At 59.9% G+C, this 56,900-nt stretch carries 51 protein-coding genes (2 of these 51 running past the window's edge); 24 read left to right on the forward strand and 27 right to left on the reverse strand.

The features are described 5' to 3' along the window. Positions 1-1,002, reverse strand: the 5' portion of a protein-coding gene (locus tag BLR16_RS13265) for a CYTH domain-containing protein (RefSeq protein ID WP_161437947.1). Its footprint begins 366 nt before the window's first position; 1,002 of the gene's 1,368 nt are visible here — the first part of the coding sequence; it begins with the start codon at positions 1,000-1,002; the stop codon falls past the left edge of the window. A gap of 163 nt (positions 1,003-1,165) precedes the next feature. On the opposite strand from BLR16_RS13265, the gene argE reads away from it, so the two are divergent. Both argE and argA read left to right on the forward strand, forming a co-directional pair. After that, complete coding sequence (gene argE / locus BLR16_RS13270; RefSeq protein ID WP_003367423.1) at positions 1,166-2,314, forward strand: acetylornithine deacetylase; 1,149 nt, start codon at positions 1,166-1,168, stop codon at positions 2,312-2,314. 140 nt (positions 2,315-2,454) lie between these two features. Further along, a complete protein-coding gene (argA, locus tag BLR16_RS13275) occupies positions 2,455-3,753 on the forward strand; it encodes an amino-acid N-acetyltransferase (protein WP_003367421.1) in 1,299 nt (432 codons plus the stop codon). A gap of 330 nt (positions 3,754-4,083) precedes the next feature. On the opposite strand, the gene gshA is transcribed toward argA, so the two are convergent. The 3 genes from gshA to BLR16_RS13290 form a co-directional block, all read right to left on the reverse strand. Further along, a complete protein-coding gene (gshA, locus tag BLR16_RS13280) occupies positions 4,084-5,676 on the reverse strand; it encodes a glutamate--cysteine ligase (RefSeq protein ID WP_003432210.1) in 1,593 nt (530 codons plus the stop codon). Between the two features lie 242 nt (positions 5,677-5,918). After that, a complete protein-coding gene (locus tag BLR16_RS13285) occupies positions 5,919-6,302 on the reverse strand; it encodes a PaaI family thioesterase (protein WP_003367417.1) in 384 nt (127 codons plus the stop codon). Beyond that, positions 6,302-8,620: a Tex family protein gene (locus BLR16_RS13290; protein ID WP_003367415.1), complete on the reverse strand. Its 2,319-nt coding sequence runs from the start codon at positions 8,618-8,620 to the stop codon at positions 6,302-6,304. The genes BLR16_RS13285 and BLR16_RS13290 overlap by 1 nt, the downstream gene beginning before the upstream one ends. Positions 8,621-8,919: 299 nt before the next feature. Between BLR16_RS13290 and ompR the strand changes: the two genes are divergently transcribed. Both ompR and BLR16_RS13300 read left to right on the forward strand, forming a co-directional pair. Then, positions 8,920-9,660: an osmolarity response regulator transcription factor OmpR gene (gene ompR, locus BLR16_RS13295; RefSeq protein ID WP_003318889.1), complete on the forward strand. Its 741-nt coding sequence runs from the start codon at positions 8,920-8,922 to the stop codon at positions 9,658-9,660. Positions 9,661-9,823: 163 nt separating this feature from the next. Beyond that, positions 9,824-11,134 (forward strand): ATP-binding protein, encoded by a 1,311-nt coding sequence (locus BLR16_RS13300; RefSeq protein ID WP_003432212.1) that lies wholly within the window; start codon positions 9,824-9,826, stop codon positions 11,132-11,134. A gap of 254 nt (positions 11,135-11,388) precedes the next feature. On the opposite strand, the gene BLR16_RS13305 is transcribed toward BLR16_RS13300, so the two are convergent. The 4 genes from BLR16_RS13305 to BLR16_RS13320 form a co-directional block, all read right to left on the reverse strand. Then, on the reverse strand, positions 11,389-11,856 hold the full coding sequence (locus BLR16_RS13305) for an inhibitor of vertebrate lysozyme family protein (protein ID WP_003367410.1): 468 nt from the start codon (positions 11,854-11,856) through the stop codon (positions 11,389-11,391). 2 nt (positions 11,857-11,858) lie between these two features. Next, a complete protein-coding gene (locus BLR16_RS13310; RefSeq protein ID WP_002555679.1) occupies positions 11,859-12,023 on the reverse strand; it encodes a DUF1328 domain-containing protein in 165 nt (54 codons plus the stop codon). A gap of 55 nt (positions 12,024-12,078) precedes the next feature. Then, entirely contained in the window at positions 12,079-12,366 is a 288-nt protein-coding gene (locus BLR16_RS13315) for a hypothetical protein (RefSeq protein ID WP_003432215.1), read from the reverse strand. 229 nt (positions 12,367-12,595) lie between these two features. Continuing rightward, the gene (locus BLR16_RS13320) at positions 12,596-13,435 is read right to left on the reverse strand and encodes a BON domain-containing protein (protein WP_003367404.1); all 840 of its coding nucleotides are present in this window, start codon (positions 13,433-13,435) and stop codon (positions 12,596-12,598) included. A 197-nt stretch (positions 13,436-13,632) separates the two neighbouring features. On the opposite strand from BLR16_RS13320, the gene algB reads away from it, so the two are divergent. Both algB and BLR16_RS13330 read left to right on the forward strand, forming a co-directional pair. Next, entirely contained in the window at positions 13,633-14,979 is a 1,347-nt protein-coding gene (algB, locus tag BLR16_RS13325) for a sigma-54-dependent response regulator transcription factor AlgB (protein ID WP_003367401.1), read from the forward strand. 10 nt (positions 14,980-14,989) lie between these two features. Next, positions 14,990-16,777 (forward strand): KinB sensor domain-containing domain, encoded by a 1,788-nt coding sequence (locus BLR16_RS13330; RefSeq protein ID WP_003367399.1) that lies wholly within the window; start codon positions 14,990-14,992, stop codon positions 16,775-16,777. Between the two features lie 53 nt (positions 16,778-16,830). Here BLR16_RS13330 and BLR16_RS13335 read toward each other — a convergent pair whose 3' ends face one another. From BLR16_RS13335 to BLR16_RS13350, 4 genes are all read right to left on the reverse strand, one after another. After that, a complete protein-coding gene (locus BLR16_RS13335; protein ID WP_003367397.1) occupies positions 16,831-17,610 on the reverse strand; it encodes an N-acetylmuramoyl-L-alanine amidase in 780 nt (259 codons plus the stop codon). A 95-nt stretch (positions 17,611-17,705) separates the two neighbouring features. After that, complete coding sequence (locus tag BLR16_RS13340) at positions 17,706-19,778, reverse strand: GGDEF domain-containing protein (protein ID WP_074806598.1); 2,073 nt, start codon at positions 19,776-19,778, stop codon at positions 17,706-17,708. After that, positions 19,775-20,650 carry an endonuclease/exonuclease/phosphatase family protein gene (locus BLR16_RS13345; RefSeq protein ID WP_003367393.1) on the reverse strand — a complete coding sequence of 292 codons (876 nt, stop codon included), beginning with the start codon at positions 20,648-20,650 and terminating at the stop codon, positions 19,775-19,777. The genes BLR16_RS13340 and BLR16_RS13345 overlap by 4 nt, the downstream gene beginning before the upstream one ends. Positions 20,651-20,659: 9 nt before the next feature. Further along, positions 20,660-21,304 carry a thiol:disulfide interchange protein DsbA/DsbL gene (locus BLR16_RS13350; RefSeq protein ID WP_003432225.1) on the reverse strand — a complete coding sequence of 215 codons (645 nt, stop codon included), beginning with the start codon at positions 21,302-21,304 and terminating at the stop codon, positions 20,660-20,662. 294 nt (positions 21,305-21,598) lie between these two features. On the opposite strand from BLR16_RS13350, the gene yihA reads away from it, so the two are divergent. After that, a complete protein-coding gene (gene yihA / locus BLR16_RS13355) occupies positions 21,599-22,234 on the forward strand; it encodes a ribosome biogenesis GTP-binding protein YihA/YsxC (protein ID WP_003341625.1) in 636 nt (211 codons plus the stop codon). A 241-nt stretch (positions 22,235-22,475) separates the two neighbouring features. On the opposite strand, the gene polA is transcribed toward yihA, so the two are convergent. Continuing rightward, a complete protein-coding gene (polA, locus tag BLR16_RS13360) occupies positions 22,476-25,241 on the reverse strand; it encodes a DNA polymerase I (RefSeq protein WP_092194306.1) in 2,766 nt (921 codons plus the stop codon). Between the two features lie 74 nt (positions 25,242-25,315). Between polA and BLR16_RS13365 the strand changes: the two genes are divergently transcribed. Next, positions 25,316-25,603, forward strand: a complete 288-nt coding sequence (locus tag BLR16_RS13365; protein ID WP_003367388.1) for a DUF2782 domain-containing protein — start codon at positions 25,316-25,318, stop codon at positions 25,601-25,603. 36 nt (positions 25,604-25,639) lie between these two features. Then, positions 25,640-26,590, forward strand: coding sequence for a homoserine kinase (locus BLR16_RS13370; protein ID WP_003367386.1), 951 nt, complete (start codon positions 25,640-25,642; stop codon positions 26,588-26,590). Positions 26,591-26,839: 249 nt separating this feature from the next. Here BLR16_RS13370 and znuA read toward each other — a convergent pair whose 3' ends face one another. Further along, positions 26,840-27,781, reverse strand: a complete 942-nt coding sequence (znuA, locus tag BLR16_RS13375) for a zinc ABC transporter substrate-binding protein ZnuA (protein ID WP_003367385.1) — start codon at positions 27,779-27,781, stop codon at positions 26,840-26,842. A gap of 67 nt (positions 27,782-27,848) precedes the next feature. Between znuA and BLR16_RS13380 the strand changes: the two genes are divergently transcribed. The 4 genes from BLR16_RS13380 to BLR16_RS13395 are packed head-to-tail and all read left to right on the forward strand — an operon-like array spanning position 27,849 to position 30,655. Continuing rightward, the gene (locus BLR16_RS13380) at positions 27,849-28,331 is read left to right on the forward strand and encodes a Fur family transcriptional regulator (protein WP_003425978.1); all 483 of its coding nucleotides are present in this window, start codon (positions 27,849-27,851) and stop codon (positions 28,329-28,331) included. Then, positions 28,331-29,119 carry a zinc ABC transporter ATP-binding protein ZnuC gene (gene znuC / locus BLR16_RS13385; RefSeq protein WP_003367380.1) on the forward strand — a complete coding sequence of 263 codons (789 nt, stop codon included), beginning with the start codon at positions 28,331-28,333 and terminating at the stop codon, positions 29,117-29,119. Before BLR16_RS13380 ends, znuC begins: the two co-directional genes overlap by 1 nt. Beyond that, positions 29,112-29,900, forward strand: coding sequence for a zinc ABC transporter permease subunit ZnuB (gene znuB, locus BLR16_RS13390; RefSeq protein WP_003367378.1), 789 nt, complete (start codon positions 29,112-29,114; stop codon positions 29,898-29,900). The genes znuC and znuB overlap by 8 nt, the downstream gene beginning before the upstream one ends. Positions 29,901-29,938: 38 nt before the next feature. Continuing rightward, on the forward strand, positions 29,939-30,655 hold the full coding sequence (locus tag BLR16_RS13395) for a PA5502 family lipoprotein (protein ID WP_074806603.1): 717 nt from the start codon (positions 29,939-29,941) through the stop codon (positions 30,653-30,655). A gap of 151 nt (positions 30,656-30,806) precedes the next feature. Here BLR16_RS13395 and katE read toward each other — a convergent pair whose 3' ends face one another. Then, positions 30,807-32,957, reverse strand: a complete 2,151-nt coding sequence (gene katE, locus BLR16_RS13400) for a catalase HPII (RefSeq protein ID WP_003367375.1) — start codon at positions 32,955-32,957, stop codon at positions 30,807-30,809. A 307-nt stretch (positions 32,958-33,264) separates the two neighbouring features. On the opposite strand from katE, the gene BLR16_RS13405 reads away from it, so the two are divergent. Genes BLR16_RS13405 through BLR16_RS13415 form a run of 3 tightly spaced genes read left to right on the forward strand, consistent with a single transcriptional unit; the run spans position 33,265 to position 35,770 of the window. After that, positions 33,265-34,272: a methionine ABC transporter ATP-binding protein gene (locus tag BLR16_RS13405; RefSeq protein ID WP_003317372.1), complete on the forward strand. Its 1,008-nt coding sequence runs from the start codon at positions 33,265-33,267 to the stop codon at positions 34,270-34,272. Further along, positions 34,272-34,946: a methionine ABC transporter permease gene (locus tag BLR16_RS13410; protein ID WP_003317371.1), complete on the forward strand. Its 675-nt coding sequence runs from the start codon at positions 34,272-34,274 to the stop codon at positions 34,944-34,946. The genes BLR16_RS13405 and BLR16_RS13410 overlap by 1 nt, the downstream gene beginning before the upstream one ends. Positions 34,947-34,996: 50 nt before the next feature. Then, the gene (locus BLR16_RS13415) at positions 34,997-35,770 is read left to right on the forward strand and encodes a MetQ/NlpA family ABC transporter substrate-binding protein (protein ID WP_003432230.1); all 774 of its coding nucleotides are present in this window, start codon (positions 34,997-34,999) and stop codon (positions 35,768-35,770) included. Positions 35,771-36,004: 234 nt separating this feature from the next. Here BLR16_RS13415 and BLR16_RS13420 read toward each other — a convergent pair whose 3' ends face one another. Both BLR16_RS13420 and BLR16_RS13425 read right to left on the reverse strand, forming a co-directional pair. After that, positions 36,005-36,637, reverse strand: a complete 633-nt coding sequence (locus tag BLR16_RS13420) for an SCO family protein (RefSeq protein WP_092194337.1) — start codon at positions 36,635-36,637, stop codon at positions 36,005-36,007. Positions 36,638-36,706: 69 nt separating this feature from the next. Then, positions 36,707-37,201, reverse strand: coding sequence for a cytochrome c oxidase assembly protein (locus BLR16_RS13425; protein WP_054081229.1), 495 nt, complete (start codon positions 37,199-37,201; stop codon positions 36,707-36,709). Between the two features lie 280 nt (positions 37,202-37,481). On the opposite strand from BLR16_RS13425, the gene BLR16_RS13430 reads away from it, so the two are divergent. Next, a complete protein-coding gene (locus BLR16_RS13430; protein WP_003367366.1) occupies positions 37,482-38,132 on the forward strand; it encodes a hypothetical protein in 651 nt (216 codons plus the stop codon). 119 nt (positions 38,133-38,251) lie between these two features. On the opposite strand, the gene BLR16_RS13435 is transcribed toward BLR16_RS13430, so the two are convergent. The 5 genes from BLR16_RS13435 to BLR16_RS13455 all read right to left on the reverse strand — a co-directional run bounded on the left by BLR16_RS13435 (position 38,252) and on the right by BLR16_RS13455 (position 43,555). Continuing rightward, positions 38,252-39,784, reverse strand: a complete 1,533-nt coding sequence (locus BLR16_RS13435) for a SulP family inorganic anion transporter (protein WP_074806607.1) — start codon at positions 39,782-39,784, stop codon at positions 38,252-38,254. A gap of 104 nt (positions 39,785-39,888) precedes the next feature. Then, positions 39,889-40,629: a carbonic anhydrase gene (locus BLR16_RS13440; RefSeq protein WP_003432243.1), complete on the reverse strand. Its 741-nt coding sequence runs from the start codon at positions 40,627-40,629 to the stop codon at positions 39,889-39,891. A gap of 207 nt (positions 40,630-40,836) precedes the next feature. After that, entirely contained in the window at positions 40,837-41,895 is a 1,059-nt protein-coding gene (locus tag BLR16_RS13445) for a PA0069 family radical SAM protein (protein WP_024663446.1), read from the reverse strand. 120 nt (positions 41,896-42,015) lie between these two features. Then, positions 42,016-42,684, reverse strand: coding sequence for an isoprenoid biosynthesis glyoxalase ElbB (gene elbB, locus BLR16_RS13450; RefSeq protein ID WP_003432245.1), 669 nt, complete (start codon positions 42,682-42,684; stop codon positions 42,016-42,018). 208 nt (positions 42,685-42,892) lie between these two features. Further along, the gene (locus BLR16_RS13455) at positions 42,893-43,555 is read right to left on the reverse strand and encodes a DedA family protein (RefSeq protein ID WP_003367362.1); all 663 of its coding nucleotides are present in this window, start codon (positions 43,553-43,555) and stop codon (positions 42,893-42,895) included. A 231-nt stretch (positions 43,556-43,786) separates the two neighbouring features. Here BLR16_RS13455 and hemB point away from each other — a divergent pair, with 231 nt between their 5' ends. Beyond that, on the forward strand, positions 43,787-44,797 hold the full coding sequence (gene hemB / locus BLR16_RS13460; RefSeq protein ID WP_003432248.1) for a porphobilinogen synthase: 1,011 nt from the start codon (positions 43,787-43,789) through the stop codon (positions 44,795-44,797). A 16-nt stretch (positions 44,798-44,813) separates the two neighbouring features. Beyond that, the gene (gene ppk1, locus BLR16_RS13465; protein ID WP_003432250.1) at positions 44,814-47,024 is read left to right on the forward strand and encodes a polyphosphate kinase 1; all 2,211 of its coding nucleotides are present in this window, start codon (positions 44,814-44,816) and stop codon (positions 47,022-47,024) included. On the opposite strand, the gene ppx is transcribed toward ppk1, so the two are convergent. The 5 genes from ppx to BLR16_RS13490 all read right to left on the reverse strand — a co-directional run bounded on the left by ppx (position 47,011) and on the right by BLR16_RS13490 (position 52,074). Beyond that, a complete protein-coding gene (ppx, locus tag BLR16_RS13470; protein WP_074806866.1) occupies positions 47,011-48,513 on the reverse strand; it encodes an exopolyphosphatase in 1,503 nt (500 codons plus the stop codon). The genes ppk1 and ppx overlap by 14 nt on opposite strands. A 712-nt stretch (positions 48,514-49,225) precedes the next feature. After that, positions 49,226-49,960 (reverse strand): amino acid ABC transporter ATP-binding protein, encoded by a 735-nt coding sequence (locus BLR16_RS13475; protein ID WP_003432251.1) that lies wholly within the window; start codon positions 49,958-49,960, stop codon positions 49,226-49,228. Then, a complete protein-coding gene (locus BLR16_RS13480) occupies positions 49,947-50,597 on the reverse strand; it encodes an amino acid ABC transporter permease (RefSeq protein ID WP_032609283.1) in 651 nt (216 codons plus the stop codon). The genes BLR16_RS13475 and BLR16_RS13480 overlap by 14 nt, the downstream gene beginning before the upstream one ends. Next, positions 50,594-51,259: an amino acid ABC transporter permease gene (locus BLR16_RS13485; RefSeq protein ID WP_003365831.1), complete on the reverse strand. Its 666-nt coding sequence runs from the start codon at positions 51,257-51,259 to the stop codon at positions 50,594-50,596. Before BLR16_RS13485 ends, BLR16_RS13480 begins: the two co-directional genes overlap by 4 nt. Before the next feature lie 29 nt (positions 51,260-51,288). Next, entirely contained in the window at positions 51,289-52,074 is a 786-nt protein-coding gene (locus tag BLR16_RS13490) for a transporter substrate-binding domain-containing protein (RefSeq protein ID WP_003432256.1), read from the reverse strand. Between the two features lie 250 nt (positions 52,075-52,324). Here BLR16_RS13490 and BLR16_RS13495 point away from each other — a divergent pair, with 250 nt between their 5' ends. The 5 genes from BLR16_RS13495 to BLR16_RS13515 all read left to right on the forward strand — a co-directional run. Further along, positions 52,325-53,029, forward strand: a complete 705-nt coding sequence (locus BLR16_RS13495; RefSeq protein ID WP_092194308.1) for a FadR/GntR family transcriptional regulator — start codon at positions 52,325-52,327, stop codon at positions 53,027-53,029. 121 nt (positions 53,030-53,150) lie between these two features. Beyond that, positions 53,151-53,480, forward strand: coding sequence for a thioredoxin TrxA (gene trxA / locus BLR16_RS13500; RefSeq protein WP_003365837.1), 330 nt, complete (start codon positions 53,151-53,153; stop codon positions 53,478-53,480). Positions 53,481-53,711: 231 nt separating this feature from the next. After that, positions 53,712-54,971: a transcription termination factor Rho gene (rho, locus tag BLR16_RS13505; protein WP_002551560.1), complete on the forward strand. Its 1,260-nt coding sequence runs from the start codon at positions 53,712-53,714 to the stop codon at positions 54,969-54,971. Positions 54,972-55,098: 127 nt separating this feature from the next. Continuing rightward, the gene (gene ubiD, locus BLR16_RS13510) at positions 55,099-56,565 is read left to right on the forward strand and encodes a 4-hydroxy-3-polyprenylbenzoate decarboxylase (RefSeq protein WP_003317344.1); all 1,467 of its coding nucleotides are present in this window, start codon (positions 55,099-55,101) and stop codon (positions 56,563-56,565) included. After that, positions 56,565-56,900, forward strand: partial view of a CDP-6-deoxy-delta-3,4-glucoseen reductase gene (locus BLR16_RS13515; protein WP_003432257.1) — the beginning only. The gene runs 633 nt beyond the window's last position; only the first 336 of its 969 coding nucleotides appear in the window; it begins with the start codon at positions 56,565-56,567; its stop codon lies off the right edge, out of view. Before ubiD ends, BLR16_RS13515 begins: the two co-directional genes overlap by 1 nt.

A 56,900-nucleotide genomic window follows, 5' to 3' on the forward strand; every position in this document is an offset into this window, starting at 1 on the left:
GCGTGAGGTATTCAGCGAGAACTCGCCCCAGCGCGTGTCCTGCAATTCTTCCAGGAATTGCTCGTGGGCGGCACCGCGTACATCGGCATCGTCCTGCCCGGCCTGAACCAGCGGTCGCCAGTCTTCCAGCAAGGCGTCCAGCGCAGTACGCAGTTGTGCGGTCGAGGTGCGTGGCGCGGCCTGGCCGAGGCTGCTGGTCAGGGCGCGCAGTTCGGCGAGCATCTCGACCCAGTCCTGCAGCAGACGCCAGTGGCCGTTGAAACGGTATTGCTCGGCCAGACGCTGGCTGCTGCCCAGCAGGTGCCAGGCCAGCGCGGAATAAGCGTCGTCCAGCGGCTTTTCTGCGTGCAGAGCGGGAGCGTGCAGGCTCAGCGAGTAGCTGCTGGCATCGAGCAGACGATAGCCGCGTTCGGCCTTGCTGATATCGCACGGCATCAGCGGCAGCGTTGCAGCCAATTCGGCGGCCAGCTCCAGCAGCGCGGCAGGTTCGCCTTCACGCAGCTCGAGTTCCAGCTCGCAGATTTCTTCCTTCTGCTTACCCGCCACCACCTGGCCCAGGTCCAGTGCGGCTTCGATCACCACTTTGGCCTTGCCACGGCCCCAGGCGATCTCTGCTTTCTCACGCACGAAATCGGTGGTGAACAGCGGTTTGATGGTTTTCTTGTCCAGATCGGCCAGTTGCTCGGGCCAGCAATCGCCTTCGAGCTTCTTCAGGTCCAGCTTGGCCTTGCTCAGGTCCCAGTTATATTCATTGCGCTCGGACAGGCCGGCCACGCTTTGCCCGCGAGTCTTCATGGTCTGGATGATCTGATCGCCGTCGCGGCGGATGCGCAGGGCGACTTTGGCCTGCGCCAGCTCACCTTGCGGGGTATCGAAATACTGGTTCGACAGTTCAAGGCGCTCCCAGCCACTCTTGTTGCGCTTCTTGAGCAACGGGTGTTCACGCAGTGCAGCGAGGGTCTCGCGGCTGACGCGGAGTTTGATTTCTGTTTCTTTTTGCATGGCCGGGGGAATCCAAACGCTGATACGGATAAACGGGAGCGCAGCCCATGATTGAACGGCTGCTGAGGCCGTCAGTGTACAGGACATGGCCCGAAACGGTTTATTCCTGGGTTGCTATGGCCCTATGATGGGCCGTGTTCCGTCCCGATTACAGGAAGCGTCCATGCCGTTGCCGTCCATGAAAGACCAGTTCGCCGCCCTGATCGCCGTACCCTCGGTGAGCTGCACTCAGCCTTCTCTGGACCAGAGCAACCGCCCCGTCATCGATCTGCTGGCCGGATGGCTCGGCGATCTTGGGTTTGCCTGCGACATCCAGCAAGTGTCCCCCGGCAAGTTCAATCTGCTGGCGACCTATGGAACAGGCCCAGGCGGTCTGGTACTGGCGGGGCACAGCGATACCGTGCCGTTCGACGAGGCGCTGTGGAAGACCGACCCCTTGAAGCTGACCGAGGTGGATGGCCGCTGGGTCGGGCTGGGCAGTTGCGACATGAAGGGCTTTTTTGCGCTGGTCATCGAAGCGGTGCGTGGCCTTCTTGACCAGCCGTTCAAGCAGCCGCTGCTGATCCTCGCCACTTGCGACGAGGAAAGCTCGATGGCCGGTGCCCGTGCGCTGGCCGAGGCCGGCCGCCCGCTGGGTCGTGCGGCGGTGATTGGCGAGCCGACCGGGCTCAAGCCGATCCGCCTGCACAAGGGCGTGATGATGGAGCGCATCGATATTCTCGGGCGCAGCGGCCATTCCTCCGATCCGAGCCTTGGGCACAGCGCACTCGAAGCCATGCACGACGCCATCAGCGAACTCAAGGGCCTGCGCACGCAGTGGCAAGCGAAGTACCGCAACCCGCAATTCACGGTGCCGCAGCCGACGCTGAACCTGGGCTGTATTCATGGCGGCGACAACCCGAACCGGATTTGTGGCCAGTGCTCGCTGGAATTCGACCTGCGTCCGCTGCCGGGCATGGACCCGGAAGTGCTGCGCTCGGCCATTCGGCAGAAGCTGCAGCCGCTGGCCGAGCTGCATCAGGTACAGATCGACTATGCGCCATTGTTCCCCGAATGCGCGCCGTTCGAGCAGGTCGCTGACGCTGAACTCGTGCGTGTCGCTGAACGTCTGACCGGTCATACGGCCGCAGCAGTAGCATTCGGCACCGAAGCGCCTTATCTTCAGCGCCTTGGCTGCGAGACACTGGTGCTCGGCCCGGGCGACATCGCCTGTGCGCATCAGCCGGGGGAATACCTCGAAATGTCACGTCTTGACCCTACAGTGCGTCTGTTACGTCAATTGATCGAACATTACTGCCTGACGCCCCAGTGAGTCAGGCATAACCTGTGTTAATGAAAGCATCTTGAGTAAAAGGAGACTGCGCGTGCTGCCAAGCCTGTTCCGACGATAACCACCACACCGTTGTGCGTGCTTCTTTTTTTCGTCCATTTTTTCTACAGGCTCTTGTTGTCATGCCCGAATACGTCAACTGGCTTCGCCACGCGTCTCCGTACATCAATGCTCACCGCGATTGCACCTTCGTCGTCATGCTGCCCGGCGACGGCGTTGCGCACCCCAATTTCGGCAACATCGTCCACGACCTGGTGCTGCTGCACAGCCTGGGCGTGCGCCTGGTGCTGGTTCACGGTTCCCGCCCGCAGATTGAAAGCCGTCTGGCTCAGCGCGGTATCACCCCGCGCTTCCACCGCGACATGCGTATCACCGATACCGAAACGCTGGAGTGCGTGATCGATGCCGTGGGTCAGCTGCGCATTTCGATCGAGGCGCGTCTGTCGATGGACATGGCCGCCTCGCCCATGCAGGGCTCGCGGTTGCGAGTGACCAGCGGCAACGTCGTCACCGCACGGCCTATCGGTGTGCTTGAGGGTGTCGATTATCAGCACACCGGCGAAGTGCGCCGGGTCGACCGCAAGGGCATCAATCGCCTGCTGGACGAGCGTCATATCGTGCTGTTGTCGCCACTGGGTTATTCACCGACCGGCGAGATTTTCAACCTGGCCTGTGAAGACGTCGCCACCCGCGCGGCCATCGATCTGGCCGCCGACAAACTGCTGCTGTTCGGCGCCGAAACCGGCTTGCTGGACGAGCAGGGCCGGTTGGTGCGCGAACTGCGTCCGCAACAGGTGCCCGCGCACCTGCAGCGCCTGGGTGCCAACTATCAGGCGGAACTGCTGGACGCCGCGGCCGAGGCCTGCCGTGGCGGTGTCGCGCGCAGCCATATCGTCAGTTATGCCGAGAACGGCGCGCTGCTCACCGAACTGTTTACCCGCGATGGCGGCGGCACGCTGGTCGCGCAGGAGCAGTTCGAACTGGTGCGCGAAGCGGCCATCGAGGATGTCGGCGGTCTGATGGACCTGATCACGCCGCTGGAAGAGCAGGGCATTCTGGTGCGTCGTTCCCGCGAAGTGCTGGAACGCGAGATTACGCAGTTCAGCGTGGTTGAGCGCGAAGGGCTGATCATCGCCTGTGCTGCGCTGTATCCGATTGCCGATTCGGAGTCGGGCGAGCTGGCGTGTCTGGCGGTCAATCCGGAATACCGGCACGGCGGCCGTGGTGACGAGCTTCTGGAGCGTATTGAAAACCGCGCCCGGGCCCTGGGTATCAAGACCCTGTTCGTCCTCACCACCCGCACCGCACACTGGTTCCGCGAACGCGGTTTCGAACCCAGCAGCGTCGACCGTCTGCCAAGCGCCCGCGCCTCGCTGTACAACTACCAGCGTAATTCGAAGATCTTCGAAAAGGCGATATAAGCCTGGGGGCGGACGCAGAGCACTCTTGGCTATATTTTGTGGGAGTGAGCTTGCTCACGAAGAGGCTGGTACAAGCCGCCGGAAAGGGACGTTTGAACCGTCCCTTTCGTGAGCAGGCTCACCCACGCCCTTCGGGCAGAAGCGCAGAGCATTGGGCACGATAGTTGAGATGATCGTTCCTCACGCTCCAGCGTGGGAATGCAGTTCTCGACGCTCTGCGTCGTCAAGAGGACGCGGAGCGTCCAGAAAGGCATGCGACGCAGAGCGCCGCACGATAGTCGCGCCTGCACCGGCACCTTCGAGAGCAAGCTCCCCACATTAATTGCACGATCAGTTGCTGATCGACAGAATGCTCGCCTGATACGACCCCACGAACGTGTCGAAATCCACCACTTCCTCGGTCGCTTCCAGTTCGGCCTGTTCTTCGATCGAGGTTTTGGCCTGGGCTTCGAAGTCTGCCTGTTCCTGAGCGCTCAGCGGGTGAGTGCGGAAGTATTCTGCATGGACCTGACTCTGGCGCAGGGAGAACGCGGTAAAGCCCTCGTTATGCGCTTCCATGCTGGCCAGCACCTGAGCAGACGGTGTGAGCGCGGTATCGTCGATCTTGGCCTGTTGCACGGCAATCGATTTGAGGTGCTCATCGGTGCCCTGAGCCTGATCGAGCAGGCGGGCAATCGGCGTTATCTTCTCCACCAGCTCGGTTGCCCAGGTCTTGAGATCGACAGGGCGGTTGTCACGCATCAGGCTCAGGCCCGGGCGACGCCCTTCCTTGACCACTGACAGGAAGTTCGAGCTTGCGTTGGAGCATTCGTGGCTGGCCAGTTGCTGGCTTTCCTCGAGAGCGCAATACAGCACGAAGGCATCGATGAAGCGCGACTGCTCCAGGCTGATGCCGGTCGGCAGGAACGGGTTGATGTCCAGGCAGCGTACTTCGACGTACTGCACACCACGGGCCACCAGCGCCTGAATAGGGCGTTCGCCGCTATAAGTCACACGCTTGGGACGAATGTTGGAGTAGTACTCGTTCTCGATCTGCAACACATTGGTATTGAGCTGTACCCACTCGCCGTTCTGGTCATGAGTGCCGACCTCGACGTAAGGCTTGTAAGGCGTGGCCACAGCCTTGCGCAGGCTATCGGTGTAGCTGACCAGATCGTTGTAGCAAGGGGTCAGGTCGGCCTGGGCGTCACTCTGATAACCCAGGTCGCTCATGCGCAGACTGGTGGCGTACGGCAGGTACAGGGTGTCGGCGTCGAAGTGTTGCTCCAGCTGATGCTTGCGGCCGCGCAGGAACCCCGCGTCGAGTGCCGGTGAAGCACCGAACAGGTACATCAACAGCCAGCTGTAGCGGCGGAAGTTACGAATCAGCGCGATGTAGGAATGCGACTGGTAGTCGCGGGCATCGCCGGCAAAGTCTTCGGTCTGCTTGAGCAGCGCCCACGCGTCTTCCGGCAACGAGAAGTTGTAGTGAATGCCGGCAATGCACTGCATGGTCTTGCCGTAACGCAGCGCCAGGCCCTTGCGGTACACGTACTTGAGCTTGCCGATGTTCGACGTGCCGTAATAGGCAATCGGTATGTGCTCTTCGTCCGGCAACGGGCAAGGCATCGACGGACTCCACAGCAGTTCGTTGTCCAGCTTGCTGTAAACGAAGCGATGGATCCGGTCCAGGTTGTCGATGGTCTCGGCCGGGTTCTTCAAGGCTGGCGTGATGAACTCCAGCAGCGATTCGGAATAATCGGTCGTCACCTGACCATTGGTCAGGGCGGCACCCAGAGCTTGCGGGTGGGGCGTCCGGGCCAGTTCTGCCGTTGCGGTAACGCGCAGGCACTCACGCTCGATACCGTGCAGGCACTGCTCCAGCAGAGAGAGGTTGTTACGCTCGCCGAGCAATGCAAGACGACGGTTTAAAAGTTCGCTCAAGGTGTAATCCTTCACGCATCGGTCGCCCCGATATGGGGGTGGACTTGACGGTCTACAAGGGTGAAGAAAGGAACTGGCGTAGTCGCCTGGTGGGTCGGTAGCGCCTGTTCACAATCACTGCTCTTTGTCGTACTACCCAAATGGACTCGGCACCACGCTAATGGTGCCGAAATTAACCCAAATGATGTCGGTACGGCTAGGTTCAGTTCGCAGGGATGCTTTTCATCAGCCCTTGATCAAGTCTAGATCACCGCAAATGTGCCCTGGGCCTTGGCGACGAGCTTGTCGCCCTGAACGACTTCAGCCTCGACCACCAGCGTGCGGCGACCCGCGTGCAGCACCTTGGCGATGCACAGGACTTCGCCCTCGGAGACGCCACGCACGTAGTTGATCTTGCACTCGATGGTCACGCTGCGCTGGTCGAAACCGTGAGCGCTGGAACAGGCCAGGCCCATGGCGATATCGACCAGGCTGAAGATTGCACCGCCGTGCATCACGTTGCCGCGATTGCGCAGGTGCGCCTCCAGCGGCAACGCAACTTCGGCAACGCCCTCGTCCAGACGCCGCAGCTCGCAGCCGAGCATCTTGAAATAGGCGCTGTGGGTCAGATCTTCAGGAATATCCATCAGCGCTTCTTCAGTTGCTTGGCATTGGCGAACAGCGACGCCATCGCATTGTTGGCGGGCGCTGGCGCAGTGGTTTCCTTACGCGGAGCGTTGTTCTGACGAGGCGAAGAACCTGGACGGGCACCGCGTGCGCCATCGATTTTCTCGCCGGGCGTGTCGCTCATGCGCATCGACAGGCCGACGCGTTTGCGCGGGATATCGACTTCCATGACCTTCACTTTCACTACATCACCGGCCTTGACCGCTTCACGCGGGTCCTTGATGAACTTCTCGGACAACGCCGAGATGTGTACCAGACCGTCCTGATGCACGCCGATATCGACGAACGCACCGAAGTTGGTGACGTTGGTGACCACGCCTTCGAGGATCATCCCCAGTTGCAGGTCCTTGAGGTCTTCGACCCCGTCCTGGAACTCGGCAGTCTTGAACTCCGGACGCGGATCACGGCCCGGTTTTTCGAGCTCCTGAAGGATATCGGTCACGGTCGGCAGACCAAAGGTCTCGTCGGTGAATTTCTTCGGGTCCAGGCGCTTGAGAAAGCTGGCGTCGCCGATCAGCGAGCGAATGTCCCGGTCGGTTTCAGCCGCAATGCGCTGCACCAGCGGGTAGGCTTCCGGGTGAACGGCGGAGGCGTCCAGCGGGTTGTCACCGGTCATGACGCGCAGGAAACCGGCGGCCTGTTCAAAGGTTTTTTCGCCCAGGCGGCTGACTTTCTTCAGCGCCGCGCGGGTCTTGAACGCGCCGTTTTCATCACGATGCGCAACGATGTTCTGCGCCAGCGTGGTGTTGAGGCCGGAAATGCGTGCCAGCAGCGCCACGGAGGCCGTGTTCACGTCCACGCCCACGGCGTTCACGCAGTCTTCCACCACCGCATCCAGGCCGCGCGCCAGCTTGAGCTGCGACACGTCGTGCTGGTACTGGCCGACCCCGATGGATTTCGGGTCGATTTTCACCAGTTCGGCGAGCGGGTCCTGCAAGCGACGGGCAATGGACACCGCGCCACGGATCGACACGTCGAGGTCCGGGAATTCCTTGGCGGCCAGTTCCGATGCCGAGTACACCGAAGCGCCTGCTTCGGAGACCATGACCTTGGTCATCTTCAGACCCGGGTATTTTTTGATCAGGTCGGCAGCCAGCTTGTCGGTTTCGCGGCTGGCGGTGCCGTTGCCGATGGCGATCAGGTCGACCGAATGCTTGGCGCACAGTGCGGCCAGTACGGCGATGGTCTGGTCCCACTGGTTTTTCGGTACGTGCGGATAGACGGTGGCGTAGTCGAGCAGTTTGCCGGTGGCGTCGACCACGGCGACCTTGCAGCCGGTGCGCAGACCTGGGTCGAGGCCCAGCGTGGCACGCTGACCGGCCGGCGCGGCCAGCAACAGGTCGTGCAGATTGTGGGCGAACACATTGATCGCTTCGGTTTCCGCGCCGTCACGCAGCTCACCCAGCAGATCGGTTTCAAGGTGGCTGTACAGCTTGACCTTCCAGGTCCAGCGCACCACTTCGGCCAGCCATTTGTCTGCCGGGCGGTTCTGGTTCTGGATGCCGAAGCGCTCACCGATCATCAGCTCGCACGGGTGCATGGCGCCCGGCAATTCTTCACCGACTTTCAGTGCGGAGCTCAAAAAGCCTTCATTGCGACCACGAAAAATCGCCAGCGCACGGTGCGACGGCATGCTTTTGAGCGGTTCGTCGTGTTCGAAGTAGTCGCGGAACTTGGCGCCTTCCTCTTCCTTGCCCGGTACCACGCGTGCGCTGATCACCGCTTCCTGCTTGAGGAAGCTGCGCAGCTTGTCCAGCAGCGAGGCATCCTCGGCAAAGCGCTCCATCAGAATGTACTTGGCGCCTTCCAGCGCGGCCTTTACATCGGCTACGCCTTTTTCCGCGTCGACGAAGCGGGCTGCTTCTGCTTCAGGGGCCAGGCTCGGGTCGTTGAACAGGCCATCGGCCAGTTCGCCCAACCCGGCTTCAAGGGCGATCTGGCCCTTGGTGCGGCGTTTCTGCTTATAAGGCAGGTACAAGTCTTCGAGGCGGGTCTTGGTATCGGCCAGCTTGATGTCGCGCGCCAGCTCCGGGGTCAGCTTGCCTTGCTCTTCGATGCTGGCAAGAATGCTGACGCGCCGTTCGTCCAGTTCACGCAGATAACGCAGGCGCTCTTCCAGATGGCGCAGTTGCGTGTCATCAAGACTGCCGGTCACTTCCTTGCGGTAGCGGGAAATGAAGGGCACAGTCGAGCCTTCATCCAGTAGTGCTACGGCCGCTGCGACCTGTTGTGGGCGTACGCCGAGTTCTTCGGCGATGCGGCTGTTGATGCTGTCCATAAAACCACCTGGAGTTGTGAGCAAAAAACTGGGCTATGTACGAATTGCCTTGCCTGGGTATCGTGCGCCAGCATTTATTTTCAGGGCTGGCGAACCGCCATGAGTCCGGCGTTGCCTGACTTCGAGGGCGGCGCATTATACCCAGCGAAGCCGGATTAGGGGATCGGCCGACAAATGGGGTGTTTTTTCGGCGAAAACGCAGGCACAAGTGTCGCCTCCAGTAAAATCTGCTAACAATGCACAAGGTGCGCATCACCGCAGCTACGCCATAATGCGCCCCGAGATCAGAGGAGCATCCGATGAGCAGCACCGCACAAAATGCCGAAGGCGAAAAAATCCTTATTGTCGATGACGATCCGGGGCTGAGCAGTCTCCTGGAACGTTTTTTCACCAGCAAGGGCTACCGTGCCCGCGCCGTGGCAAATGTGGAACAAATGGACCGACTGCTGGCCCGTGAGGTTTTCAACCTTGTGGTGCTGGACCTGATGCTGCCTGGCGAAGACGGCCTTTCAGCCTGTCGTCGTCTGCGTGCCGCGAACAATCAGGTGCCGATTATCATGCTGACCGCCAAGGGCGATGAGCTGAGCCGCATCAAGGGGCTCGAACTGGGTGCTGACGATTATCTGGCCAAGCCGTTCAACCCGGACGAGCTGATGGCGCGGGTCAAGGCGGTGTTGCGTCGTCAGGCGGCACCGGTGCCCGGCGCCCCTGGCAGCGAAGACGAGTCGGTCAGTTTCGGTGACTACGTGCTGTCTCTGGCAACCCGCGAGCTCAAGCGCGGTGAAGAAGTGCACATGCTCACCACCGGTGAATTCGCGGTACTGAAAGCGCTGGTCATGCACGCTCGCGAGCCGCTGACCCGCGACAAACTGATGAACCTGGCGCGTGGCCGGGAGTGGGATGCGCTGGAGCGATCCATCGACGTACAGATTTCCCGTCTGCGTCGCCTGATCGAGCCTGACCCGTCCAAGCCCCGTTATATCCAGACGGTCTGGGGCGTAGGTTATGTATTCGTTCCGGACGGTGCCGGAAGTCGCTGATAACCCGGTTGTCGGCACAGACATCCGTCATTGCTGCCAGTTACGTCGATAATCTTTCACAAGCTTATCGACGTACTGGTTTTTTGCGTTCGTCCATCGGGTCCGGCCCGCGTTCGGCAAACCTGCGAGCCTCGCTCGCCCTGCAAAGTGTATGGCTGCAGTTATGAAGACTCCGCTCTGGTTCCCGCAAAGCTTTTTCTCCCGCACGCTCTGGCTGGTGCTCATCGTCGTGCTGTTTTCCAAGGCCCTGACGCTGGTTTATCTGCTGATGAACGAAGACGTGCTGGTCGACAGGCAATACAGCCACGGCGTTGCTCTGACACTGCGTGCTTATTGGGCTGCCGGTGAAAGCGACCGCGATGCGATTGCCGAGGCGGCAGGTCTGATTCGGGTGGTGGGCGGTGGCGTGCCGGAAGGTGAGCAGCACTGGCCTTACAGTGAGATCTATCAGCGGCAGATGCAGGCGGAGCTGGGCGCCGACACGGAAGTGCGTCTGCGGGTACACGCGCCACCCGCGCTGTGGGTGCGAGCGCCGAGCCTGGGTGACGGCTGGCTGAAAGTGCCGCTTTATCCGCACCCGTTGCGCGGCCAGAAAATCTGGAACGTGCTGGGCTGGTTCCTGGCCATCGGGTTGCTTTCCACGGCATCAGCCTGGATTTTCGTGCGTCAACTGAGTCAGCCGCTCAAGCGTCTGGTGTTTGCGGCGCGCCAGTTGGGGCAGGGGCGCAGCGTGCGGCTGCCGGTGAGTGACACGCCGAGCGAGATGACCGAAGTCTATCGGGCCTTCAATCAGATGGCCGAAGACGTCGAGCAGGCCGGGCAGGAACGCGAGCTGATGCTGGCCGGGGTTTCCCACGACCTGCGCACACCGCTGACGCGCCTGCGCCTGTCTCTGGAGCTGATGAACGACAATGAGTTCTCCGAAGGCATGGTGCGCGATATCGAGGACATGGACGCCATTCTCGATCAGTTCCTGGCGTTCATCCGCGATGGCCGTGACGAGGAGATCGAAGAGGTCGATCTGGGGCATCTGGTGCGCGATGTGGTTGCACCCTTCAATGACGATGAAGACAGCATCCGTCTGTGTCTGGAGCCTATTCCGCCCTTCCCGCTGCGTCGGGTGTCGATGAAGCGCCTGCTGACCAACCTGATTGGCAATGCCAAGCACCATGCCGGCAACGGTATCGAAGTCGCTGCCTATGTATCCGGTGACCGAAACGCGCCCTACGTAGTGTTGAGTGTGCTGGACAGAGGGGCGGGCATCGATCCGTCCGAACTGGACACCATTTTCAACCCGTTCATTCGCGGTGATCGCGCACGCAGTGGCAAGGGCACCGGCCTCGGCCTGGCCATCGTCAAGCGTATTGCTGCCATGCACGGGGGTAACGTCGAGTTGAGGAATCGTTCGGGAGGTGGTCTTGAAGCACGCGTCAGGTTGCCACTGGGGCTGATGTTGCCGAGGGATGCAATTTAATACGGGATCGAAGCAGGAAGGAAATATAAAGCGCCGTGCAAGGTCACTGGAGGCGTTCGAAAGGTCGACGCATTCTCGTGGACTTGCACGGCGGCTTGCCTGACCCGGCCCTTGGCGGAGGTACTCCCTGTACCCCTAGGTCACGCCGATCCACTTGATCAACGCGTCCCGGCCCCCTGGTCATGCGCGTACCTTCCTCAGGCCGCACAAAGCCGAAAGGTGTCGACTCCTGGAGTCGACACCTTTCTTCTGAATCAATACCAGTTAGGGTCTTTGCGCAGCTCTTCATTCAAGAGCTTTTGCATACCCTCGTCAGGCTTACCCAGATAACGGTAAGTCGCGTGACGTGTTGGCGATTTGTCTGCGGGAAGACCGGCAGGCACTTCAACCAACATAGCGTAAGCATCTTCCTTGTCGAGGCTGAAAGCCACGATCAGGCGCTTGCTTTTGCACGTATCGGCCGTTTCGCAAAGCGGCCCAACCAGATAGTTGTCGCCATCTTCAGTGGCCGCCGTCATCTGCTGCTCGGAAGCACCGGACAGGTTGATCACCCAATCCGGCAAACGCTCTTCCTTCTTGACGACTTTCGCCCAGGTGGTGCGGTACTCGGGGGCGGAGCTCAGAAGCTCATTGACCCGAGACTGTCCATCATTGGCTGCCATGGCCATGACACTGCCACCCATCAACAGGGCGGCGGCCAGTGTGCGAAATGACGTGTGCATTATCAGCCTCGACCGCGACGACCGAAGAAGAACGACACAACGAACATCACCAGGAAGACGACGAACAGGATCTTGGCGATACCAGTAGCCGTGCCCGCGATACCACCGAAGCCCAGTACTGCAGCGACGATAGCGATGATCAGAAACGTGATTGCCCAACTCAACATGGTGATACTCCTTTTTGATGCCGTTTTAATAAGGGGTGCTGCTTTTAAAGTCGGGTCAGAAAACCCATTTTTGCTGTGGAGCGACTTCATCTACAGAAACCAGGCCGTCAACGTTGCGCAGGCTTGAGGACATGTCCTTGACCGCTGGAGCGCTGACGCCGCGATAGGAGATGCTGCTGGTCTGGATGAACTGCTGTTTTGGTTGAGTTGCCTCGTTGGCTTGATTCCAACGCTGGAACTGCTGAATGGCGATCAGAGTGACGAGCAGGGCAAGGAGCAGAAAAAGACCTTGCTGGATGTGCAGGGGAGAGATACGCAATTGTGAAATACGCTGGCTGTTCATCTGCAAACTCCCCTGGCCTGAGTGGGCATTCAATCTGATGGGTCGTTGTGTATCGACCTTTGTTGAATAGGTTATTGCAGACTGCATGCCAGTTTTTTGAGTGGCGTAAAATCCTTTAAAATCAACAGTTTATTAAGTTTGACGAGAGCGTCCTGCCAGCAAGCTGCACGATTACCCCTTTGTAATCGTGCGTTCTGCACGAAGCGTTCGACACTCCGGCCCGGAACTGTCAGCCTGCGCTGCGCGCCATGACCTTCAGTGCGTCGCCGTTGACGCCTTTTACGCCACGAATATTTCGCGCGATTTCCACGGCCAGTTCCTTCTCGGCGAAGTTGGCAACCACGCCATTCAGGCTGACCACACCTGCCTTGGTGTCTACTTTGATATTCAGCCCATCCAGCGTCCGGCTGTAGATCAGGCTCGCCTTGACCTTGCTGGTGATCCAGGCGTCACTCATTTCCTCGGTCGGGGTCAGCGACTGTGGCTGGGTCTTGGCCGCAATCGAGTCGGCCGCGCTGAGGCTGATCAGGTTGTTGACGCTGACCACGCCATCGGTGTTACTCGCCAGGCTGCCCGCCAGTTCCTTCGCTTCAGGGCTTTGCGCGCGGCCCTTGAGGGTGATCACGCCGTCCTTGCTGTCAACATCGATGGTCAGCGCTTCGGTCACGCTGCTCCACAGCAGTTTGGATTTCACCGTCGCGACCAGCGTCGCATCCTCGAAGCGCTGAGCCATGTTGGTCCGTGTGCCGGGCTCGCTGGCAACAGAAGGATCTACCTCCAGCTGGTTGTCGACCTTTTCAATGCCTTTGGTATCCAGCGCGATGCGTTCGGCCAACTCGCGGTCCACTTCGTTTTCAACCTTGCCCTTGAGCGTCGCGGTGCCTTGTTCGACACCCACATCGATCTTGAACGGGCTCAGATGCTTGTTCAGCGCGAAAGCTGTCCAGATCGAACCTTCCTGACGCGCCTCGGCGAGTTGAGTGGGCAGGTCTGGCTGGGCGAGCACCGGGCCGCTGCCCAGCAGCGCAGCGGCGGCCGTGATCAGAGCAATCTTTTTCAGTGAAAACATAGGAGCGTTCCTTTTGCGGTGAGATCTCGTCTCCGAATGGACGGTTTTAACGGCATAAACGCGGATTAATCAGGCTGTTCGCCATTAGCTGATCAGAAAGCTACCATGCATGCCGAAGAATCAATCAGAATTGACCATGCAACTTGCCCGATGATTCCGAGACTAACTGAGACAATTCATTAAGGAGCGTAGGAAAAATGGAAGCAGCCACTGAGAATCAGGGCCGTATTCTGCTTGTGGACGATGAGTCCGCCATCCTCCGCACTTTCCGGTACTGTCTGGAAGACGAAGGCTACAGTGTCGCCACTGCCAACAGCGCAGCCCAGGCCGACACGCTCATGCAGCGTCAAGTATTCGATCTGTGCTTTCTAGATTTGCGTCTGGGCGAAGACAACGGCCTGGACGTGCTGGCGCAGATGCGGATTCAGGCGCCGTGGATGCGTGTGGTGATCGTGACTGCCCATTCGGCGGTGGATACCGCTGTCGATGCCATTCAGGCGGGCGCAGCCGACTACCTGGTCAAGCCGTGCAGTCCTGACCAGTTGCGCCTTGCAACGGCCAAGCAGCTTGAAGTCAGGCAACTGTCTGCCCGTCTCGAAGCACTGGAAGGCGAGGTTCGCAAGCCCAAGGATGGTCTGGATTCCCACAGCCCTTCGATGATGGCGATACTGGAAACGGCCCGTCAGGTTGCCGTGACCGATGCCAACATCCTGATTCTGGGCGAATCGGGTACCGGTAAGGGCGAGCTGGCCAGGGCGATTCATGGCTGGAGCAAGCGGGCCAAGAAGTCCTGCGTCACCATCAACTGCCCGTCGCTGACCGCAGAACTGATGGAAAGCGAACTGTTCGGCCACAGCCGCGGTGCCTTTACCGGTGCCAGCGAAAGCACGCTGGGCCGCGTCAATCAGGCCGATGGCGGCACCCTGTTCCTCGACGAAATCGGTGACTTCCCGCTGACGCTGCAGCCCAAATTGCTGCGCTTCATTCAGGACAAGGAATACGAGCGCGTCGGTGACCCGGTGACCCGCCGTGCCGACGTGCGCATCCTGGCGGCCACCAACCTCAACCTTGAAGACATGGTGCGCAGCGGGCGTTTCCGTGAGGATCTGCTGTACCGCCTGAACGTGATCACCCTGAATCTGCCGGCCCTGCGTGAGCGCAGCGAAGACATTCTGACCCTTGCGGACCGCTTTCTGGCGCGTTTCGTCAAGGAATACGCGCGTCCGGCCCGAGGCTTCAGCGAAGAAGCCCGTGCCGCGCTGCTCAATTACCGCTGGCCAGGCAACATTCGTGAGCTGCGCAACGTGATCGAGCGTGCCAGCATCATCTGTCCACAGGATCGCGTAGAGGTCAGTCATCTAGGCATGGCTGAGCAACCGACCAACAATGCACCACGTGTGGGCGCGGCCTTGAGTCTGGACGAGCTTGAAAAGGCACACATCGGGGCCGTACTGGCAACCAGTGAAACCCTTGATCAGGCCGCCAAGACGCTGGGTATCGATGCTTCGACGCTTTACCGCAAACGAAAACAGTACAACCTATGAAATACCTCAAATGAAGCTGGCCATGAAGTTGCGCACTCGCCTCTTCCTGAGTATCTCGGCGCTTATCACGGTCGCGTTGCTCGGGCTGCTGCTGGGGCTCGTCAGTGTCATGCAGATGGCCCGTACTCAGGAATCACTGATTCAGCATAACTTCGCCATCCTCGATCTGGGTTTGAAGTTGCGCCAGAACATGGGTGATCAACTGGCGTTGATGACCGGTGCCAATCGCAATGAGGCTGAGCTGGACAGAATCCAGCAGCAGTTCGAAGAACTGCTGGAGGAAGGGTCGGCGCAGGACACCCAGCAAAATGTGCGTAACGGTTTTGAGAAGACCCGGGGCGATTATCAGCGATTCATTGCCACCTGGAAGCAATATGGCGATGATCCGCGAGGCATGCGGGGCAACCCGCAACTGAGCGAGAGTTTCGACGCTCTGCGCAACGGTCTGCTGAGTGTGCATCGCAAGGCACTGGAGAACATCAGCACCGCCGAGATCAATTCCAGGGACCGTGCATTGTGGATCGCCGGCTTGTTGGGGCTGGTCGGGCTGGCGGTGCTGTGCATCGGCTTTGTGACCGCGCACGGCATCGCCCGCCGTTTCGGTGCACCGATCGAGGCGCTGGCCAAGGCTGCCGATCGCATTGGGGAAGGTGATTACGAGGTCACGCTGCCCATTTCCTCGGCCGCAGAAATGAACCTGCTGACCCGGCGCTTCGGCATCATGGCCGAAGCCCTGCGTCAGCATCAGGCGACCAACGTCGATGAGCTTCTGGCGGGCCAGCAGCGCCTGCAAGCGGTCCTCGACAGTATCGACGACGGCCTGTTGATGATCGATCGCCAGGGGCACCTGGAGCACCTGAACCCTGTTGCGCAGCGCCAGCTCGGATGGGACGAGAGTCGCCTTGGGCAAAGTCTCGGCGAGGCATTGAGCCGTCCAGAACTGGATGAGCAACTGCATCTGGTGCTGCGGGGCGGAACGCTGGAGCGCGCGCCGGAAGATCTGGCCATCGAAATCGACGGCGAGTCTCGATTGCTGACCTACAGCATGACACCGGTCAGTCACACCAAGGGCCACATCCTGGGTGCTGTGATGGTGCTGCACGACGTGACCGAACAGCGTGCTTTCGAGCGGGTACGCAGCGAGTTCGTCCTGCGCGCCTCGCATGAGTTGCGCACGCCGGTCACGGGTATGCACATGGCGTTCGGCCTTCTTCAGGAGCGTCTGCATTTCGCTCCCGAGTCCCGTGAGGCCGATCTGCTCAATACAGTCACCGAAGAGATGCAGCGCCTCATGCAGCTCATCAACGACCTGCTGAATTTCTCGCGTTACCAGAACGGTCTGCAGAAGCTGAAACTTGCACCTTGTTCCGTGGAGACCTTGCTGCAGGAAGCCAAGGCGCGCTTCGAGGATCAGGCCCAGGAGCAGGATATTGTGCTGATGCTGGATATGCAGGAGCCCATGCCGCGTCTGCATGCCGATCAGTCCCAACTGGAGCGGGTGCTGGATAATCTGCTGGACAATGCATTGCGTCACACGCCGCCGAACGGCCTGATCCGCCTGCAGGCCAGGCGTCACGGCGAGCGGGCGATCATCAGTGTCGAGGACAACGGTGAAGGCATTGCCTACGGACAGCAGGGGCGGATCTTCGAACCCTTCGTCCAGGTGGGTCGCAAGAAAGGCGGCGCCGGGCTCGGGCTGGCGCTGTGCAAGGAGATCGTCCAACTGCACGGCGGACGAATGGGCGTGTACTCAAGGCCAGGGCAGGGCACGCAGTTCTATATGGCTTTACCGCTCTGAGGGCTTGATCGCCAGGCCCTCATCGGCTGACTGAGCGCCAGCCCCCATGCGCTTCAATTCGAGTGATTGAGCACCTGCAGGATGGCCGCGCTCTGTGCGTCGGGCTCGCCGTCGAAGCGTGCCGGGCGATAGTGCATCTGAAACGCGGCCAGTACCTGGCGCGTAGCGACGTCCAGCTCACCGGTTTGCGGAGTGCTGTAGCCCAGGCGTGCCAATTGCTGCTGGAACCAGGTGATGCTCGGCAGGTTGGCTGCCAGCAATGCCTGACGCTGGGCAACCTGGCGTTCGTCCGGCCAGTTCCCCAGACCTTCGGCAGCGAGGCGTTTCCACGGGAACAACGGCCCCGGGTCCTGCTTGCGCAACGGGGCGATGTCGCTGTGACCGATGATGTGTTTGGGGTCGATTTTGTTACGTTTGACGATGTCCTTGAGCAGGACAATGATCGACTGGGTCTGCGCTTCGGTGTACGGATACCACAGGCGACCTGTCGGCGTTTCCTTGAAGCCCGGGTTGACGATCTCGATGCCGATCGAACTGGAGTTGAGCCAGGTGCGGCCTTCCCACTCGCTTTCGCCGGCATGCCAGGCACGTGCGTTTTCATCGACCAGCTTGTAGATGGTGGCCTTGCTGTCGTCACCGATCAGGTAGTGGGCGCTGACCTCGCCATGGGTCAGTAATTGCAGCGAGCGTTCCAGCGACGCCGAGGTGTAGTGCATCACCACATACTGGGCACGGCCATCGAAATTTACCGAGGGGTGGCTGGTGTCCAGCCTGGGGCCGCTGGCGCAGGCAGTGAGGATGAGCATGATAAAGGCGGAGAAATACAGCTTCATGAGGTCGGCAGCGTCGGCAGGAAATGAAACATCATAACAAAATGTGTACAAATAGCATGGGCCGCCGGCTATTTGTTCAGGTCAAAATGTTTCAGTCAGCCTTGTTCGATGCGGTTCCGGCCGTTCTCCTTGGCCTTGTAAAGCGCCTGGTCGGCACGTTTGATGGCGGTGTCGCTCCGTTCTCCGGGGCGAAAAGCCGTCAGGCCAATGGACACGGTGATGGTGACTCGCTCACCCTTGAAGTGGAACGGGCATGACTCTACGGCGGCGCGCAGTTCGTCGAGCAGCGTCAGCCCCGTGGCAGGAGGTGTTGCAGGCAGCAGCATGACAAATTCTTCGCCGCCAAAGCGTGCGAGGAAGTCGTTGGCGCGCAGGCGTTTGCTGAACACATTGGCGACAATCTTCAATACCTTGTCGCCAGCCAGATGCCCGTAACCATCGTTGATGCGTTTGAAATGGTCCAGGTCCAGAATGCAGACCAACAGACTGTTTTTTTCTTCCTGCCACCGGGCCATCTCTTGTTCGAGGCGCTCGCCCCAGGCTGCTCGATTGGGCAGTCCGGTGAGCGGGTCGATCAGGGCCTTTTGACGCTGTTCTTCCAGGTGAGTCCTGAAGCCCAGGGCTTCCTGTTCCATACTCGCGACGCGGGCTGCCAGACCTTGCAGTCGCGAGGCCACTTCGCGCTCGCGTGCATCGCGCTTGAGCTGGTAGTGATCCATGGTGCCGAGCAGGGCTTCAAGCCGATTGTCGAGCACCCGCTTGAGGCTGGGCAGATCGGAGGCGTCCTGAACACTGCTTTGCAGGCCGCCCACCTGTTCGCGCAACTGGTCGTTGAGGTCGCGCGCGGTGGACTGATCCTCGGCGTGATCTTCACTGGCCGCCTGCAAGTGGCTCTGAAACGATTCGAGCCGTTCATTGAGCTGCTTGAGGTAGGTGCCGAACTCCTGTTGACCGCCGTTGTTGATCGCCAGCATCAGCACCGCCATATCGTCGAGGATCGGCAGCAATTCGTACCAGTTAAGCCCATGCTTCAAGCGTAACTGCATATCCTCGACCTGCGGGCGAAAGTGCTCGGAGAGGGTCAGGTCGTCCAGAAGGCCCAGCAGGGTTTGTTCAATATGCGCAGCCACCGAGCTGTAGCTGGGCTCGGGTGATGAGGGTAGCGCGTAGCCTTCTTCGCCTTCTGCCGTCTCGGGCTGCTGCTCGGCCTCTGCGTCGGGTTCTTCAACTGTCGCGTCGATTGGCGCGGGCCGTTGTTGATAGGGCACTGACGGAACAGGCGCCAGGAGATCCGCGAAATCGATGGGTTCGACAGTGACAGGTGCAGGTTCGGCGAAGGACTCTGCCGTTGCTGGAGCAACATCCGCAGCCGTGACCGATGGTGCAGGTTCTTCAGGCGTTGCAGCGGCGGGTGTCACGACGGCAGGCGTATCGGTTTCCGGGGCAGGCGTGGGCGGTGTGCTGTCTGTGGCAGAGGTGGCTACGGTGGCAGGTGAGTCATCGACCTCGGCTTCGCCATGAGCGATGTCTGCCGGGGCGTGAGTGCTTGCTGCCTGCGGCTCTGCATCGGGCTCATGCGTGTCCGGTGCCGAGGTGGGGTCTTCGGGGTGAGCAGCCTCGGGATGAGTATCGTTGCCTTGGCCTTCGCGCGAACCGAACAGGCGTTGCAGCAATCCCTGGCGCGGACCTTCCTCGGGTTTTTCAACCTGGGTCAGGGCCTGGCCCTGCAAATTGCTCAACTCGCCGAGCAGCAGGGGCAGCTCACGGGCTTGTGAGGCACGCTCTTCAAGCTCCTTGGCAAAGCGCTTGAGTGGCTTGCGTACGTCGCGTGGCAGCGGCAATGACTGCAGTTGCGCAACCAGTGCGGTCAGTGCCGAGCTGATTTGCGCGGCCCGTACTTCGCGGCGTTGTTCAGAGTCCAGTACGGCCTTTTCGAGGCGCGGGATCAGGGCTGCCAGGCCCGCGTCCATATCATCCTTGCGGACAATTTCGCGCATCTCCTTCATGCATTCGTCGACGGCGCGGTCAGAGCCCTCTGCCGCAAGACTGCTGCGTACCAGACCGCGTCGCAACAAATCGAGCCGCGCATCCCAGCGCTTTTCGAGCTTGTCCTGTTGCTCGATCCCTTTAAGGTATTTCTCTTTCCAACGCTCCGCGTCGTCGCTCATGCAAGGCTTCCACCAGAGGGCACAGGCAGTGAGTCCCCACGCAGTGAGTCAGGCAGGCGAATCTCGACAGCGACAGGCAGATGATCGGAAATGGGCTGTGCCAGCACCTGCACACGTTCGAGCGTCAGGGTCGGGCTGAGCAAAATGTGATCGAGGCAACGTTGTGGTCGCCAACTGGGGAAGGTTGCTTCTATCTGCGGAGCCAAAAGCCCCAGGTCCCGTAGCGGCGAGTGTTCCAGCAGGTCGTTGGCATGGGTGTTCATGTCGCCCATCAGCACCTGATGGCGGTAACCGCCGATCAGTTCGCGAATGTAGGCGAGCTGCCGGGTTCGGGTTCGGGTCCCCAGCGCCAGGTGCATCATGACCACGACCAGGGCATCTTCGCCCTCGCCGAAACGCACGAGAATTGCGCCGCGCCCGGCAGGACCCGGCAGCGGATGATCCTCGATCTTGGTCGGGCGCAGACGGCTCAACACACCATTGCTGTGCTGCGCCAGGCGCCCGAGGTTGCGATTGAGTTGTTGATACCAGTACGGAAAACCACCCAGCTGGGCAAGGTGCTCGACCTGGTTGATAAAGCCGGAGCGCATGCTGCCGCCGTCGACTTCCTGCAGTGCCACCAGATCGAATTCATTGATCAGATCGCCGATCTTCTGCAGGTTGCCAGCTCGACCGCCATGCGGCAGCAAATGCTGCCAGCTGCGCGTCAGGTAATGATGGTAGCGCTGGGTACTGATACCCACCTGGATATTGAAACTGAGCAAACGCAGCCTGCCGTCTTCCGGCAAGCCGTTTTGCAGCAGATGATGTTCGTTGACCTGCGGATCATGCAGGCCAACGATACGGGTACTGCCTTTGCCCCAGCGGCGCATGATGTGCGCTTACTTGGCGGCTGTGCTAGCCGCTCGCTCTTTGGCAATCAGTTGATCGGCAACTTCCAGGGTCTTTTCCGGACCACCGGCAGAACCCAGGTCAAAGCGGTACTTGCCATTGACGATCATGGTCGGAACGCCAGTCACTTCGTACTTCTTGGCCAGTTCCTTGTACTGGGCGATCTTGCCCTTGACTGCGAAAGAGTCGAACGTTTTCAGGAAGTCTTCCTTGTTCACGCCCTGTGTGGCGACGAAGTCAGCCATGTCATTCTTGTCGGTCAGACGCTTGCCGCCTTTCTGGATGGCTTCGAATACGGCGGCGTGAACCTTGTGCTCGACGCCCATGGTGTCGAGGGTGATGAACAGCTGGCCGTGTGCATCCCACGGGCCGCCGAACATGGCAGGGATGCGTACGAACTTGACGTCGGACGGCAGTTTTTCAATCCACGGATTGATCGTTGGCTCGAACGCGTAGCAGTGCGGGCAGCCATACCAGAACAGCTCGACGACTTCGATCTTGCCTGGCTCGGCAACAGGCACAGCGCTCGCCAGCTCGACGTATTGCTTGCCTGCCTCGATGGGCGTGGCGGCCTGGGCGGACATACCGAACAGACTGGCGGCAACCAGAGCGGCGCTGATGATCAGATTACGCATGCTTTACTCCTGAGCAGATTGAATCGCCTTCAAGCGACGGTGGTTTCGACCGGACGCGAAAGCCTGAGTTCGTTAGTGTAACGCTGAGGTTGTAAAAATGGGCGACCGCAGACGGCCTTTTTGCATAAGGAGTGAAGCAGGTCATGTCTGAATGTTCCAGCACACCGGTCAGAGCGGCGCGATACGGTGTGAGTGTGGGCCGGGGGACAGGTGTGTCATTATATGCGCACGCATCCAAACGAAACCGACACCTCTTGCCGCACCCCTTGCAGGCAGGTCTTCACCGGAAATCACATGCAACTCAAAAACCCCATTCTCGGTCTGTGCCAACAGGCCACGTTCATGCTCAGCGCCGCCAAGGTCGACCAATGCCCCGACGACGAAGGTTTTGAGGTCGCATTTGCCGGTCGCTCCAACGCGGGCAAATCGAGTGCGCTGAACACCCTGACCCACGCCAGCCTGGCGCGCACATCCAAGACCCCGGGGCGTACCCAGTTGCTGAATTTTTTCGGCCTGGACGAAGATCGCCGTCTGGTCGACCTGCCCGGTTACGGCTACGCCAAAGTGCCCATCCCGCTCAAACTGCACTGGCAGCGTCACCTGGAAGCCTACCTGGGCAGCCGCGAAAGCCTGAAGGGTCTGATCCTGATGATGGATATCCGTCATCCAATGACCGACTTCGACGTGCTGATGCTGGACTGGGCCATCGCCAGCAACATGCCGATGCACATTCTGTTGACCAAGGCCGACAAGCTGACCTACGGCGCGGCCAAGAACACACTGCTCAAGGTTCAGGCCGAGATTCGCAAAGGCTGGGGCGATGCAGTGAGCATCCAGTTGTTCTCGGCCCCCAAGCGCATGGGGCTGGAAGAGGCTTACACCGTGCTGGCCGACTGGATGGAACTGGAAGACAAGGCGCCTGCGGAGTAAATCGCAGGCAAAAAAGACCCCGGACTTCGCATGGGGAGGGGGAAGTTCCGGGGCTTAAGGTCCAGACCTTAGGGTGGGATCTGGATAACTGCCAACACTTAACACAACTAGGAGCACGATCGATTTTTCAACCAATCGACACGTCTGACTCCTGTCCAAACGGTTAAGTTCCAGCAGTGAAGAAAAGTTCACATTTCCTACAATATTTGACGAACCTGCGCACAGGTTCGCCTCTTCAGGCTCAGTGAGCCTCGTCCCAATTGTTGCCAACCCCCACTTCCACCAGCAACGGCACGGCCAGTTCCGCTGCGCCGCTCATGTGTGGACGGATCTGTCCACTGATCTGATCGACCAGGTCCTCGCGCACTTCAAGCACCAGTTCGTCGTGAACCTGCAGGATGACCCGAGCATCCAGACCGGACTCGTCCAGCCAGCCATTCACCGCCACCATGGCTTTCTTGATGATGTCCGCAGCGGTGCCCTGCATCGGCGCGTTGATCGCCATGCGTTCCGCGCCTTTGCGCAGGGACTGGTTCTTGGCGTTGATGTCCGGCAGGTACAGGCGGCGGCCGAAGATGGTTTCGACAAAACCTTGCTCGGCAGCCTGGGCGCGGGTGCGCTCCATGTAGTTCAGCACGCCAGGGTAGCGGGCGAAGTAGCGGTCGACATACGCCTGTGACTGCTTGCGATCGACGCCAATCTGCTTGGCCAGGCCGAACGCGCTCATGCCGTAGATCAGGCCGAAGTTGATCGCCTTGGCGCTGCGACGCATGTCAGTGGTGACGTTTTCCAACTCGACGCCAAACACCTCCGCAGCCGTCGCACGGTGAACGTCCAGGTCATTGCGGAATGCGTGCAGCAAGCCTTCGTCCTGGGCCAGATGCGCCATGATCCGCAGTTCGATCTGCGAATAGTCGGCGGCCAGCAGCTTGTAGCCCTTCGGAGCCACGAACGCCTGACGGATGCGCCGGCCTTCAGCAGTACGAATCGGGATGTTCTGCAGGTTCGGATCGCTGGAGGACAAACGCCCGGTGACCGCCACCGCCTGATGATAGGAGGTGTGAATACGCCCGGTACGCGGGTTGATCTGCTCCGGCAGGCGGTCGGTGTAGGTGCTCTTGAGCTTGCTCATCGAGCGGTATTGCATCAGCACCTTGGGCAGCGGGAAATCCTGCTCCGCGAGTTCGGCAAGCACGGCCTCGGCAGTCGATGCCTGACCGGTGGCGGTCTTGCTGAGAACCGGCATACCAAGTTTTTCGTAGAGAATCACGCCCAGTTGCTTGGGCGAGCCGAGGTTGAACTCTTCGCCGGCAATGGCGAAGGCCTCGCGTTCCAGCGCGGTCATCTTGTCGCCCAGTTCGACGCTCTGGATGCCCAGCAGGTTGGCATCGACCAGCGCGCCCTGGCGCTCGATACGTGCCAGCACAGGCACCAGCGGCATCTCGATATCGTTCAATACCGGCTGCAGGGTCGGAATCGCGGCCAGCCGTGCGTCGAAGACTTCATGCAGGCGCAGGGTCAGGTCCGCTTCTTCGGCGGCGTAATTGCCCGCATGCTCCAGGGCAATCTGGTCAAAGCTCAGTTGTTTGGCGCCTTTGCCGGCAATCTCCTGGAAATTGATCGGCGTGTGCGTCAGGTACTTGGCCACCAGGCTGTCGCGGTCGTGGCGGGTGGCGCTGGAGTCCAGTACATAGGATTCCAGAATGGTGTCGAAGCGCACGCCCTGCAGGTCGATGCCTTGAGCCTGATCGCCGTCGATCGCGCAATTGGCAAGCAGGTTGATGGCGAACTTGGCGTGCTGGCCGACCTTGATTTTGTCCGGGTCTTCCAGCAGCGGCTTGAGCGCCTTGAGCACGGTGTCGCGGTCCAGCTGCTGCGGCACGCCCATGTATGAATGGGTCAGCGGAATGTAAGCGGCTTCGTGGGTCTGAATGGCGAAGGACAGGCCGACCAGTTGCGCACGCTGGGCATCGGTGCCGTTGCTCTGGGTGACGAAGGCAAACAGTGGCGCGGCCTGCAGCTTCTTCAGCCAGGCATCGAACTGGCTCTGTTCAAGAATGACTTCATAAGCCGCTTCTCTGGCCTCGACGGTCGGCTCTTCGACGGTCAGCTCCTGGCCGGCACGTTTGGCGTCGCGTTGCAGGTCTTCGATCCAGCTCTTGAATTCCAGCTCGGCGTACAGCTCCATCAACGTGTCGCGGTCGGGCTCGCCGCAATGCAATTGATCCAGTTCGATGTCCAGCGGTACGTCGATCTTGATGGTCGCCAGTTCGTAAGACAGAAAGGCCATCTCACGATGCTCTTCGAGTTTGGCGGCCAGGGTCTTGGCGCCACGGATCGGCAGGGAGGCGACCTTGTCGAGGTTCTCGTAAAGCTCCTTGATGCCACCGCCAATGCCGACCAGCAAACCGACCGCGGTCTTCTCGCCAACGCCGGGCACGCCGGGAATGTTGTCGACCTTGTCGCCCATCAGGGCCAGGTAATCGATGATGTGCTCCGGACCGACGCCGAATTTCTCTTTCACGCCCGCGACATCCAGCACGCTGCCGGTCATGGTGTTGACCAGAGTGATATGGCCGTCGACCAGTTGCGCCATGTCCTTGTCGCCGGTGGAAATCACCACTGGACGATCGGCCGCCGCGCTGCTGCGTGCCAGCGTGCCGATCACGTCATCGGCTTCGACGCCTTCGACGCACAGAAACGGGTAGCCCATGCCTTTGACGCAGGCATGCAGCAGGTCGACCTGCACACGCAGATCGTCCGGCATGCTCGGCCGGTTGGCTTTGTAGTCGTTGTACAGCGCATCACGGAACGTCCCGCCCTTGGCGTCGAACACCACCGCGAGCGGGCTTTCCGGATACTGGCGCCGCAGGCTTTTGAGCATGTTGAGCACGCCCTTGACGGCACCGGTCGGCAATCCTTTGGAGGTGGCCAGTGGTGGCAGTGCGTGGAAGGCGCGGTAGAGGTAAGAGGAACCGTCTACCAGGACGAGTGGCGCTTGGGTCATGAGCAGAATCAACCTTTTCGGCGGGGTCGGCGCTAGAATGCGCGAACCATTGACGACAAAGGGACAAGGTTATCATGTGCAAGGTAAATCGACTGATATTGACCGGACTGTTGGCCTTTTGCCCTTTGTTCGCTATTGCAGCAGAAGATCCACCTTCAGCGGCGCCGGACGTTACTATTCGCACCGACGGTGACAGAACCATTCAGGAATATCGCCAGAACGGCTTTCTGTATGCGGTTAAAATCACCCCGAAACACGGCAAGCCCTATTTTCTGGTGCGCGCCGATGGTACAAGCCCCAATTTCATTCGTTCGGACCAACCGGACATGCTGATCCCGCAGTGGGAAATATTCAGCTGGTAGCACCCTACATTCACTTCAATCGTTGGCAGTCCTGATATGTCCGTTTTTACCCCCCTGGCTCGGCCCGAGCTGGAAACATTTCTCGCCCCTTACGGGCTCGGCCGTCTGCTTGACTATCAGGGCATCGCTGCCGGTAGTGAAAACACCAATTACTTCATCAGCCTGGAGCAGGGCGAGTTCGTGCTGACGCTGGTCGAGCGCGGCCCGGTTCAGGAGATGCCGTTCTTCATCGAACTGCTCGACGTGCTGCATGAAGCCGATCTGCCGGTGCCTTATGCGCTGCGCACTACCGATGGTCAGGCGCTGCGCGAGCTGGCAGACAAACCGGCGCTTTTGCAGCCGCGTCTGCCGGGCAAGCACATCAGCGAGCCGAACACCCAGCATTGCGTGCAGATTGGCGAGTTGCTGGCCAACCTGCATCTGGCGACCCGTGGGCAGATCGTCGAGCGCAAGACTGATCGCGGCCTGGACTGGATGTTGAGCGAGGGGCGCAATTTTCTGTCGCACCTGGGCGAGACCCAGCGGGCGCTGCTTGAAAACAGCCTTCAGGAGATCGAGGCGTTCAAACCACAGATCATGGCGCTGCCGCGTGCCAACCTGCATGCCGATCTGTTCCGCGACAACGTACTGTTCGAAGGGACGCACCTGACCGGGTTGATCGATTTCTACAATGCCTGTTCGGGGCCGATGCTATATGACCTGGCGATTGCTCTCAACGATTGGTGTTCCCGCGAAAACGGTCAGCTCGATGCTGTCCGCGCCCGTGCCTTGCTGGGTGCCTATGCGGGCTTGCGACCGTTCACGGCGGCGGAATCGAAGCTCTGGGCGACAATGTTGCGTATCGCTTGCGTGCGTTTCTGGCTGTCACGTTTGATCGCCGCCGAAACCTTCGCCGGTCAGGACGTGCTGATTCATGACCCTGCGGAGTTCGAGCGCCGCCTGGCCGAGCGCCAGGAAGCGCACATTGCGTTGCCGTTTGCGCTCTGAGACCAGACCTGTCTCCGCGCGTCTGAACCCGTCGGACGGTTGACTCTCGTTCCCATGCTCCGCGTGGGAATGCAGTGCGTGACGCTCTGCGTCGCAAGAGGACGCGAAGCGTCCAGACCGGCATGCCCACGCGGAGCATGGGCACGATAGTGTTATCCCTGACGACTATCGTTCCTCACGCTCCAGCGTGGGAATGCAGTTCGTGATGCTCTGCGTCACACAGCAGTGCTGCGATGTGGGCGGTGGCAGTCAGAGACTGCTCAGGCAACCTGCCAAATCATCCGCCAGCTTTTGCAGGACTTGCTCGTAACCCTGCGCGGTGGCCGGGGTGTAGCCGCCCAGTCCATCCAGTTCGGCCAGTTTGACCGGCAGGCCGGCGCTCAGGGTTTCGGCCAGGCGCGGGCGCAGGGGTGGTTCGCTGAATACGCAGGTCTTGCCGGCAGCTTTCAGGCGTTCGCGCATGGCGGCGACGTGCTGGGCGCCGGGCTGGATCTCGGCGGCGATGGCGAATACCCCGGCATGCTTGAGCCCATAAGCCTCTTCGAAATAATCGAAGGCCTCGTGGAACACGAAGTAGGGCTTGCCTGCCACTGCGCTGACACGCTGCTTGATACGGCCGTCCAGCGTATCGAGGCGTTTGCTGAAGGCCTCGGCGTTGCTGGTGTAGCGTGCTGCATTGGCAGGGTCGGCAGCGCTCAGGTCAGTGGCCATTTTTGCGGCGATCACCCGCGCGTTGACGGTCGACAGCCACAGGTGCGAATCGAGACTGCCTGGCCGGTGGTCGTGGTCATGTTCGTCTGCGTCGTTGTCGTGATCATGCTCGTGGTCATCATGCGAGGCATTGTCTTCGCCAAAGTGACGCAAGTGCATGCCCGGCAGCGTCTGCACGGCAACTGCAGGCAGTTTGCGGCCCTGAAGGACGCGCGGCAGGAAGGTTTCCATGTCCGGGCCGATCCAGTAGAGCAACTCGACTTCCTGTACACGCCGTACGTCGGATGGGCGCAGCGCGTAGTTATGCGGTGAGGCACCCGGCGGCAGAAGCACTTCCGGTGTCCCGACGCCATCCTGCACAGCCGCTGCAATCAGTTGCAGAGGCTTGATGCTGGTCAGCACTCGGACTTCGGCCTGAGCAGGGGCGATGATCAGCAGGCTGACCCAGAAAACAGCAGCAAGATTTAAAAGACGGCGCACTCGAATCACTCATATCAGCCAGGAACGGGTAACATAATAACGTCTCTAGCCAATATCGTCGCTGCTCATGCCCAATACTCCCCTGGCCAGTCGCCCCCATGACCACTCTCACTGCGTGCATTCGGCCCTCGCCGAAGCCGATGCGCTGTGCGCCAAACAGGGTCTGCGCCTGACCACCTTGCGCCGTCGCGTGCTGGAACTGGTCTGGCAAAGCCACAAGCCGCTGGGTGCCTACGACATCCTTGCAGTGCTGAGTGATGAAGACGGTCGCCGTGCGGCCCCGCCAACCGTTTACCGTGCGCTGGATTTCCTCCTGGAAAACGGGCTGGTGCACCGTATTGCCTCGCTCAATGCCTTCACGGGCTGCAACCACCCCACCCACGCGCATCAGGGCCAGTTCCTGATTTGCCGCCTGTGTCATGCGGCGATCGAGCTGCAGCACCCGGCCATCAGCAATGCCGTGGTCGATGCTGCCGCAGGCGTCGGCTTCGCGGTCGAAGGCCAGACGGTCGAGATCGTCGGCGTTTGCGCTGGCTGCAAGGCCGCTTGATGTCGGATGCATTGATACGTCTGGACAAGGTCGCCGTTACGCTTTCCGGGCAAAACGTCCTGGATGACATCCAGTTGAGCGTCAAACCCGGCGAGATCGTCACTTTGATCGGCCCCAACGGTGCAGGCAAGACCACGCTGGTGCGTGCGGTGCTCGGACTGCTCAAGCCCGACGCCGGTAGCGTCTGGCGCAAGCCGAGGCTGCGTGTCGGCTACATGCCGCAAAAGCTGCATGTGGACCAGACGCTGCCGCTGTCGGTGCTGCGTTTCCTGCGTCTGGTGCCCGGTGTGGATCGCACGGCCGCAGCGTCGGCGCTGGAAGAAGTCGGCGCCGGGAAAGTCATCGACAGCCCGATTCAAGGCATTTCCGGTGGCGAGATGCAGCGTGTTCTGCTGGCGCGCGCGTTGTTGCGCAAGCCTGAGTTGCTGGTCCTCGACGAACCGGTGCAGGGTGTCGACGTGGCCGGACAGGCCGAGCTGTACAGCCTTATTACCCGGCTGCGCGACCGCCACCAGTGCGGCGTGCTGATGGTTTCCCACGATCTGCATCTGGTCATGAGCACCACCGATCAGGTGGTGTGCCTGAACCGTCACGTCTGCTGCTCCGGGCATCCCGAGCAGGTCAGCCATGACCCGGCCTTTGTCGAGCTGTTCGGCAACAATGCGCAGAGCCTGGCGATTTATCACCACCATCACGACCACGCCCATGATCTGCATGGCGCGGTGGTGAATGACGCTGCGTCCCTCCCTCATACTCATGTTCACGGAGACAGCTGCAAGCATGGCTGATTTTCTACTGTATGCCTTGCTCGCAGGCGTCGCGCTGGCCGTTGTTGCTGGCCCGCTGGGATCATTCGTGGTCTGGCGGCGCATGGCTTATTTCGGCGACACACTGTCCCACGCCGCGCTGCTCGGCGTCGCGTTGGGCTTCCTGCTGGATATCAGCCCGACCATCGCGGTGACGGTCGGCTGCCTGCTGCTGGCGGTGTTGCTGGTCACGTTGCAACAGCGCCAACCGCTGGCCTCGGACACGCTGTTGGGGATTCTGGCACCGAGCACCTTGTCGCTGGGGCTGGTGGTGCTCAGTTTCATGCACGAAGTGCGCATCGACCTGATGGCCTACCTGTTCGGCGATCTGCTGGCTATCAGCCCGGCTGATCTGGGCTGGATTCTGGGCGGCAGCACGTTGGTTTTGGTACTGATCGTCGCACTGTGGCGCCCGCTGCTGGCAATGACCGTGCACGAAGAACTGGCGCGGGTCGAGGGCCTGCCGGTTGCTACACTGCGCATGACCTTGATGCTGCTGATCGCCGTGGTGATCGCGGTGGCGATGAAAATCGTCGGTGTTCTGCTGATTACCTCGCTGTTGATCATCCCGGCGGCTGCGGCACAGCGTCACGCCCGTTCGCCGGAGCAAATGGCGCTGGGCGCAAGCCTGTTGGGCGTGATAGCCGTGTGTGCCGGGCTATCATTGTCGTGGTTCAAGGACACCCCTGCCGGACCGTCTATAGTGGTTTGCGCTGCAGCGTTGTTCTTGCTCAGCTTTGTTCTACCCAGGCGAGCGGTGTAGACTTGCTCGTTTTTTGCGCAAACTAGAGAATCGCAGGAATGAAGCCGTTCGCCCCACGCTATCTGCTGCTTGTCGCATTTTCCATCCTGCTGGGTGCCTGCCAGAGTGCGCCCACTGTCGAGACGCCTGCCTCCGAGGCCCAGCCTGACGCGTTCGCTCAGCTTGAGCAGAACATCGCCGGTAATGAGCTGGCAACGGCTGAGGACCAATTGGCGGCGTTGCAGGCTGCCAATCCTGCCGACATCCGTCTTGAGCCTTTTCAGCGTCGTTTGGCCGAAGCCTATCTGAGCCGCAGCCAGATCAGCCTGCAGAAGGGTGACATGAACGCGGCGGCCTCTGCGCTGAGCCGCGCACGCGCCCTGATGCCCAAGGCACCGGCGCTGACCAGCGGCGTCAACGGCGCCATTGCTCATGCGCGCAAGGCCGAGCTGGAAAAAGCCGAAGCGGATTTGAAGGCGGCCGAAGCCAGAAGGGTTGCCAAGCTCATCGATCCGTCGGCAGAAAGCACGACAATTGAACTCAAGATCGGCGATATGCGTGCATTGCGTCGTCAACTGGACGATATCGCAGCGGATACCGTAGCGTTCAACTGTGAAGTGCTGATGGTGGTGCCGCGCACCGAAGACTATCCGTGGCTGGCCACGTTGCTGACCAAGCGGGTGGTCAAGGCCAATCCGGATTTCGAGCTGCAATTGCGTCGCCAGATCGAGCGCAATGAAAAAGCGCAGATCATCCTGACGCCAGCGAAGCCCTGAGTCGATCCTCCAAAGCGGACGCAGAGCGTCCAGAACTGCATTCCCACGCGGAGCGTGAGGAACGAGAAGTGTTGCGGAGTCTATGTGGGGGCGGGAACGTTCAGAAAGGCGCTCCCACGCCGGAGCGTGGGAGCGATGTAGCAGCGTCAGATCAAGCCGGAACAGCCTTGGCTTTCACTTCACGATCCCACACACGGTGCTGAGCAATCGCGTTGAAGAACGCTTTGAACGATTTGCTATCGGACACTTCCAGCAGCCCGGCATCTTCTTCCAGGCGTAGCAGGCTCAACAGCTCTTTGGCTTCCCCGGCAAAGGAGATGGCCTTGAGGTGCTTGTAGGCTTCCAGGATGAAGTGCAATGCCACGCCGTCGCCTTTCAGGGCTTCGATCGAAGCCTTGCCACCCGGCACGAACACTGCGTCGAACGCTACCGAAGGCAGGCCTTCAGCCGATGCGTCCACTGGCAGGCTCTTGCCGTCAGCTGTCTTGACCGGTGCGGAGGTCGGGCCCAATACCTTGGCGTGTGCGCCTTCGGCAGTCAGTGCAGCCTTCATGGCTTCGACCGCTTTGCCGTCGACGCCGTCAGCCACAAGAATGGCAACCTTGCGCGAAACGATATCGCCAGACAGCAGGTTGACCTGGCTCAGCGCCGGCGACTCTTTTACCGATGTCTGACGCGCAGGTACGGTACCGGCTGTCGGTGCTGGCAAGCCCAGGTTGGCAGCTACACGTTTGGCCAGCTCCAGATCGATGTTGGCCAGAATCTCGTTGACCTGACGGGCACGGATGTACTCGCGCTCGACTTTGCCCAACTCGAAGCTATAGGCCGCGATGATGTGCTCTTTCTCGTGATGGCTCATGCTCTGGAAGAACAGGGTGGCCTGCGAGAAGTGATCGCCGAACGATTCGCTGCGCTCACGCACCTTGTGCGCTTCAACGCGCTCAGGGTAGGTCTCGAAGCCGCCATCTACCGGGCCGGCAGGGGTTTCTTTCGGCCAGCCGCCATCGATCGAGTTCGGCTCGTAGGAGGCGCGGCCCTTGTCGATAGTGGTGCGATGCTGTGCGTCACGCTGACCGTTGTGGTTCGGCGCAATCGGACGGTTGATCGGGATTTCGTGGAAGTTCGGCCCACCCAGACGGCTGATCTGCGTGTCGGTGTAGGAGAACAGGCGACCTTGCAGCAGCGGGTCGTTGGAGAAATCGATACCCGGCACGATATGGCCGGGGCAGAAGGCAACCTGCTCGGTTTCGGCGAAATAGTTGTCCGGGTTACGGTTCAAGACCATCTTGCCCAGCGGGGTGACCGGCACCAGCTCTTCCGGGATGATCTTGGTCGGATCGAGCAGGTCGAAGTCGAACTTGTGCTCGTCCTCCTCGGCAACGATCTGTACACCCAGTTCCCATTCCGGATAGTCGCCCATCTCGATGGACTCCCACAGGTCGCGGCGGTGGAAATCGGTGTCCTTGCCGGCGAGCTTCTGTGCTTCGTCCCAGACCAGCGAGCACACGCCGAACTTGGGCTTCCAGTGGAACTTCACGAAGCTCGACTTACCTTCGGTGTTGATGAAGCGGAAGGTGTGGATACCAAAGCCCTGCATGGTGCGCAGGCTTTTCGGGATCGCACGGTCGGACATGGTCCACAGCACCATGTGCGCGGATTCCGGCACCAGCGAGACGAAGTCCCAGAAGGTGTCGTGAGCCGAGCCGCCCGTAGGGATTTCGTTATGCGGCTCGGGTTTCACCGCGTGCACGAAGTCAGGAAACTTGATGGCGTCCTGAATGAAGAACACCGGCATGTTGTTGCCCACCAGGTCGAAGTTGCCTTCGTCGGTGTAGAGCTTGACGGCAAAGCCACGCACGTCACGCACGGTGTCGCCCGAGCCGCGTGGGCCCTGAACGGTGGAGAAACGCACGAACACCGGGGTCTTCTTGCCCGGATCGCGCAGGAAGCCTGCTTTACTCAGGGCGCCGTGGTCTTCGTAAGTCTGGAAATAGCCATGTGCTGCAGTACCGCGGGCGTGGACGATACGCTCCGGAATACGCTCATGGTCAAAGTGCGTGATCTTTTCACGCATGATGAAGTCTTCAAGCAGCGATGGGCCGCGGCTGCCGACTTTCAGTGTGTTCTGGTTATCGGAAATCTTGACACCGTGATTGGTGCGCAGGGCCTGCTGGGTCGCGTCCGAGCGGAACTGCTCAAGGCTTTCCAGCTTCTCGTTGGTATTGCCACGGTCCAGGGTGTCGGTACCTGCCAATTCGCTCTTGGGCGTTTGGGTTACAGGTGGTGCGTTCTTGCTAGCCATCAGAGACTCCTTATCTCGCCCCAATCATTGAGTTGGGTTCGCTGAATACGACTTCCCTGGCGTAAGCGGGAAATCACGGTATCCAAGAAGTGACCGGAGCAAAAAACAGCCGTTCCTTTTATTTTCGACCTGCGATCACCAACGGTCGTGTTATGTCCATTGCGCAGGACAGCCTGCAAATAAATGCTAAGCACAGCGGGCAGGACAGGCTAAAATGCGCGCCCGGCTCAATCTGGCCGAGGTAACGAAGCAAGTGGAATTGATCCACTGCGCTGATTTTTTAACGCGCCCCCACAAGGTTCGCTCCGTGATCGAGTTTCATAACGTCCACAAAACCTATCGGGTGGCAGGCAAGGAAATACCGGCCCTGCACCCCACCAGCCTGCGCGTCGACAGTGGCCAGGTGTTCGGCATCATCGGCCACTCCGGCGCGGGCAAAAGTACCTTGCTGCGTCTGATCAACCGCCTGGAAACCCCGAGTGGTGGACAGATCGTGGTCGATGGCGAAGACGTCACTGCGCTCGACGCCAATGGCCTGCGCCGTTTCCGCCAACAGGTCGGGATGATTTTCCAGCACTTCAATCTGCTGGCGTCCAAAACCGTGGCCGACAACGTCGCCATGCCGCTGACCCTGGCAGGCGATATGCCGCGCAAGCAGATCGACCAGCGTGTGGCCGAGTTGCTGGAGCGGGTCGGATTGTCCGATCACGCCAAAAAGTACCCGGCACAACTGTCGGGCGGCCAGAAGCAGCGTGTCGGCATCGCCCGCGCACTGGCTACCAAACCCAAAATCCTGCTGTGCGATGAAGCCACCAGCGCACTGGACCCGCAGACCACTGCGTCGGTCTTGCAACTGCTGGCCGAGATCAATCGTGAGCTGAAGCTGACCATCGTGCTCATCACCCATGAAATGGACGTGATTCGTCGCGTCTGCGATCAGGTGGCCGTGATGGACGCCGGGGTGATTGTCGAGCACGGCAGGGTCGCTGATGTGTTTCTGCATCCACAACACCCGACCACCAGGCGCTTTGTGCAGGAAGACGAGCAGGTCGACGAAAACGAACAGCGCGATGATTTCGCTCACGTTCAGGGCCGTATCGTGCGTCTGACGTTTCAGGGCGAGGCCACCTACGCGCCGTTGCTCGGCACGGTGGCGCGGGAAACCGGCGTCGATTACAGCATCCTCGCCGGTCGTATCGACCGCATCAAGGACACCCCTTACGGGCAGTTGACGCTGGCCATCACCGGCGGCGACATGGACGCCGCCTTCGCGCGCTTCACCGCCGCTGATGTTCATATGGAGGTGCTGCGCTGATGGACGCTTTTCTGAACCTGTTTTCCAATGTCGACTGGTACGAGATCTGGGTGGCCACTGGCGACACGCTGATCATGCTCGGTGTATCGCTCGGTTTCACCATCCTGCTCGGCCTGCCGCTGGGCGTGCTGATGTTTCTCACCTCGCCGCGTCAGTTGCTGGAGCACAAGCAGCTGTATGCGACGGTCGGGGTGATCGTCAACATGCTGCGCGCGCTGCCGTTCATCATCCTGCTGATCGTGATGATGCCGTTGACCGAGATCATTACCGGTACGTCACTGGGCATCCTCGGCACGTTGCCGCCGCTGATCGCCGGTGCCACGCCGTTCTTTGCGCGCCTGGTAGAGACCGCCTTGCGCGAAGTGGATCGCGGCATCATCGAAGCCACGCAGGCCATGGGCGCGACGACCCGGCAGATCATCGTCAAGGCGCTGCTGCCTGAGGCGCGCCCCGGCATTCTGGCGGCGATCACGGTGACCGCCATTGCGCTGGTGTCGTTCACGGCCATGGCCGGTGCGGTGGGCGCTGGCGGGCTGGGCGACCTGGCGATTCGTTATGGTTATCAACGCTTCCAGAACGATGTGATGTTCGTGACGGTCGTATTGTTGCTGGTGCTGGTGCAGATTCTGCAGACCATCGGCGACAGACTGGTCGCGCATTTCACACATCGTTGATCGAATCCGTTGGTATTGGCCCGCCTGTGCGGGCCCGAAGGAGTTGTTGCATGAAGAAACTATTGGCCATATTCGCCGCTGTCACCGCCTTGTCCGCGCAAGCCAACGAAACCCTGACCGTCGCGGCCTCTGCCGTGCCGCACGCCGAGATCCTCGAGTTCGTCAAACCGACCCTGGCCAAAGAAGGCGTGGATTTGAACATCAAGGTGTTCAATGACTACATTCAGCCTAACGTGCAGGTGTCGCAGAACCGTATGGACGCGAATTTCTTCCAGCACCAGCCGTATCTGGATGAGTTCAACAAGGGCAAAGGCACTGATCTGGTGGCCGTGGCCAAGGTGCACATCGAGCCTTTCGGCGCTTACTCCGACAAGTTCAAGACGCTGGCAGAGCTGCCCAACGGCGCCAATGTCGCCCTGCCCAATGACGCCACCAACGAAGGCCGCGCCTTGCTGCTGCTGGCCAAGGCAGGTCTGATCACCCTGAAAGAGCCGGGCAACATCCTGTCCAAGCCTTCGGATGTCGTGAATAACCCGAAAGACCTGAAGTTCCGTGAGCTGGAAGCGGCCACGCTGCCCCGCGTCCTGACTCAGGTCGATCTGGCGCTGATCAACACCAACTACGCCCTGAGTGCCAAGCTCGACCCGACCAAGGACGCGCTGATCATCGAAGGTGCCGATTCGCCCTACGCGAACATTCTGGTGGCCCGCCCGGACAACAAGGACTCGGACGCGATGAAGAAGCTGGTAGCCGCCTTGCAGAGCCCGGAAGTGAAAACATTCCTGACCGAGAAGTACAAAGGCGCTGTGGTTCCGGCGTTCTGATCCGATTGTACCTTGCGGTTCTCGCGCCAGTGCTCTGCGTCCCTTGTGACGCAGAGCGTCGGGAACACCTTATCGCTCCCACGCTCTGTGCTCATAGTTATACAGGCGCGTCGTGGGAGCGAGCTTGCTCGCGAAGAGGCCGGTAAAGCCTCCAGAAAATAGAGCGTTTGGACCAAGTCGTCGTGAGCAATGCGGATCGCCGCCCCGGTCACTCCCGCAGGAATCTCACAGGCCCTAATCCCTTTCCAGCAGCCCCGGCAATTGCTTCACCAGCTTCTGATTGTTCAGCGGTGCGCGGATAAAGCCTCGTTGCGTACCATCCGGGCCGATCAAAGCCAGATTACCGCTGTGGTCGACGAAGTAGTTCGCTTTGCTGGTGTCTGCGGGAATGAACGGAATGCTCACGGCATTGGCCAGTGTCTGGATATCAGCGACAGGTGCCGTCAGGCCGATGTACTGCGGGTCGAAGTAGCCCAGGTATTGCTTGAGCTGCTGCGGCGTGTCGCGGTTCGGGTCGACGCTGACCAGTACCACCCGCATGCGCTTGACTGTCTCTTCGGGCAGCTCGGTCCTGATCTGCTTGATCTGCGCCAGGGTCGTGGGGCAGATGTCCGGGCAGAAGGTGTAGCCGAAGAACATCAACGTCCATTGGTCTTTCAAGCCATCAAGCGCTACAGCCGCGCCGTTCTGGTCGGTCATGCTCAGGGCCGGTAACTGGCGGCTTTTGGGGAGCAGCACAATACCGGCGTCGTTGAGCGCCGCCTGGTCCTGTGGGTTGCGGCCAGTCAGCACCTGGCTGAGGATCAGGCTCAGAAGCAGGGCGACAATGGCAGCAACAATGAAAACGGTTTTATGAGTACGGGTCATGGTGTCGGCGCGGGTAGTGATCGGCATGCGGCCGGGGATGATGGCCTATATCGCGCACCGAGCCTAGATCTAGGGCGTGGTGACATCGAACAGCGTATAGGCCAGCGTCAGACGTTTTACATCCTCGGGTATGTCACGGTCGACGATGAAGCGCACCGGCATCTCGATGCGCTCGCCCGGCTGTAATGTCTGTTGGGTGAAGCAGAAGCATTCGGTCTTGTGAAACCACGCTGCGGCCTTTCCGGGCGAAATACCCGGTACGGCCTGGGCTTTCATCGGTCTGTCGGTCGGGTTCTGCGCGATGAAGATCATCTCGTTGAGCGCTCCGGGATGGACCTGCATCTGGCGCGACTGCGGGTAGAACGCCCAGGTCATCCCAGCCGCATTGCCGGCAGTGAACAGCACATCGATCTGGCGTGAAGCGTCCTGACCCGCTACGCCATTGTCGTTGTGTCCGGTCAGCACGCCGTAAAGCGACGGCAATGCCAATCCGCACATCAATATGATCACTATTAAACACGTCAAACGCAGAACGAGCTGTTTGGACAAAAGAGGCTGGCTCATGCGTGGCTCACTTTTTATGTCTGACAGCGTGTCGAAATAGCTGCGGGCGACTTCAGAGTAGCCTGCTTATTCAAAACGCGAACTGCAGCGCACCCGCATCGCCGGGGGAAGGCAGTCGTTTTCGGTCAAAAGTTGAGCAAAATATGCCCTGATAGCGCAAATGTATCTAAATGTGAGTTGCATATAGCAAAACCGTCTTAAGCATTTAGTTAAGCAAGCTAACGTATGACTCTCCATCAACGAACCATGGGGTCTGACGCCTCAAGGAGTCCCAGCAGCCATGAACACCGCCGCATTGCGCGAGCAGATACAACTAGCCCATCAACATGAGGCCCGGACCGGCCACTTGCTGCAACAGTTGGAACAAAAGCTCCCACATCTTCATCCCGCCATCCACCTGCCGGAAGTCGACGCGAAAGACGTACTGACGCGTTTCGTCACGGCCTATATCGATCTGGTCCCCGATCTGCTGGACGCTGCCCATGAGGTCGCGCTGCACGCCGGGATCGAAGGGCAGATAAAGCCGGTGTTGAAAATCGCCGAGCATTTTTTCGCGGCCCCGCCTTCCATCATGGATGGGCATGAAGGCCTGGAAAGCCTGTTGGACGAGGCTTATCTGGCGCATCGGCTGGTCGAGGAAGTGAATGACCTGTACATCAAGCATTTCGGTCAGCCGCTGATACCGTCAAATACCACGGTTGCCAGCGTGATTGCCCACCAGTTGATCGGCGAGCAATTTGCCAACCAGCTGGACGAAGCGGTTCACCATGCTGTCGATGAGCTGCTTGATGAGGAGAGTTTCGCGCTGGACTCGGTCGAGGCCTACCGCGAGAAGCTGATCAGCCCTGAAACGGGTGCGGCCTGGCAGCGCTGGCCAAGCCTGTCACGGCAATTGGGCGTCGGCCTGGAGCTGGAGCGCTCCGCGGTCTGATTCAGAGGCCCGAATCACTGTCTTCGCCCGCAATGGAAGGAGCCGGATATCGCTCCGCTGCTACGCGAAGACCCATCCGGCTCACATGTCCCAGAGCTGTGATAACAGGGTAGCGTCTGTCAGGCGGCGCCCGAGCCGATCCCCGTTGTCGTGTAGATCCGCCCTTCAAGACGACGCTTCAAGCCACGCGATTCGATAAGCAACCGGGTGCCATGAGCGGCATTGGAACGACCCCATTCTTCCAGCAGTTCCAGACACGAGTGGTCGATGTAGGACAAATTGCCCAATGGCACATGCACCGTGCTGCCCTGCGGAATAGTGCCCAGTGCCTGAGTCAGCGCCGGCACCTTGAGGAACGTTGCGGCACCGACCAGACGCAGCTCGAATTCCTTCTCGGCCGCCAGTTCGACCACACTGATCTTCAGACGCGAAGCCTTGAACGCCAGCTTCACCAGGGTCAGACCAAAACCGACCAGTACACCGGTCAGCAGGTCGGTGAAGATGATTGCCACGGCAGTCGCCGCATAGGTAAACATCGGCATCCGGCCATAGCGACCCAGACCACGAAACGCCTTCAGATCGACCAGCTTCAGACCGGTATAAACCAGCACACCAGCCAGACTCGCGACCGGAATACTCTGCAGTACGCTCGACAGCAGCAACACGAACGCCAGCAGCCACAGACCGTGGAAGATCGTCGAGAAGCGCGTGGTGGCACCGGCCTGGACATTGGCCGAGCTGCGCACGATAACGCCGGTCATCGGCAACGCACCGAGCACGCCGCAGAGCATGTTGCCCACGCCTTGAGCGCTGAGTTCCTTGTCGAAGTCCGAACGCTGGCCACTGTGCATGCGGTCAACCGCCGAGGCAGAGAGCAGCGTTTCGGCACTGGCAATGAACGCCACAACGATAGCGGCAACCAGAATGGCCGGGTCGGCCAGGTTCATCAGGTCGGCCGGGCGAAGCCAGTCGATGGCGTCGGCCAGGTTGTCAGGCACTTCGACACGCTTGACCTGCAAGGCCATGAACAGGCTGATGCCGGTTGCGATACCCACGCCCAGCAGCGCGCCGGGTACGAAGCGCAAAGACTGCGGACGAAGTTTTTCCCAGCCCCACATGATCAGCATGGTGCCCAGACCGAGCATACCGGCCTGCATGCCGGTGCCTGGTCCGAAGGCCTGGATCAGTGTGGAAGGGAAGGCGATCAGATTGTCCAGCCCGGAAGGTTTGGGACCGCTGTCGAACATCACGTGTGCCTGTGACAGTACGATCAACACGCCGATACCGGCGAGCATGCCATAGACCACCGCAGGCGCCGTGACCCGGAACCAGCAGCCGAGCTTGAATCGACCTGCCAGCAGCTGAAGTAACCCGGCGAGTACCAGAATAGGACCCAGCATGGCCATGCCGTGCTCGCGTACCACTTCAAAAACCAGTACTGCCAGACCGGCTGCGGGTCCGCTGACCTGCAACGGAGAACCGGCTATCCAGCCGACTATAAGCCCGCCTACGATGCCGGTGATCAGACCTTTGGCCGGAGGCATGCCGGATGCGATGGCGATCCCCATGCACAGCGGCAGGGCGACCAGGAACACGACCACGGAAGCGAGCAGCTCACGTGGTAAAGCGGTTTTCAATGCTGTAATACCCATGACGCTTCTCCGGAATTCTTCAGACGAGGCAAGACGGGCGACGCGCATCCTGCGCAGCCGCCATCAGCTGATAAAGAAGGGCTTGCCGTCAGTCGGACTGGTGATCAGTCGGCTGAAAAGCGTGCTTTCGGTGAAGCCATCGGCGTCGGTCCCGAACCGTCGAGCGGTATGAAACGATCGAGCTCGGCGTCATAAGCCAGGATTTCGCTGGTTTCGATGCTGTAGACCCAGCCGTGAATGAACAATTGGCCGCTGGCCATTTTTGCTGCGACCGAAGGGTGGGTGCGCAGGTGTTGCAACTGGGAAATCACGTTTTCCTGAGTCAGGACCTGCATGGTTTCCAGTTCGCCGCTGCAGCTGCAGTTCTGCTCGACTACCGTGCGGGCAACCTCGGCATGACGCAACCAGGCTTTTACCGTAGGCATCTTGTCCAGGCTGTCAGGGTTGAGCACTGCGCGCATGGCGCCGCAGTCAGAGTGTCCGCAAACGATGATGTGCTGCACGCCCAGTGCAACCACTGCGTATTCCAGAGCGGTGGACACGCCGCCGTTCATCTGGCCATACGGCGGGACGACGTTGCCGACGTTACGCGTGACGAACAGGTCGCCAGGCGAACTTTGGGTGATCAATTCGGGCACGATGCGCGAGTCGGCGCAGGTGATGAACATGGCCCGTGGCGATTGGGCAGTCGCCAGCTTCTTGAACAGCTCTTCCTGCTGGGGGAAGACCTCGTTACGGAAATGTACAAAGCCATCGACGATATGTTTCAACGCTACGTCGGCGCTGTCTGAATGGCTTGATGTGCTGGACGACGTAGCCGAATGCTGTTTACCGATGTCTGTCATGTCTTCATCCTCTCTGACGAATTGATGTGGATTCTTCATGCCTGTTTGACCAGAGCCGGATGTGATCCCTCTCTAAAGGGCATCACGAACAAATCCCTTGAGCGCTATCGCTGATGACACTCCGAGTAACAGACTAATCGCCGAAGCTTAAACGAAACTGAATGCGATTGCTCTGGGACGCGGGTTTGCACGATAGTACCAAGTTCGTCACAGCAGCGACATTTGTCCTCCCGGCGGACAAAACGCATCGCAATCGAGTGCAAATTCACCACGTTTGTTCAATCCGAGTCGTTTGATTGCCAAGGCATAGCGTTGAGCCAGCAGGTCGGCAAACGGTCCTTCGCCACGCATTCGAGACCCAAATGTGCTGTCGTACACGGCTCCGCCGCGACTTTGACGAATCAGGCTCATCACATGATCGGCGCGTTGCGGGTAATGTGTCTTCAGCCACTCGTCGAACAGCGGCGCGACTTCCAGCGGCAGGCGCAGCATGACGTAGCTGGCGCTCAGGGCGCCCGCAGCCTTCGCTTCGCTCAGCAGTGCCTCCAGCTCGCTGTCGTTGATCATCGGGATCATCGGCGCACACAGCACACCGACCGGGACACCCGCCTGACGCAATACCCGAATGGCCCGCAGGCGAGCCTTGGGCGCCGCTGCCCTGGGTTCGAGGATGCATTTGAGCTCGTCATCCAGCGTCGTCAGGCTGATGAAGACCGACACCAGCCGCAGCCTGGCCATTTCTGCCAGCAGATCCAGGTCGCGCAGGATCAGCGAGCCTTTGGTAATGATGCTGACCGGATGCCGATAGCGCAGCAACACCTCAAGCGTCGCCCGGGTGATGCGGTACTCCCGTTCGATCGGCTGGTAGGGGTCGGTGTTGGCCCCGAGGGTGATGGGCGCGCAGCGGTAGCCGGGTTTGGAGAGCTGTTGCTCAAGCAACGCCGCCGCGTTGGTCTTGGCGATCAGCTTGGTCTCGAAGTCCAGGCCGGGAGACATGTCCCAATAGGCGTGGCTGGGTCTGGCGAAACAATAGATGCAGCCGTGCTCGCAGCCCCGGTAAGGGTTGATCGACCTGTCAAAGGGGATATCCGGCGAGCTGTTGCGGGTGATTATGCTTTTGGCTGTTTCGCTGGTGACCTGGGTGCCTTGCGTGAGTGGCACTTCCTGATACCAGCCATCGTCTTCAGCCACTGATTGACTGGGTGCGAAACGGTTATGCGGATTGCTGGCAGTACCTCGGCCACGAACCGGATAGAGGCTGGACATCTGGCATTACTCGTATACTGTTCATGCGTACAGTACGGCATAAAGCCCGGATGGATCACTAAGGTCGGCCTGCAAAACACCGCTCGCCTGACGGGCGGTATTTTGCAGACAGGGCGACGGTCAGGCATCGCCCTCGTGAGTCAGCTCCAGCACACGGTCAACCAGCTTATTGATGCCCGAGGCCGCCTCGCTGATGCTTTTGGCGACCATATAGGCAGGCGTGCTGACCAGTTTTCGCGCTTCGTCCTCGACGATGTCATCGACGGCGCATTCTGAATGACTGCCACCCATTTTGGTGATGGCCGCGGCGGTTTCAGGGTCGTTACCGATGGTGCAGGTCACGCCGGGACCATAGATCTTGGCCGCAAGTGCCGGGGTGATGCAGATCAGCCCGACCGGTTTGCCGGCTTCGGCAAACGCCTCGGCGAGCTCCAGCAACCCGGCTTCGACCTGGCAGGCATGGCCTTGCAGGGCAAGGTCGGAAAGATTCTTTGCCGAGCCGAAACCGCCCGGGATGATCAGGGCGTCAAAGTCTTCGGCATTCGCCTCGCGGATGTCTTTCACTTCGCCCCGTGCAATGCGCGCAGACTCGACCAGTACATTGCGCGACTCGGGCATTTCCTCACCGCTCAGGTGATTGATGACGTGATGCTGAGTGATGTCAGGCGCGAAGCACTGAACCTGCGCACCGCGCTGATCCAGGCGCAACAGGGTAAGAACGCTTTCGTGAATCTCGGCACCGTCGTAGACGCCACAGCCGGAGAGGATTACAGCCACTTTTTTCTGCATCGATTTCGGCTCCTTGTGCTTGAGCAACCTAAGGCTTCTTTTAATTTGTCTGTTCAGTTGATCGCTTTGCGGGCCGAGTGTTCAGTTGAGGGATTGCTGGCTGCGCACAAGGTGCATGGGGAGGGTGGTGGTCGCGAGGTCTGCAGCGTCTGTGCGCTGTCGCCGAGCGAGGCCTGTCAGCCTGCGCTCGGGAGAGGTACGGGGGAGTTTATTCGTCGGACTTTTTCGTCAGATCGACGGGCACGGTGACCGGCGTTTCCAGGTCGGAGGCCGCTGCCGATGCGCAGAAGCGGCTCTTTTCTGCACGCTCTTCACGGGCGATGCGGGCGTTCTTGATGCGTCTGCGTATCCACAGGGCCAGCCCCAGCAGTACCAGCGCGCCCAGCACCCAGAGTTCATATTTCTTGACGTTGCCCAGCAAGCCTTCGAGAACCGCGCCGAAGTGGTAAGCAGCCGAACCCAGCGCCGCAGCCCAGACAGCTGCGCCGATACCGTTCAGCAGAAGATAACGCCCGGGTGGATAACCTGACAGGCCGATGGCCACGGGCATGACCGTTCGCAGCCCGTACACGAAGCGGAAGCTCAATACCCAGATATCCGGGTGCTTGCGGACCAGCCGCAGGGCCTTGTCGCCCATGAGTTGCCAGCGAGGCTTGCGCGCCAGGAGCTTGCGGCCGTGCTTGCGCCCCATGAAATACCACAACTGGTCACCCGCATAACTGCCACAAAAGGCCACGAGGATGACGATGTTGAGGTCCATGTATCCGCGAAACGCCAGGAATCCGGCAAGAACCAGAATGGTCTCGCCTTCAAAAAAGGTGCCGAGGAACAGGGCAAAGTAGCCGAATTCGTTCAAGAAATTCTGGAGCATTGTCTGGATGCTGGCGAAATGAACGCGCAGCCTAACGCGCCCAAGGCAATCATGAAAGTGTCCATATGTGTCTCGACGTTAAAGATTCTTGCAACCACAATGGTCGTATCCCCTTGAAGGCCGTGACCGCGACGTGCAGTCGCAGGTCGAACCATGACTGTCACACATTGGTCATAATGGCGGCTTATAACTGTCGCGCTTGCCCGCGTAAGCGGGCTCAGGAGTCTCGCCGTGAGCTTTACCCCCGCCAACCGCCTGTTTCCTCTTACTCGTCTGCGCCGTAATCGCCGCGACGACTTTTCCCGTAGGCTGGTGCGTGAAAACGTTGTCACTGTCGACGATCTGATTCTTCCCGTATTTGTCCTCGATGGTGAAAACCGTCGTGAATCCATCGCCTCGATGCCCGGCGTCGAGCGCTTGAGTGTGGATCTGTTGCTCAAGGAAGCCGAACACTGGGTCGCGTTGGGTATCCCTGCGCTGGCGCTGTTCCCGGTGACACCGCCGGAAAAGAAATCCCTCGACGGTGCCGAAGCCTGGAACCCGGACGGCATCGCCCAGCGCGCGACCCGCGCCCTGCGTGACCGTTTCCCGGAGCTGGGCGTCATCACTGATGTGGCGCTGGACCCGTTCACCACCCATGGTCAGGACGGCATCCTCGACGAAGAGGGCTATGTTCAGAACGACATCACCGTCGACGCGCTGGTGAAGCAGGCGCTGTCGCACGCGGATGCCGGTGCTCAGGTGGTCGCGCCGTCGGACATGATGGACGGTCGCATTCAGGCCATCCGCGAGTCTCTGGAGCTGGCCGGGCATGTGAATGTCAGGATCATGGCCTATTCGGCCAAGTACGCCAGTGCCTACTACGGTCCGTTCCGTGACGCGGTGGGTTCTTCGCTGAATCTGGGCAAGGCCAACAAGGCCTCTTATCAGATGGACCCGGCCAACAGCAGCGAGGCCCTGCACGAAGTGGCAGCCGACCTTGCCGAAGGCGCCGACATGGTCATGGTCAAGCCTGGCATGCCTTATCTGGACATTCTGTACAGGGTCAAGGATGAGTTCAAAGTGCCGACCTTTGTTTATCAGGTCAGCGGTGAATACGCGATGCACATGGCCGCAATCCAGAACGGTTGGCTGAGTGAAGGGGTGATTCTCGAATCCCTCACTGCCTTCAAACGCGCCGGTGCCGACGGCATCCTTACCTACTTTGCTGTCCGCGCCGCTCAACTGTTGAAGGGGCAATAGCCTCACAGGAACATTCATGAATACCGAAGCACTCATCGAAGCCGCTGTTCAAGTCGATGTCCCGGAGGCAACGCCCGTGGTCGAACCTGACATCGAAGTAATCCCGGCCATCGAGGCACCCGCCGCTGCGGTGCCCGCTATCGTCGCCCCGAACCTGGACGACAGCAGCCTGTATATCCACCGTGAACTGTCGCAACTGCAGTTCAATATCCGGGTTCTGGAACAGGCGCTCGATGAGTCCTACCCATTGCTGGAGCGGCTGAAGTTTCTGCTGATCTTCTCCAGCAACCTCGATGAGTTCTTCGAGATTCGTGTTGCGGGCCTGAAGAAACAGATCACCTTTGCCCGTGAACAGGCGGGCGCCGATGGTCTGCAGCCGCATCAGGCGCTGGCCAGGATCAGCGAACTGGTACACGGTCACGTGGATCGTCAGTACGCGATTCTCAACGACATTCTGCTGCCGGAGCTGGAGAAACATCAGGTCCGCTTCATTCGCCGCCGTCACTGGACGGCCAAGCTCAAGGCCTGGGTACGACGCTATTTCCGCGACGAGATCGCGCCGATCATCACTCCGATCGGTCTCGATCCGACGCACCCGTTCCCGTTGCTGGTCAACAAGAGCCTGAACTTCATCGTCGAGCTTGAAGGTATCGATGCCTTCGGGCGCGACTCCGGTCTTGCGATCATTCCCGCGCCGCGTCTGCTGCCGCGTGTGATCAAAGTGCCGGAAGATGTCTGCGGGCCTGGCGACAACTTCGTGTTCCTGTCGTCGATGATCCACGCCCACGCTGACGATCTGTTTCAGGGCATGAAGGTCAAGGGCTGCTACCAGTTCCGCCTGACCCGAAACGCTGACCTGGCGCTGGACTCCGAAGATGTGGAAGACTTGGCGCGCGCCCTGCGTGGCGAGTTGTTCTCGCGTCGCTATGGTGATGCGGTACGTCTGGAAGTGGCGGATACCTGCCCGAAACACCTGTCGGACTACCTGCTCAAGCAGTTCAACCTGAACGAGTCCGAGCTGTATCAGGTGAATGGTCCGGTCAACCTGACGCGTCTGTTCAGTATCACCGGCCTGGACAGCCACCCCGAATTGCAATACCCGCCGTTCACGCCAGCCATTCCCAAGCTGCTGCAGAACAGCGAAAACGTTTTCAGCGTGGTCAGCAAACAGGACATCCTGTTGCTGCACCCTTTCGAGTCCTTCACGCCAGTGGTCGACCTGCTGCGCCAGGCGGCAAAAGACCCGCACGTGCTTGCGGTACGCCAGACGCTGTATCGCAGCGGCGCGAACTCGGAAATCGTCGATGCGCTGGTCGATGCCGCGCGTAACGGCAAGGAAGTCACTGCGGTGATCGAGCTGCGTGCGCGTTTCGACGAAGAGTCCAACCTGCAACTGGCCAGCCGTCTGCAGGCCGCCGGTGCAGTGGTGATCTACGGCGTGGTCGGCTTCAAGACCCATGCCAAGATGATGTTGATTCTGCGTCGCGAAGCGGGCGAGATCGTGCGTTATGCGCATCTCGGGACCGGCAACTACCACGCCGGTAACGCACGTCTGTATACCGACTACAGCTTGCTGACCTCCGATGACGCGTTGTGCGAAGACGTCGGTAAACTGTTCAGCCAGTTGATCGGCATGGGCAAGACGCTGCGCATGAAGAAGCTGCTGCACGCGCCGTTCACGCTCAAGAAAGGCATGCTCGACATGATCGCCCGCGAGACGCAATTTGCGCTCGACGGCAAGCCTGCGCACATCATCGCCAAGTTCAACTCGCTGACCGATCCGAAGATCATCCGGGCGTTGTACAAGGCCAGCCAGTCCGGTGTGCGCATCGATCTGGTGGTGCGCGGCATGTGCTGCCTGCGTCCGGGCATCGCCGGGGTTTCGCACAATATCCATGTGCGCTCGATCATCGGCCGCTTCCTGGAACACACGCGAGTGTTCTACTTCCTCAACGGCGGCGACGAGCAGATGTTCCTGTCGAGTGCCGACTGGATGGAGCGCAACCTCGACAAGCGCGTCGAGACCTGCTTCCCGGTGGAAGGCAAGAAGTTGATTCTGCGTGTGAAAAAGGAACTGGAAAGCTATCTGACCGACAACACCCACAGCTGGCTGTTGCAGCCGGACGGGCGTTACGTGCGCAGCACGCCGACCGGTAATCAGAACCCGCGAAGCGCCCAGGCGACCCTTTTGGAGCGCCTGAGCAACCCGGTCCTCAGCGTACGCTGAAGACGATGCCGACTCGGGTCAGCCACTCCGCTTCCAGGGCGAAGTCGGCCTGAGTCAGCTGGTTGTTGTCCAGCCAGCCTTTCGGGAATTCGGCGTCCAGATTCGGGCCGTCGGCACGCAACACCACACGTGGCATCTCTTGGGTGCCGCGAATGTGGTGAAACAGAATCGCAAAGCGCAACAGCACGCACAAGCGAATCAGCTTGATGCCTTCGTCGCCGAAATCGGCGAACTTGTCCTTGGGAATATTACGGCGATGACCGCGCACCAGCAGTGCGAGCATTTGCTGGTCTTCGCGTGAGAAACCGGCCAGGTCGGAGTGCTCGATCAGGTACGCGCCGTGCTTGTGGTAGTGATAGTGGGCGATGTCCAGGCCGATTTCGTGCACCTTGGCCGCCCAGCTCAGCAGTTCGGCGTAGCTCTCGTGCTGTAATTCCCAGCTCTCGGCGACTTGCTCCAGTGTATGCAGCGCCTTGGCTTCGACGCGTGCCGCCTGTTCCAGATCGACGTGATAACGCTCCATCAGCGAGCTGAGCGTACGCTCACGGACGTCTTCATGATGATGGCGGCCCATCAGGTCATACAGCACGCCTTCACGCAGGGCACCTTCGCAGTGATCCATGCGCTTGAGTTCGAGGGCGTCGAAGATGGCTTCGAGAATCGCCAGGCCTGCGGGGAAAATGGCGCGACGGTCGGGCTTGATGCCGTCGAAGTCGATCTTTTCCACATCACCCAGCTTGAACAGCTTGCGCTTGAGCCAGGCCAGCCCTTCGGCGTTGACCTCGCCAGCGCCGTAACCATTGGCCTTGAGCGCCAGGCCGATAGCACGAATGGTGCCTGACGAACCAATCGCTTCATCCCACTTGAGGCGATGCAGTGCGTGTTCGATGCTCATGATTTCCAGACGGGCAGCGGTGTAGGCCTGAGCATAACGGGCCGGTGTCACCTTGCCGTCGCGGAAGTAGCGCTGGGTAAAACTCACGCAGCCCATCTGCAGGCTTTCACGCAGCAGCGGCTCGAAGCGCTGGCCGATGATGAATTCGGTACTGCCGCCGCCGATGTCGGCGACCAGACGTTTGCCTGGGGTATCGGCCAGCGTGTGGGAGACGCCCAGATAAATGAGGCGCGCTTCCTCGCGGCCGGAAATCACTTCCACCGGGTGGCCGAGGATTTCTTCGGCGCGGTGAATGAAGTCGTTGCGGTTACGCGCCTCGCGCAGGGCATTGGTGCCCACGATGCGTACCGCACCGAGCGGCAGCCCGTTGATCAACTGGGCGAAACGTTTCAGGCAGTCGAGACCGCGTTGCATGGATTCTTCGGTCAGCTGGCGCTCTTCGTCGATGCCAGCGGCCAACTGCACCTTCTCGCCCAGGCGCTCAAGAATGCGAATCTCGCCCTGATTGGCTTTTGCCACAACCATATGAAAGCTGTTGGAGCCCAGGTCGATAGCGGCGATCAGTGAAAAATTCTTGGGTGTTGAGTGCGGCATGGTCAGGAAATCCGGTTCGATAACCGGACCATCGTGCCACGATCCATGCTTGCCGCCAACGCGAAGCTGTTCAGGCACCGGAAATACCCGGTATTACTCGCGCGCGTGGCGTATGGCTATCAATGCCATGTGACGCAGAGCTTCACCAAAATGCATTGCCACGCTAAAGCGTGCGGAACGAGAGGTATCCCTAAGAACGCCATCGTGTCTATGCGCCGCGCTCAGCGTAATACACAGTCTTCGTGGGAGCGAGCTTGCTCGCGAAGAGGCCGGTGCAGCCCCTGAAAATATGGCGTTTGGACCAAAGTCTTCGTGAGCAAGCTCACTCCCACCAAGATTTCTGTCCAGCCCGATACAGCATGTAGCTGTGACGCGGAGCGTCACGAAATGCATTCCCACGCGGAGCGTGAGGAACGATAAGTGCCCGCAACATGCTCCGCGCTCAGCGTAATACACAGTCTTCGTGGGAGCGAGCTTGCTCGCGAAGAGGCCGGTGCAGCCCCCGGAGATATGGCGTTTGGACCAAAGTCTTCGTGAGCAAGCTCACTCCCACCAAGATTTCTGTCCAGTCCGATACAGCATGTAGCTGTGACGCAGAGCGTCACGAACTGCATTCCCACGCGGAGCGTGAGGAACGATAGGTGCGCGCAAGACCACTATCGATGCACCGCGTGCGCATGCCGTTCCGGACGCTCTGCTTCCAGGTCCAGCCTCAGGCGTGCTCCACTGTGCCGATGAAGTTCGCCAGTTCCGGGGTTTTCGGGTTGGCGAAGAGTTCTTTCGGATCGCCCACTTCGTGCACCTTGCCCTGGTGCATGAACACCAGCTTGTCGCCCACTTCACGCGCGAAGCGCATTTCGTGGGTGACCATGATCAGGGTCATGCCATCGGCTGCCAACTGGCGCACCACGCTGAGCACTTCGTTGACCAGCTCCGGGTCCAGTGCCGAGGTGATTTCGTCGCACAGCAATACCTTGGGCGACATCGCCAGCGCGCGGGCAATCGCTACGCGTTGTTGTTGACCACCGGACAGGCGATCCGGGAAGGCGTCGAACTTCTCGCCCAGCCCGACACGTTCGAGCATCTTCCTCGCCAGTTTGGCGGCCTCGGCCTTCGGTACTTTCTGCACGACCTGCGGCGCAAGCATGACGTTCTCACCCACGCTCAGGTGCGGGAACAGGTTGAACTGCTGGAACACCATGCCGACCTTCTGGCGCAGCGTGCGCAGGTCGGCGCGCGCGGCGTCCAGGTATTCGCCATCGACCTCGATAACACCATCGTTGATCGACTCCAGACCGTTCAGCGTGCGCAACAGGGTGCTTTTGCCCGAGCCGCTGCGACCGATGATCGCCACGACCTGGCCTTCTTCGACCGACAGATCGATGCCTTTGAGTACGTGATGATCGCCATAGTATTTATGCAGGGCGGAAATTCTAAGCAGAGGCATGCAGTCTCCTTTCCAGATGGCGCGCGCACAGCGACAAGGGGTAGCACAGGATGAAGTAGCCCAGAGCAACGAAGCCATAGACCATGAAAGGTTCGAACGTAGCGTTGGCCAGCATGCTGCCGGTCTTGGTCAGTTCGGTGAAACCGATGATCGACGTCACTGCAGTGCCTTTGACCACCTGCACGGAAAAGCCGACCGTCGGCGCGACCGCGATGCGCAACGCCTGCGGCAGAATCACGTAACGCATCTGCTCGAATGGGGTTAGCGCCAGGCTCGCGGATGCTTCCCACTGGCCCTTGGAAATCGATTCGACGCAGCCACGCCAGATTTCCGCAAGGTAGGCGCTGGTAAACAGCGTCAAGGCCAGTGCCGCCGCAGCCCAGGGCGAAATGTTCATGCCCATCAGGGCGACGCCGAAGAACACCAGGAACAACTGCATCAACAGCGGCGTGCCCTGAAACAGTTCTATATAGAGTTTCGCGGTCACGCGCGGGCCGGATTTCTCCGAGGTGCGCATGCCCATGATCAGCAAGCCGATCAGCCCGCCGCCGATGAAGGCCACCAGCGACAAGGCCACGGTCCATTGCAGGCCGATCAGCAGATTGCGCACGATGTCCCAGAGGGTGAAATCCATCAGCTGTTCCTCGAGATGTAGCGACGCCCGATCCAGGCCAGCAGTTGCCGGATCAGCAGCGCCATGGCCAGGTAGATCAGCGTGGTCACAATGTAGGTTTCGAACGAGCGGAAGTTGCGTGACTGAATGAAGTTGGCAAAGAAGCTCAGTTCTTCAGTGGCAATCTGCGAGCAGACCGACGAGCCCAGCATGACGATGATGATCTGGCTGCTCAGTGCCGGCCAGACCTTGCCCAGCGCCGGAACCAGCACTACGTGGCGAAAGGCTTCGTAACGGTTCATTGCCAGCGCAGCCGACGCTTCAAGCTGACCCTTGGGAATCGCCTGGATACCCGCCCGCACGATTTCGGTCGAGTAGGCACCCAGGTTGATGACCATCGCCAGCACCGCTGCCTGCCATTCCGTGATCTGCACGCCCAGCGACGGCAGACCGAAGAAAATGAAGAACAGCTGGACCAGAAACGGTGTGTTGCGGATCAGCTCGACATAGATGGCAAAGATCGTCGCAAAAGGCTGAATCTTCCAGGCCCTCACGACGGCACCGACAATACCGAGACTGACGCCCAGCAGGGTGCCAATGGCCGTCAGTTCCAGCGTGAACAAAGCCCCGCGCAACAGCAGATCGATGCTCTGCAGGACCGGTGTAAAGTCGAAGTGATAAGCCATTGGTGAATCCTGTTACCGGAAAGCAGTGATCAGAGATCGGCAGGCAGCGGTTGCTTCAGCCATTTCTGGGAAGCATTTTCCAGCGAGCCGTCAGCCTTGGCGGCATTCAGAATCTCATCGACCTTGCCCAACAGTTCCGGCTGACCCTTGTTCACGCCGACATACACGGGCGAGTCCTTGAGTTTCACTTTCAGTGCCGGGATGCGCTTGGGATTGCGCTCGCTGATCGCGACCATCACCACGTTGCCGCTGGCAATCAGGTCGGTCTGACCGGCCAGATAGGCTGCGATGGTGGAGTTGTTGTCTTCGAAGCGCTTGATGACCGCGCCTTCCGGAGCCACTTTCGACAGCTCGATATCTTCGATAGCACCACGGGTGACGCTGATGGTCTTGCCTTTCAGGTCAGCGATGTCCTTGACCGGCGAATCAGGTGGACCGAATACCGCCAGGTAGAACGGTGCATAGGCGCGTGAGAAGTCGATGACTTTTTCGCGGTCCGGGTTCTTGCCCAGGCTGGAGATCACCAGGTCGACCTTGCCGGTGGTCAGGAACGGAATGCGGTTGGTGCTGTTGACCGGGGTCAGTTCCAGCTTGACCTTCAGCTTGTCGGCCAGCAGTTGTGCGGTGTCGATGTCCAGGCCGCGCGGTTTCATGTCGGGGCCGACTGAGCCGAATGGCGGGAAGTCCTGCGGAACGGCCACCTTGAGGGTGCCGCGCGCTACAACGTCGTCCAGGCCGTTGGCGTGGGCGGGTGTCTGGCTCAGCATCAGACTGGCAAACAGTGCAGTAAGCAGGGCGCTGTAACGCTTGGTCATATGAAGTCTCCGGGCGAAACGAAAGGTGTTGGCCTGTCTCCAGTGCACAGCGCATGCCATTCGGTCATTACCTGCCATGAATCAAGGTTTGCAGCGCATTTATGGTCTTACTGGTCTGACCAGTTGGAGGAGGCCTCGCCCTGCTTTGGCGCGCTTTAAAGCCTTGCTGCCCCAGTGCTGGGCGTCGCTTGCCGAATGTTCGAGATGGCGATAAAAGGGATTTTTACTGGACTGACTGGCCTGAACAGTGATGCCGCACACTTCACTCGCAGTACCCGAATCAGCCCTCCGGGCCATTCGCAAATTGATCGCCGAGCAAGGGTACAAGCCCGGCGAGAGCCTGCCGTCGCAACGCGATCTGGCGGTTTTGCTGGGGGTCAGTCGGGCGTCCTTGCGTGAAGCCTTGTCATCGCTCAGCGCACTCGGAGTGGTCAGTGTCCAGCCCGGCAAAGGCGTCTTCGTGCAGTCGATTTCTGAACCAGAACAGCGCACAGGTGGTTTTTCCTGGCCTTATGAAGCTAAGGTTTCCCCGGCCGACACCTTTCAGTTGCGCTATGCACTGGAAGGTTTTGCTGCGGGAATGGCAGCGGTGACCCTGACCGCCGACGAGCGGGATGTGCTGGAGGACAACGTCGAAGCCATGCGCCTGGAGCTGCGTGCCGGTGACTTCGAGGCTGCGGCGCGGCTCGACTTCGAGTTTCATCGGCACATTCTGGTCGCCAGCGGCAATCAGGCGATGCTCGGGATCGTGACTGCCGGGGCCGACATCTTTCTGGAAAGCCAGAAGATGCCGTTCATCCGGGCGGCCAGGGTCATGGAAACCTGGCAGGAGCACCGCAAGATCCTTCGCGCGCTGGCCCGACATGCGTCAGGGCCTGCGCAAAAGGCCATGCAGGACCATATTCGTGGCGCGGCACTGCGCACCGGTATCGTGTTCGTTTCGCCCGCCAACTGAACGCCGGCCATAACTGCAGTCATGGCTCATCATAGTCAGACTCAATGAACCTTCGCTTCCTGAATCACCTGAGGCCCGCTATGATGAGCGTCGTTTTTAGCCTATGAACTCGGAGACTTCCATGAGTAGCGACCTTATCAAACACGTCACCGACGCCACCTTTGAAGCCGAAGTACTCAAGGCTCAGGGTCCTGTGCTTGTTGACTATTGGGCTGAATGGTGTGGCCCTTGCAAAATGATTGCCCCGGTTCTGGACGAAATCGCCAGCACCTACGAAGGCAAGCTGACTGTTGCCAAGTTGAACATCGATGAAAACCAGGACACTCCTGCCAAGCATGGTGTTCGCGGTATCCCTACGCTGATGCTGTTCAAGAACGGCAATGTTGAAGCGACCAAAGTCGGCGCCCTGTCGAAGTCGCAGCTGGCTGCGTTCCTCGACGCCAACATCTGAGGCGTTTCAAAGCCCCGCAAATCGCGGGGTTTTTTTCGGGTGTCGTACTAGACGCCTGGAAAATCAGGTGGTACATTCGGCCCCGCAACGGCTTCTCCGTTGCCCCCTGCTAGCCGTCGCCGACGCTCTCCTTTCGATTTAGTACGCGATCCTGTCGCCTTCTCTGCGGCGCGGCCTCATTAAGCCAAAAGCTTAATTTCCCCCTCCATACATGATTACGTCATTCCCCATATGAACCTGACTGAACTCAAGCAAAAGCCGATTACCGAATTGCTCGAAATGGCCGAACAGGCTGGCATTGAGAATATGGCCCGTTCGCGCAAGCAGGACGTCATTTTCTCCCTGCTCAAACGGCACGCCAAAAGTGGCGAGGAAATATCCGGTGATGGCGTGCTGGAGATTCTCCAGGACGGCTTCGGTTTCCTGCGCTCTGCAGACGCTTCCTACCTGGCCGGCCCGGATGACATCTATGTCTCCCCCAGCCAGATCCGCCGCTTCAACCTGCGTACCGGCGACACCATCGTTGGCAAGATCCGTCCACCCAAGGAAGGCGAGCGTTATTTCGCTCTGCTCAAGGTCGACACGATCAACTACGACCGTCCGGAAAACGCCAAGAACAAGATTCTGTTCGAAAACCTGACGCCGTTGTTCCCGACGATCCGCATGAAGATGGAAGCCGGTAACGGCTCCACCGAAGACCTGACCGGTCGTGTGATCGATCTGTGCGCACCGATCGGTAAAGGCCAGCGTGGTCTGATCGTTGCTCCGCCGAAGGCGGGCAAGACCATCATGCTGCAGAACATCGCGTCGAACATCACGCGTAACAACCCGGAAGTGCATCTGATCGTTCTGCTGATCGACGAGCGCCCGGAAGAAGTGACCGAGATGCAGCGCACCGTGCGCGGCGAAGTGGTTGCCTCGACATTCGACGAACCGCCAACCCGTCACGTACAGGTTGCCGAAATGGTGATCGAGAAGGCCAAGCGCCTGGTCGAGCACAAGAAAGACGTCGTTATCCTGCTCGACTCCATCACCCGTCTGGCTCGTGCCTACAACACCGTCATCCCGAGCTCCGGCAAGGTATTGACCGGTGGTGTCGACGCTCATGCACTCGAGAAGCCAAAGCGTTTCTTCGGTGCTGCGCGTAACATCGAAGAAGGCGGCTCGTTGACCATCATCGCCACCGCACTGGTTGAAACCGGTTCGAAGATGGATGAAGTGATCTACGAAGAGTTCAAGGGTACTGGCAACATGGAGCTGCCTCTGGATCGCAAGATCGCAGAGAAGCGCGTGTTCCCGGCCATCAACATCAACCGCTCCGGCACACGCCGTGAAGAGCTGTTGACCGCTGATGACGAGCTGCAGCGCATGTGGATTCTGCGCAAGCTGCTGCACCCGATGGACGAAGTCGCGGCTATCGAGTTCCTGATCGACAAGCTCAAGCAGACCAAGACCAACGACGAGTTCTTCCTGTCCATGAAACGCAAGTAACGGGCAGGCTGAAACAAAAAATGGTGCCCTTCGGGGCACCATTTTTTTTGCCTGCATGCCGCCGATTAGCTGCCTTGAAGGGCTGGAGCAGGTACGATGTGCGTCTATTGGATAAATGGCCGGGTTAATGAAATTCAAAGATCTTAGGGATTTCGTGCAGCAGCTTGAGCAGCGCGGAGAGTTGAAACGCATCCAGATGCCGATCTCGCCTGTGCTGGAAATGACTGAAATCTGTGACCGTACCTTGCGTGCCAAGGGCCCAGCCCTGCTGTTCGAAAAACCGGTCGGTTTTGATATCCCGGTACTGGGCAACCTGTTCGGCACGCCAGAGCGCGTAGCCATGGGCATGGGCGCCGAAGCGGTCAGTGAGCTGCGTGAAATCGGCAAGCTGCTGGCGTTTCTCAAAGAGCCTGAGCCACCCAAGGGTTTGAAGGACGCCTGGTCCAAGCTGCCGATCTTCCGCAAGGTCATCGCCATGGCACCAAAGGTCGTCAAGGATGCACCGTGCCAGGAGGTCGTCATCGAAGGCGATGACGTCGACCTCGGCATGCTGCCCGTGCAGACCTGCTGGCCGGGTGATGTCGCGCCGCTGATCACCTGGGGCCTGACCGTCACCAAAGGTCCGAACAAGGAGCGCCAGAACCTCGGCATCTATCGCCAGCAGGTCATCGGTCGCAACAAGATCATCATGCGCTGGCTCAGCCATCGCGGTGGTGCGCTGGACTTCCGCGACTGGTGCGTCAAGCATCCTGGCGAGCCTTATCCGGTCGCCGTCGCACTGGGCGCGGACCCGGCGACCATTCTTGGTGCGGTGACGCCGGTACCGGACAGCTTGTCCGAATATGCCTTTGCCGGGCTGCTGCGTGGCTCGCGCACCGAGCTGATCAAGTGCCGTGGCAGCAATCTGCAAGTCCCGGCCAGCGCCGAGATCGTGCTCGAAGGGGTGATTCATCCGGGCGAGATGGCCGACGAGGGGCCTTACGGCGACCACACCGGCTATTACAACGAAGTCGACAGCTTTCCGGTGCTGACCGTCGAGCGCATCACGCACCGCATCAAGCCGATTTACCACAGCACCTACACCGGTCGTCCGCCTGATGAGCCGGCGATTCTGGGCGTCGCGCTGAACGAAGTGTTCGTGCCGATTCTGCAAAAGCAGTTCCCGGAAATCGTCGATTTCTACCTGCCGCCCGAGGGTTGCTCGTACCGCATGGCGGTGGTGACCATCAAGAAGCAGTATCCCGGCCATGCCAAGCGCGTGATGCTGGGCGTCTGGTCGTTCTTGCGCCAGTTCATGTACACCAAGTTCGTGATCGTCACCGACGACGATATCAATGCACGGGACTGGAATGACGTGATCTGGGCCATCACCACGCGCATGGACCCCAAGCGCGACACGGTCATGATCGACAACACGCCCATCGATTACCTCGATTTCGCCTCGCCGGTGTCCGGCCTGGGATCGAAAATGGGGTTGGATGCCACGAACAAATGGCCAGGTGAGACCAGTCGCGAGTGGGGCAGGGCGATCGTCAAGGACGAAGCCACCACACGCCGGGTGGATGAAATCTGGACTCAGTTGGGAATAGATTGATGCGCGTAACCTTGCAGCCATCAGGTGCGGTGCTGGAAACCCTGCCGGGCGAGCGGATACTCGATGCTGCACAGCGTCTGGGTTACGAGTGCCCGCAGAGTTGTCGCAATGGCAACTGCCATGTCTGTTCGGCTCTGCTGGTCGAGGGCCGTGTGATGCAGTCGGGGCAGACGCTCGATCACGGCGAAATTCACACCTGTGTGGCCGAGCCGCTGACTGAGTGTGTGGTGCTGTGGGATGGCGTGCTGGCCAAGGGTGAACTGCCGGTGCGCAGCTTTGCCTGCCAGTTGAGCGAATGTGTCGAGGTGGGTGGTGATGTCTGGCGGGTCGGCCTG

The sequence above is a fragment of the Pseudomonas sp. BS3767 genome (assembly GCF_900099665.1).
In the GTDB taxonomy this organism is placed as follows: domain Bacteria; phylum Pseudomonadota; class Gammaproteobacteria; order Pseudomonadales; family Pseudomonadaceae; genus Aquipseudomonas; species Aquipseudomonas cerasi.

What these genes read in the sequence shown, in the direction of transcription:
- BLR16_RS13440 (WP_003432243.1), bottom strand. Translation starts at nt 40,629, where the DNA reads ATGACAGACATCGGTAAACAGCATTCGGCTACGTCGTCCAGCACATCA.
- BLR16_RS13410 (WP_003317371.1), top strand. Translation starts at nt 34,272, where the DNA reads ATGGACGCTTTTCTGAACCTGTTTTCCAATGTCGACTGGTACGAGATC.
- BLR16_RS13425 (WP_054081229.1), bottom strand. Translation starts at nt 37,201, where the DNA reads ATGAGCCAGCCTCTTTTGTCCAAACAGCTCGTTCTGCGTTTGACGTGT.
- BLR16_RS13455 (WP_003367362.1), bottom strand. Translation starts at nt 43,555, where the DNA reads ATGCTCCAGAATTTCTTGAACGAATTCGGCTACTTTGCCCTGTTCCTC.
- BLR16_RS13420 (WP_092194337.1), bottom strand. Translation starts at nt 36,637, where the DNA reads ATGACCCGTACTCATAAAACCGTTTTCATTGTTGCTGCCATTGTCGCC.
- BLR16_RS13475 (WP_003432251.1), bottom strand. Translation starts at nt 49,960, where the DNA reads ATGCCTCTGCTTAGAATTTCCGCCCTGCATAAATACTATGGCGATCAT.
- znuC (WP_003367380.1), top strand. Translation starts at nt 28,331, where the DNA reads ATGTCGGATGCATTGATACGTCTGGACAAGGTCGCCGTTACGCTTTCC.
- rho (WP_002551560.1), top strand. Translation starts at nt 53,712, where the DNA reads ATGAACCTGACTGAACTCAAGCAAAAGCCGATTACCGAATTGCTCGAA.
- BLR16_RS13485 (WP_003365831.1), bottom strand. Translation starts at nt 51,259, where the DNA reads ATGGCTTATCACTTCGACTTTACACCGGTCCTGCAGAGCATCGATCTG.
- BLR16_RS13370 (WP_003367386.1), top strand. Translation starts at nt 25,640, where the DNA reads ATGTCCGTTTTTACCCCCCTGGCTCGGCCCGAGCTGGAAACATTTCTC.
- katE (WP_003367375.1), bottom strand. Translation starts at nt 32,957, where the DNA reads ATGGCTAGCAAGAACGCACCACCTGTAACCCAAACGCCCAAGAGCGAA.
- BLR16_RS13380 (WP_003425978.1), top strand. Translation starts at nt 27,849, where the DNA reads ATGCCCAATACTCCCCTGGCCAGTCGCCCCCATGACCACTCTCACTGC.
- BLR16_RS13290 (WP_003367415.1), bottom strand. Translation starts at nt 8,620, where the DNA reads ATGGACAGCATCAACAGCCGCATCGCCGAAGAACTCGGCGTACGCCCA.
- BLR16_RS13300 (WP_003432212.1), top strand. Translation starts at nt 9,824, where the DNA reads ATGAAGACTCCGCTCTGGTTCCCGCAAAGCTTTTTCTCCCGCACGCTC.
- BLR16_RS13415 (WP_003432230.1), top strand. Translation starts at nt 34,997, where the DNA reads ATGAAGAAACTATTGGCCATATTCGCCGCTGTCACCGCCTTGTCCGCG.
- polA (WP_092194306.1), bottom strand. Translation starts at nt 25,241, where the DNA reads ATGACCCAAGCGCCACTCGTCCTGGTAGACGGTTCCTCTTACCTCTAC.
- yihA (WP_003341625.1), top strand. Translation starts at nt 21,599, where the DNA reads ATGCAACTCAAAAACCCCATTCTCGGTCTGTGCCAACAGGCCACGTTC.
- BLR16_RS13310 (WP_002555679.1), bottom strand. Translation starts at nt 12,023, where the DNA reads ATGTTGAGTTGGGCAATCACGTTTCTGATCATCGCTATCGTCGCTGCA.
- trxA (WP_003365837.1), top strand. Translation starts at nt 53,151, where the DNA reads ATGAGTAGCGACCTTATCAAACACGTCACCGACGCCACCTTTGAAGCC.
- argE (WP_003367423.1), top strand. Translation starts at nt 1,166, where the DNA reads ATGCCGTTGCCGTCCATGAAAGACCAGTTCGCCGCCCTGATCGCCGTA.
- argA (WP_003367421.1), top strand. Translation starts at nt 2,455, where the DNA reads ATGCCCGAATACGTCAACTGGCTTCGCCACGCGTCTCCGTACATCAAT.
- elbB (WP_003432245.1), bottom strand. Translation starts at nt 42,684, where the DNA reads ATGCAGAAAAAAGTGGCTGTAATCCTCTCCGGCTGTGGCGTCTACGAC.
- BLR16_RS13490 (WP_003432256.1), bottom strand. Translation starts at nt 52,074, where the DNA reads ATGACCAAGCGTTACAGCGCCCTGCTTACTGCACTGTTTGCCAGTCTG.
- BLR16_RS13330 (WP_003367399.1), top strand. Translation starts at nt 14,990, where the DNA reads ATGAAGCTGGCCATGAAGTTGCGCACTCGCCTCTTCCTGAGTATCTCG.
- BLR16_RS13365 (WP_003367388.1), top strand. Translation starts at nt 25,316, where the DNA reads ATGTGCAAGGTAAATCGACTGATATTGACCGGACTGTTGGCCTTTTGC.
- BLR16_RS13395 (WP_074806603.1), top strand. Translation starts at nt 29,939, where the DNA reads ATGAAGCCGTTCGCCCCACGCTATCTGCTGCTTGTCGCATTTTCCATC.
- BLR16_RS13285 (WP_003367417.1), bottom strand. Translation starts at nt 6,302, where the DNA reads ATGGATATTCCTGAAGATCTGACCCACAGCGCCTATTTCAAGATGCTC.
- ompR (WP_003318889.1), top strand. Translation starts at nt 8,920, where the DNA reads ATGAGCAGCACCGCACAAAATGCCGAAGGCGAAAAAATCCTTATTGTC.
- ppk1 (WP_003432250.1), top strand. Translation starts at nt 44,814, where the DNA reads ATGAATACCGAAGCACTCATCGAAGCCGCTGTTCAAGTCGATGTCCCG.
- BLR16_RS13430 (WP_003367366.1), top strand. Translation starts at nt 37,482, where the DNA reads ATGAACACCGCCGCATTGCGCGAGCAGATACAACTAGCCCATCAACAT.
- ppx (WP_074806866.1), bottom strand. Translation starts at nt 48,513, where the DNA reads ATGCCGCACTCAACACCCAAGAATTTTTCACTGATCGCCGCTATCGAC.
- ubiD (WP_003317344.1), top strand. Translation starts at nt 55,099, where the DNA reads ATGAAATTCAAAGATCTTAGGGATTTCGTGCAGCAGCTTGAGCAGCGC.
- BLR16_RS13350 (WP_003432225.1), bottom strand. Translation starts at nt 21,304, where the DNA reads ATGCGTAATCTGATCATCAGCGCCGCTCTGGTTGCCGCCAGTCTGTTC.
- BLR16_RS13320 (WP_003367404.1), bottom strand. Translation starts at nt 13,435, where the DNA reads ATGTTTTCACTGAAAAAGATTGCTCTGATCACGGCCGCCGCTGCGCTG.
- BLR16_RS13315 (WP_003432215.1), bottom strand. Translation starts at nt 12,366, where the DNA reads ATGAACAGCCAGCGTATTTCACAATTGCGTATCTCTCCCCTGCACATC.
- BLR16_RS13445 (WP_024663446.1), bottom strand. Translation starts at nt 41,895, where the DNA reads ATGTCCAGCCTCTATCCGGTTCGTGGCCGAGGTACTGCCAGCAATCCG.
- znuB (WP_003367378.1), top strand. Translation starts at nt 29,112, where the DNA reads ATGGCTGATTTTCTACTGTATGCCTTGCTCGCAGGCGTCGCGCTGGCC.
- BLR16_RS13495 (WP_092194308.1), top strand. Translation starts at nt 52,325, where the DNA reads ATGCCGCACACTTCACTCGCAGTACCCGAATCAGCCCTCCGGGCCATT.
- BLR16_RS13435 (WP_074806607.1), bottom strand. Translation starts at nt 39,784, where the DNA reads ATGGGTATTACAGCATTGAAAACCGCTTTACCACGTGAGCTGCTCGCT.
- BLR16_RS13305 (WP_003367410.1), bottom strand. Translation starts at nt 11,856, where the DNA reads ATGCACACGTCATTTCGCACACTGGCCGCCGCCCTGTTGATGGGTGGC.
- algB (WP_003367401.1), top strand. Translation starts at nt 13,633, where the DNA reads ATGGAAGCAGCCACTGAGAATCAGGGCCGTATTCTGCTTGTGGACGAT.
- BLR16_RS13345 (WP_003367393.1), bottom strand. Translation starts at nt 20,650, where the DNA reads ATGCGCCGCTGGGGCAAAGGCAGTACCCGTATCGTTGGCCTGCATGAT.
- BLR16_RS13340 (WP_074806598.1), bottom strand. Translation starts at nt 19,778, where the DNA reads ATGAGCGACGACGCGGAGCGTTGGAAAGAGAAATACCTTAAAGGGATC.
- BLR16_RS13335 (WP_003367397.1), bottom strand. Translation starts at nt 17,610, where the DNA reads ATGAAGCTGTATTTCTCCGCCTTTATCATGCTCATCCTCACTGCCTGC.